41 protein-coding genes and 3 pseudogenes are annotated in these 56,055 nt (G+C 71.2%); 18 read left to right on the top strand and 26 right to left on the bottom strand.

Annotation, left to right across the window (positions count from 1 at the left end; all coding sequences use genetic code 11):
- Positions 1–147: 147 nt before the first annotated feature.
- Positions 148–669, bottom strand: coding sequence for a hypothetical protein (locus ACZ4YL_RS30670; RefSeq protein ID WP_468121068.1), 522 nt, complete (start codon positions 667–669; stop codon positions 148–150).
- Between the two features lie 364 nt (positions 670–1,033).
- On the opposite strand from ACZ4YL_RS30670, the gene ACZ4YL_RS30665 reads away from it, so the two are divergent.
- Complete coding sequence (locus ACZ4YL_RS30665) at positions 1,034–1,696, top strand: class F sortase (protein ID WP_468121067.1); 663 nt, start codon at positions 1,034–1,036, stop codon at positions 1,694–1,696.
- A 32-nt stretch (positions 1,697–1,728) separates the two neighbouring features.
- Here ACZ4YL_RS30665 and ACZ4YL_RS30660 read toward each other — a convergent pair whose 3' ends face one another.
- Positions 1,729–2,622 (bottom strand): polysaccharide deacetylase family protein, encoded by an 894-nt coding sequence (locus ACZ4YL_RS30660; RefSeq protein ID WP_468121066.1) that lies wholly within the window; start codon positions 2,620–2,622, stop codon positions 1,729–1,731.
- Between the two features lie 99 nt (positions 2,623–2,721).
- Positions 2,722–6,051, bottom strand: coding sequence for a bifunctional lysylphosphatidylglycerol synthetase/lysine--tRNA ligase LysX (gene lysX, locus ACZ4YL_RS30655; protein WP_468121065.1), 3,330 nt, complete (start codon positions 6,049–6,051; stop codon positions 2,722–2,724).
- A gap of 150 nt (positions 6,052–6,201) precedes the next feature.
- On the opposite strand from lysX, the gene ACZ4YL_RS30650 reads away from it, so the two are divergent.
- Positions 6,202–6,663 carry a universal stress protein gene (locus tag ACZ4YL_RS30650; RefSeq protein ID WP_468121064.1) on the top strand — a complete coding sequence of 154 codons (462 nt, stop codon included), beginning with the start codon at positions 6,202–6,204 and terminating at the stop codon, positions 6,661–6,663.
- 36 nt (positions 6,664–6,699) lie between these two features.
- Here ACZ4YL_RS30650 and ACZ4YL_RS30645 read toward each other — a convergent pair whose 3' ends face one another.
- The gene (locus tag ACZ4YL_RS30645; protein ID WP_468121063.1) at positions 6,700–7,899 is read right to left on the bottom strand and encodes a CapA family protein; all 1,200 of its coding nucleotides are present in this window, start codon (positions 7,897–7,899) and stop codon (positions 6,700–6,702) included.
- Between the two features lie 327 nt (positions 7,900–8,226).
- On the opposite strand from ACZ4YL_RS30645, the gene ACZ4YL_RS30640 reads away from it, so the two are divergent.
- The 3 genes from ACZ4YL_RS30640 to ACZ4YL_RS30630 all read left to right on the top strand — a co-directional run bounded on the left by ACZ4YL_RS30640 (position 8,227) and on the right by ACZ4YL_RS30630 (position 10,248).
- Positions 8,227–8,766, top strand: a complete 540-nt coding sequence (locus ACZ4YL_RS30640; protein WP_382544719.1) for a sigma-70 family RNA polymerase sigma factor — start codon at positions 8,227–8,229, stop codon at positions 8,764–8,766.
- A gap of 228 nt (positions 8,767–8,994) precedes the next feature.
- Entirely contained in the window at positions 8,995–9,459 is a 465-nt protein-coding gene (locus ACZ4YL_RS30635; RefSeq protein ID WP_390171969.1) for a hypothetical protein, read from the top strand.
- An 84-nt stretch (positions 9,460–9,543) separates the two neighbouring features.
- Complete coding sequence (locus ACZ4YL_RS30630; RefSeq protein ID WP_468121062.1) at positions 9,544–10,248, top strand: DUF4913 domain-containing protein; 705 nt, start codon at positions 9,544–9,546, stop codon at positions 10,246–10,248.
- A gap of 48 nt (positions 10,249–10,296) precedes the next feature.
- Here ACZ4YL_RS30630 and ACZ4YL_RS30625 read toward each other — a convergent pair whose 3' ends face one another.
- The 6 genes from ACZ4YL_RS30625 to ACZ4YL_RS30600 form a co-directional block, all read right to left on the bottom strand.
- A complete protein-coding gene (locus ACZ4YL_RS30625) occupies positions 10,297–10,686 on the bottom strand; it encodes a hypothetical protein (RefSeq protein WP_468121061.1) in 390 nt (129 codons plus the stop codon).
- 26 nt (positions 10,687–10,712) lie between these two features.
- Positions 10,713–11,573: an Fpg/Nei family DNA glycosylase gene (locus ACZ4YL_RS30620; RefSeq protein WP_468121060.1), complete on the bottom strand. Its 861-nt coding sequence runs from the start codon at positions 11,571–11,573 to the stop codon at positions 10,713–10,715.
- A gap of 20 nt (positions 11,574–11,593) precedes the next feature.
- Entirely contained in the window at positions 11,594–12,847 is a 1,254-nt protein-coding gene (locus ACZ4YL_RS30615; RefSeq protein WP_468121059.1) for a hypothetical protein, read from the bottom strand.
- A gap of 93 nt (positions 12,848–12,940) precedes the next feature.
- Positions 12,941–13,597, bottom strand: a complete 657-nt coding sequence (locus tag ACZ4YL_RS30610; RefSeq protein ID WP_468121058.1) for a class I SAM-dependent methyltransferase — start codon at positions 13,595–13,597, stop codon at positions 12,941–12,943.
- Between the two features lie 74 nt (positions 13,598–13,671).
- On the bottom strand, positions 13,672–15,735 hold the full coding sequence (locus ACZ4YL_RS30605) for a SpoIIE family protein phosphatase (RefSeq protein WP_468121057.1): 2,064 nt from the start codon (positions 15,733–15,735) through the stop codon (positions 13,672–13,674).
- A gap of 7 nt (positions 15,736–15,742) precedes the next feature.
- Positions 15,743–17,086, bottom strand: a complete 1,344-nt coding sequence (locus tag ACZ4YL_RS30600) for a DUF6777 domain-containing protein (protein WP_468121056.1) — start codon at positions 17,084–17,086, stop codon at positions 15,743–15,745.
- A 163-nt stretch (positions 17,087–17,249) separates the two neighbouring features.
- Here ACZ4YL_RS30600 and ACZ4YL_RS30595 point away from each other — a divergent pair, with 163 nt between their 5' ends.
- Genes ACZ4YL_RS30595 through ACZ4YL_RS30585 form a run of 3 tightly spaced genes read left to right on the top strand, consistent with a single transcriptional unit; the run spans position 17,250 to position 20,193 of the window.
- Complete coding sequence (locus ACZ4YL_RS30595) at positions 17,250–18,203, top strand: YndJ family protein (protein ID WP_468121055.1); 954 nt, start codon at positions 17,250–17,252, stop codon at positions 18,201–18,203.
- The gene (locus ACZ4YL_RS30590) at positions 18,200–18,733 is read left to right on the top strand and encodes a DUF1990 family protein (protein ID WP_468121054.1); all 534 of its coding nucleotides are present in this window, start codon (positions 18,200–18,202) and stop codon (positions 18,731–18,733) included. Before ACZ4YL_RS30595 ends, ACZ4YL_RS30590 begins: the two co-directional genes overlap by 4 nt.
- A 20-nt stretch (positions 18,734–18,753) precedes the next feature.
- A complete protein-coding gene (locus tag ACZ4YL_RS30585; RefSeq protein WP_468121053.1) occupies positions 18,754–20,193 on the top strand; it encodes a lipase maturation factor family protein in 1,440 nt (479 codons plus the stop codon).
- Here ACZ4YL_RS30585 and ACZ4YL_RS30580 read toward each other — a convergent pair.
- Positions 20,179–21,162, bottom strand: a complete 984-nt coding sequence (locus ACZ4YL_RS30580; RefSeq protein ID WP_468121052.1) for a Rossmann-fold NAD(P)-binding domain-containing protein — start codon at positions 21,160–21,162, stop codon at positions 20,179–20,181. The genes ACZ4YL_RS30585 and ACZ4YL_RS30580 overlap by 15 nt on opposite strands.
- 193 nt (positions 21,163–21,355) lie before the next feature.
- The gene (locus ACZ4YL_RS30575) at positions 21,356–21,529 is read right to left on the bottom strand and encodes a hypothetical protein (protein WP_162500713.1); all 174 of its coding nucleotides are present in this window, start codon (positions 21,527–21,529) and stop codon (positions 21,356–21,358) included.
- A gap of 329 nt (positions 21,530–21,858) precedes the next feature.
- On the opposite strand from ACZ4YL_RS30575, the gene ACZ4YL_RS30570 reads away from it, so the two are divergent.
- Positions 21,859–22,341 (top strand): hypothetical protein, encoded by a 483-nt coding sequence (locus tag ACZ4YL_RS30570; protein ID WP_468121051.1) that lies wholly within the window; start codon positions 21,859–21,861, stop codon positions 22,339–22,341.
- Positions 22,342–22,362: 21 nt separating this feature from the next.
- On the opposite strand, the gene ACZ4YL_RS30565 is transcribed toward ACZ4YL_RS30570, so the two are convergent.
- The gene (locus tag ACZ4YL_RS30565; protein WP_468121050.1) at positions 22,363–23,862 is read right to left on the bottom strand and encodes an SDR family NAD(P)-dependent oxidoreductase; all 1,500 of its coding nucleotides are present in this window, start codon (positions 23,860–23,862) and stop codon (positions 22,363–22,365) included.
- Between the two features lie 290 nt (positions 23,863–24,152).
- Here ACZ4YL_RS30565 and ACZ4YL_RS30560 point away from each other — a divergent pair.
- Positions 24,153–24,965 (top strand): annotated as a pseudogene (locus tag ACZ4YL_RS30560) (DMT family transporter); the annotation flags it as partial.
- A 24-nt stretch (positions 24,966–24,989) separates the two neighbouring features.
- On the opposite strand, the gene ACZ4YL_RS30555 reads toward ACZ4YL_RS30560, so the two are convergent.
- Positions 24,990–26,255: a transglycosylase family protein gene (locus ACZ4YL_RS30555; RefSeq protein ID WP_468121049.1), complete on the bottom strand. Its 1,266-nt coding sequence runs from the start codon at positions 26,253–26,255 to the stop codon at positions 24,990–24,992.
- A 196-nt stretch (positions 26,256–26,451) separates the two neighbouring features.
- Here ACZ4YL_RS30555 and gndA point away from each other — a divergent pair, with 196 nt between their 5' ends.
- Entirely contained in the window at positions 26,452–27,897 is a 1,446-nt protein-coding gene (gene gndA, locus ACZ4YL_RS30550) for an NADP-dependent phosphogluconate dehydrogenase (RefSeq protein ID WP_468121048.1), read from the top strand.
- 243 nt (positions 27,898–28,140) lie between these two features.
- Here the strand turns inward: gndA and ACZ4YL_RS30545 are convergent, their stop codons facing one another.
- From ACZ4YL_RS30545 to panD, 3 genes are read right to left on the bottom strand one after another with little or no spacing between them, the layout of a single operon-like run.
- The gene (locus ACZ4YL_RS30545; protein ID WP_468121073.1) at positions 28,141–28,764 is read right to left on the bottom strand and encodes an aspartate/glutamate racemase family protein; all 624 of its coding nucleotides are present in this window, start codon (positions 28,762–28,764) and stop codon (positions 28,141–28,143) included.
- Complete coding sequence (locus ACZ4YL_RS30540) at positions 28,758–29,099, bottom strand: GNAT family N-acetyltransferase (RefSeq protein WP_468121047.1); 342 nt, start codon at positions 29,097–29,099, stop codon at positions 28,758–28,760. Before ACZ4YL_RS30540 ends, ACZ4YL_RS30545 begins: the two co-directional genes overlap by 7 nt.
- 15 nt (positions 29,100–29,114) lie before the next feature.
- Positions 29,115–29,534, bottom strand: coding sequence for an aspartate 1-decarboxylase (gene panD / locus ACZ4YL_RS30535; RefSeq protein ID WP_468121046.1), 420 nt, complete (start codon positions 29,532–29,534; stop codon positions 29,115–29,117).
- A gap of 669 nt (positions 29,535–30,203) precedes the next feature.
- Here panD and ACZ4YL_RS30530 point away from each other — a divergent pair.
- Complete coding sequence (locus tag ACZ4YL_RS30530; protein ID WP_468121044.1) at positions 30,204–30,635, top strand: VOC family protein; 432 nt, start codon at positions 30,204–30,206, stop codon at positions 30,633–30,635.
- A gap of 50 nt (positions 30,636–30,685) precedes the next feature.
- Here ACZ4YL_RS30530 and ACZ4YL_RS30525 read toward each other — a convergent pair.
- From ACZ4YL_RS30525 to ACZ4YL_RS30515, 3 genes and pseudogenes are all read right to left on the bottom strand, one after another.
- Positions 30,686–30,805 (bottom strand): annotated as a pseudogene (locus ACZ4YL_RS30525) (IS5/IS1182 family transposase); the annotation flags it as partial.
- A gap of 253 nt (positions 30,806–31,058) precedes the next feature.
- The gene (locus ACZ4YL_RS30520) at positions 31,059–31,502 is read right to left on the bottom strand and encodes a nuclear transport factor 2 family protein (protein WP_468121042.1); all 444 of its coding nucleotides are present in this window, start codon (positions 31,500–31,502) and stop codon (positions 31,059–31,061) included.
- Between the two features lie 43 nt (positions 31,503–31,545).
- Positions 31,546–32,388, bottom strand: coding sequence for an SDR family oxidoreductase (locus tag ACZ4YL_RS30515; protein ID WP_468121040.1), 843 nt, complete (start codon positions 32,386–32,388; stop codon positions 31,546–31,548).
- Between the two features lie 482 nt (positions 32,389–32,870).
- Here ACZ4YL_RS30515 and ACZ4YL_RS30510 point away from each other — a divergent pair, with 482 nt between their 5' ends.
- The 5 genes from ACZ4YL_RS30510 (at position 32,871) to ACZ4YL_RS30490 (ending at position 45,653) form a co-directional block, all read left to right on the top strand.
- Entirely contained in the window at positions 32,871–33,416 is a 546-nt protein-coding gene (locus ACZ4YL_RS30510; RefSeq protein WP_468121038.1) for an EF-hand domain-containing protein, read from the top strand.
- Between the two features lie 296 nt (positions 33,417–33,712).
- Positions 33,713–34,984: a cytochrome P450 family protein gene (locus ACZ4YL_RS30505; RefSeq protein WP_468121036.1), complete on the top strand. Its 1,272-nt coding sequence runs from the start codon at positions 33,713–33,715 to the stop codon at positions 34,982–34,984.
- Entirely contained in the window at positions 34,981–42,216 is a 7,236-nt protein-coding gene (locus ACZ4YL_RS30500) for an amino acid adenylation domain-containing protein (protein ID WP_468121034.1), read from the top strand. The genes ACZ4YL_RS30505 and ACZ4YL_RS30500 overlap by 4 nt, the downstream gene beginning before the upstream one ends.
- 4 nt (positions 42,217–42,220) lie before the next feature.
- Positions 42,221–44,761, top strand: coding sequence for an FAD-dependent monooxygenase (locus tag ACZ4YL_RS30495; RefSeq protein ID WP_468121032.1), 2,541 nt, complete (start codon positions 42,221–42,223; stop codon positions 44,759–44,761).
- Positions 44,762–44,819: 58 nt separating this feature from the next.
- A complete protein-coding gene (locus ACZ4YL_RS30490) occupies positions 44,820–45,653 on the top strand; it encodes a methyltransferase (RefSeq protein ID WP_468121031.1) in 834 nt (277 codons plus the stop codon).
- A gap of 202 nt (positions 45,654–45,855) precedes the next feature.
- On the opposite strand, the gene ACZ4YL_RS30485 is transcribed toward ACZ4YL_RS30490, so the two are convergent.
- Complete coding sequence (locus tag ACZ4YL_RS30485) at positions 45,856–46,002, bottom strand: hypothetical protein (RefSeq protein WP_468121029.1); 147 nt, start codon at positions 46,000–46,002, stop codon at positions 45,856–45,858.
- Between the two features lie 198 nt (positions 46,003–46,200).
- Here ACZ4YL_RS30485 and ACZ4YL_RS30480 point away from each other — a divergent pair, with 198 nt between their 5' ends.
- Positions 46,201–47,253, top strand: coding sequence for a methyltransferase (locus ACZ4YL_RS30480; protein ID WP_468121027.1), 1,053 nt, complete (start codon positions 46,201–46,203; stop codon positions 47,251–47,253).
- Positions 47,254–47,679: 426 nt separating this feature from the next.
- On the opposite strand, the gene ACZ4YL_RS30475 is transcribed toward ACZ4YL_RS30480, so the two are convergent.
- The 5 genes and pseudogenes from ACZ4YL_RS30475 to ACZ4YL_RS30455 all read right to left on the bottom strand — a co-directional run bounded on the left by ACZ4YL_RS30475 (position 47,680) and on the right by ACZ4YL_RS30455 (position 55,819).
- On the bottom strand, positions 47,680–48,273 hold the full coding sequence (locus ACZ4YL_RS30475) for a sarcosine oxidase subunit gamma (protein WP_468121025.1): 594 nt from the start codon (positions 48,271–48,273) through the stop codon (positions 47,680–47,682).
- Positions 48,266–51,577: a sarcosine oxidase subunit delta family protein gene (locus ACZ4YL_RS30470; RefSeq protein WP_468121023.1), complete on the bottom strand. Its 3,312-nt coding sequence runs from the start codon at positions 51,575–51,577 to the stop codon at positions 48,266–48,268. The genes ACZ4YL_RS30475 and ACZ4YL_RS30470 overlap by 8 nt, the downstream gene beginning before the upstream one ends.
- A gap of 12 nt (positions 51,578–51,589) precedes the next feature.
- Entirely contained in the window at positions 51,590–52,822 is a 1,233-nt protein-coding gene (locus ACZ4YL_RS30465) for a sarcosine oxidase subunit beta family protein (RefSeq protein WP_373043539.1), read from the bottom strand.
- Positions 52,819–53,235, bottom strand: a pseudogene (locus tag ACZ4YL_RS30460) (serine hydroxymethyltransferase); the annotation flags it as partial. The gene ACZ4YL_RS30465 and the pseudogene ACZ4YL_RS30460, both read right to left, overlap by 4 nt.
- A 145-nt stretch (positions 53,236–53,380) precedes the next feature.
- Positions 53,381–55,819 carry a GcvT family protein gene (locus tag ACZ4YL_RS30455; RefSeq protein ID WP_468121021.1) on the bottom strand — a complete coding sequence of 813 codons (2,439 nt, stop codon included), beginning with the start codon at positions 55,817–55,819 and terminating at the stop codon, positions 53,381–53,383.
- Between the last annotated feature and the right edge of the window lie 236 nt (positions 55,820–56,055).

Here is a 56,055-nt window from a genome sequence, read left to right as displayed (position 1 = left end):
GGGCTCCTTTTTCTCCCTCCCCTGCGGGGGTCCGGCCCTCACCCATTAACCCCCCGACACCCCCCCCCCCCCCCCCGCCCCCCCCACCCCCTGACCAGGACTCGGGGCGATCGGCGGTGGCGGGGGATCCGCGTCCGGGGAGACCGGTCAGGCCCGGCTGCTGCGGAGCGGACGGCGACGGCGCACCACGTGGGCGCCGGCGCCGAGGGCCGCGGCGCCCACGAGGCCCGCACCGATGGCGGTCTCGGCGGTGGACGGGCCGAAGGATCCGCCGATGCCACCCTGCGAGGGGTTGCCCTCCAGGATCGTGAAGCGGTGCGTGGCGACCAGGTTGCTGTCGTTGCACTTGACCGACAGCGTGTGGTGCCCCGGCGAGGCGTGGTTGAAGATCCGGACGGTCGCGAAGCCGATCGACCCCGCGGACAGGTTGGCCGGCGGAAAGTTGCCGTGCGACGTGACGGTACCGCCGTGACCGCAGCCCGCCGCGCTCACCTGCATCGTGGAACCCTGGTGCACGGAGTACGGGTTGACGGAGATGTTGCTGGGGCCATTCCCACCCCCATTCCCACCCCGACCCCCGGGGTCCTGGTTCGCGGAGGCGAACGGGGCACTGAGGCCGATCACGGCGCAGGCTGCCGCCGTCACGGTAAGAGCGCGCAAGACACGCATGGTGGAACCTCCAGCGGGAAGCGCCCCGGAGCGTCGGCCCCGGATGATCGACGAGAACGCCTCCCACGTCGAACCCTCGGGTCGTCCTGCAGTCTCCGCATTTCCGGCTTTGGGCCGCCCGGTTGAGCGACACGCCGAAGGGCGGGAAATGCAACTGACGGATCCGCAGGTCACGACCCGTCAGGCATTTATGTGACGATTACCTGGATGGGCGCACCCCTTCCGGCCCCCTCCGGGTGGCGGCCACCCGTTCGCCCTTCCCCCCTCGCCGTCCTGCCGACTCGGCCTTAGCGTGCGTGAAGTAGGGCGTACAGGGGCGGGACAGGAACGCGGGTCGGGACCCCCGCGTCGGGAAGGGAGAACGATGGGCGAGGACGAGACCGGGCAGTCACGCAAACGCTCACCGTGGGGCGTACTCGCCCTGGTCATGCTCACCGGCCTCGCCATGGTGCGCAACGGTGTGAATGTCGGCGACGGGCCGCCGCAGCCCACCGCGGCCTCGGCCGTCGCGGTGACGTCCGACCAGTTGCCGGCGGATCCGCCCACGCCCCCGGCGGACATGGAGGTGCTGGAGCACTCGTCGGTCCAGCGCATCCGGATTCCCACGATCAACGTGGACGCGCCGGTGATGACGGTCGGGCTGGACGCGGAGGGCTGGATCGACGCGCCGCCGCCGCAGGACCGAAATCTCGCCGGCTGGTACCTCAACGGCATCTCGCCCGGCCAGCGGGGCTCTGCGGTGATCGTCGGGCACGTGGACAACGCGCAGGGCCCCGCGGTCTTCTACGGCCTCGGCTCGGTCAAGCCGGGCAACCACATCGAGGTGGAGCGGTACGACGGCCGCACGGCGGTGTTCGAGGTCTACGGGGTGGAGGTGTTCTCCAAGGAGGCCTTCCCCGGGGCCCGTGTGTACGGGGACACCGGGCACCCGGAACTCCGGGTGATCACCTGCGGCGGCGGATACTCGAAGGCCCGCGGCTACGACGGCAACGTGGTCGTCTTCGCCCGCATGGTGGAGGCCCGCTGAGCCCGCGGGTATCCGCCGCGGCCGGCTCCGGTTCAGCGGGGCGGCAGCACCGGGAGGGTCATCCGGTAGCCCCGTGCGAGCAGTTGGGGAAGGTACGAGGAGATCGCCTGGACGCTCTGCGACCGGTTGCCGCCGGCGTCGTGCGAGAGGACGATCACGCCGGGGGCCGCGCCGCCCAGGACCCGGGAGATGATCGTCGGGGTCCCCGGTTCCTTCCAGTCCAGGGTGTCCACGGTCCAGGCGAGCGGCTCCATGCCGAGCTCGGCCCCGATCTCGAAGGCGGCCCGGTTCCAGGCCCCGTAGGGGGCCCGGAACCACAGCGGCGCCTCGCCCACGGTCTGCTGTACGACCTCGCTCGTGCGGCCGATCTCGGAGGCGAGGGCGGGGCGGCTGAGGCTGGGGATGAGCGGGTGGGTCCAGGTGTGGTTGCCGATGACGTGGCCCTCGTCGACCATCCGGCGCAGCAGGTTCCGGTTCTCGGTGGCCATCTCCCCGCAGACGAAGAACATGGCGCGTACGCCGTACCGGGCGAGGGTGTCGAGGATGGCGGGGGTGTAGCGGGGGTCCGGGCCGTCGTCGAAGGTGAGCACCATGCCGGCCGACGCGGCTTCGGCGGCGGGGAGTTCCAGGATGGGCCGGGACCTTACGGCCGGCTTCACGGCCGCCGCGCGCACCGGCGCATCGGCGGTCATCGGCTGCAGCCGGTAGGACTTCTCGGGCAGCGCCTGCGCCCGCAGCCCCGGCGCACCGGCCGCGGGCCGCGCCCCCGGCCCGGCCGGCGCTGCGGACCCGCCCGGTCCGGGCCCCGGGGTACCGGTACCGCTCTCACCACCCACGCTGAGCAGCCCGGAGGCCGCGGCGACCCCGAGGAAGACGGCGGTACGCAGGACTGTGCGCCGCCCTACTGTCGGCTCGTCATTTTTCATTATTACTACGTATCAACGACATCGCCGAAGTTGTCGAGAGGCGCGGACGCACCCTGTTCCCCTCACTCGGTCGGCCGACCCCGCCGGCCCCCGGCCCGGTCAGCCGCGGCGGACCAGGGGGAAGGGGAGGGTCTCGCGGATCGTCAGGCCCGTGAGGAACATGACGAGGCGGTCCACGCCGATGCCGAGGCCGCCCGTGGGCGGCATCGCGTACTCCAGGGCGTCGAGGAAGTCGTTGTCGAGTTCCATCGCCTCCGGGTCGCCGCCCGCCGCGAGCAGGGACTGGGCGGTGAGGCGGCGACGCTGTTCCACCGGGTCGGTCAGCTCCGAGTAGGCGGTGCCCAGTTCGGTTCCGAAGGCGACCAGGTCCCAGCGTTCGGCGAGCCTGGGGTCCCGGCGGTGCTGGCGGGTGAGCGGGGAGACATCGGTGGGGAAGTCCTTGTAGAAGGTGGGCAGCTTGGTGCGCTCCTCCACGAGGCGCTCGTACATCTCCAGCACCACGTCGCCGCGGGTGTCCTCGGGGGCGTGCGGGACCGACGCCCGGTCGCACAGCCGGCGCAGCACCCCTTCCTCGGTGTCGGCGCCGACCTCCTCGCCGAGGACCTCGCTGATGGCCCCGTACATGGTCTTGACCGGCCAGGTTCCGGAGATGTCGTGGACGACGAGCTTTCCGTCCGGTCCCGCCTTGTGGGCGATGGGCGAGCCGAAGGCGGCGGTGGCGGCGCCCTGGATCAGTTCGCGGGTGAGGTCGAGCATCACGTCGTAGTCGGCGAAGGCCTGGTAGGCCTCCAGCATCGTGAACTCGGGGTTGTGCTTGTAGGAGACGCCCTCGTTGCGGAAGGTGCGGCCCATCTCGAAGACCTTCTCCATGCCGCCGACGCAGAGCCGCTTGAGGTAGAGCTCGGGCGCGATGCGCAGGTACAGGTCGAGGTCGTAGGCGTTGATGTGGGTGCGGAAGGGACGGGCGTTGGCGCCGCCGTGGATCTGCTGGAGCATCGGTGTCTCGACCTCCAGGTAGCCGCGGTCGAGCAGTCCCTGGCGCAGGGCCTGGACCGCGCTGGAGCGGGCCCGTACGACGTCGCGGGCCTCGGGGCTCGCGACGAGGTCGAGGTAGCGGCGCCGGACGCGGGCTTCGGGGTCGGCGAGGCCCTTGCGCTTGTCGGGGAGGGGGCGCAGGCACTTGCCGGTGAGCTGCCAGGACCGGACCACGAGGGACAGCTCGCCCGCCTTGCTGGCGCCGGTCTCGCCGCTGACGAGCACATGGTCGCCGAAGTCGACCTGCGAGGTGAAGGAGTCCAGTACCCCGGCCCCGGTCTCGTCGCGGTTGAGCATCAGCTGTATGTCCCCGGACCAGTCCCGCAGGACGGCGAAGACCACGCCGCCGAGGTCGCGTACGAGCATCACGCGTCCGGCGAGGGTGGCCTGTTCGCCGGTGCGGGCGCCGGGCGGGAGGGCGGGGTGGCCGGGGGAACCCTCGTGGGTGGCCTTCAGTTCCGCGACGGTGTGGGTGCGCGGGCGGATCCCCACCGGGTAGGGGTCGGTGCCGGCCGCCCGGATGCGGTCCAGCTTCGCGTGGCGGACGCGCACCTGCTCGGGCAGCCGCTCGGCCGGTGGCCCCGCGGCCTCCTGCTCGACCGCGTCCAGGCCGAGGGAGTCGATGGAGGGCAGTCCCTCGGTGGTGACGGGGGCGGTGAGGCCCTTGGGGTGGCCGTTGCCCCACAGGGTGCGCAGGCTGGGTACGGAGACGAAGCCCTCGGCGATGCCGGAGGCGAGGCTGACCCGGGCGAGCGAGCCGGCGTCCTGGTAGCAGAGGAAGCGCGGGTACCACTCGGGGTTGTACTTGACGTTCGAGCGGTAGAGCGCCTCCAGCTGCCACCAGCGGGAGAAGAAGAGGAGCAGCCTGCGCCACAGCTTGAGAACGGGGCCGGCGCCGATCCGGCCGCCCTCCTCGAAGGCGGAGCGGAAGACGGCGAAGTTGAGGGAGATCCGGTGCACGCCGAGGCCGGGGGCCGCGGCGCAGAGCTGGGCGACCATGAACTCCATGACTCCGTTGGGGGCGGTGCGGTCGCGGCGCATGAGGTCGAGGGAGATGCCGTCCTTGCCCCAGGGGACGAAGGAGAGCAGGGCGATCAGCTCGCCCTGGTCGTCGAAGGCCTCGACCAGCAGGCAGTCACCGTCGGCGCGGTCGCCGAGCCGGTCCAGGGCCATGGAGAAGCCGCGCTCGGTCTCGGTGTCCCGCCATCTGTCGGCGCTCTCCACGATCCTCTGCATCTCGTCCTGGGAGAGGGCAGAGTGGCGGCGGACGACGGTGGTGGCCCCGGTGCGCCGGACCCGGTTGACGGCCTGCCGGGTGACGCGCATGTCGCGGCCGTCGAGGTCGAAGTGGGCCACGTGCAAGATGGCCTCGTCGCCCAGCTGCAGTGCGCCGAGCCCGGAGCGGCCGTAGGCGGTGGCGCCGTCCTCGGAGGCACCCATGACGGCGGGCTGCCAGCCGTAGCGCCGGGCCACGGCCAGCCAGGCGTCGATGGCGGCGGTCCAGGAGGCGGGGTCGCCGACCGGGTCCCCGCTGGCGAGGCAGACGCCGGCCTCGACACGGTAGGTGACGCCGGCCTTGCCGTTGGGGGCGAAGACGACGGCCTTGTCGCGCCGGGTGGCGAAGTAGCCGAGGGAGTCGTTGCGTCCGTAGGCGCCGAGGAGGGCGCGGATGCGGGGCTCCTCGTCGCCGTGCAGGGCGGCGGTCAGGCGCTGGGAGCGGAAGAGGGTCATGGCCGCGTTCAACAGGGCGACGGCGCCGAAGAGGCCGAGCAGGAAGGAGAGCGGGCGGGGTGGGTGGCCGTCGAACTCCCGGGCCGAGAAGAGGCCGCCGAAGACCTCCTTGGCGGCCCAGTCCAGCCACTGGCCCCTGGGCAGGGTGCCGGGGAAGAGGGCGACGAGCGCCCAGCCCGCGAGTACGGCGGTGAGCAGGCCGAGGCCGAGCACGAACAGGGCGTGCCACAGCGCTCCGGGGCGGGAGGCGGCGTAGAACTCGTCGCGGGCGGCGATCAGCACGGCCAGCGCGGCGACGGCGATGATCATGGACGGGATGCCGATCCAGTACTCGCCGACGGCCATCTCCAGCACGTCGTCGACGATCAGCAGGGCCAAATAGGTGATGACGATCCACCAGGCGACCTTCTTGCGGGTGCCGAGGGCCGCGGCGAGGAGGAAGAGGAAGACGGCGTAGGCGAGGTTCGCGCTGACCGGGACGACGATCAGGTCGAGGAACCGCACGATGTGCCGCAGGAGCCGCCGCAGCGTGGGCGAGAGCGCGAGCAGGGCGCAGAGCAGGCCGAGCGTTCCGAAGAACGCGCCGAATCCGTCGGGCACCCGGTTCAGGAAGCGGTTCCGGGTTCCGTGCTTCTCCTCCACGGTGGCGCTGCTGGCACTCATGGTTCGCACTGTAGGGAGGGCGGCGCCGGTGCGCGCGCCGAGCGGGAGTGCCGCTTCCCCGGGCCGTGCCCACGGGCCTGCGCAGGCCATGCGCAGGCCATGCCCGGGCCGCGCCCCGGGCGTTGCGGGGCACGGCCTATCCTCGGCAGGGTGACGGAGCACGTGAACACGGAATTCGAACGCGGTACCGACGGCCCGAAGGTGATCCTGGCCGGGGTGGACGGGTCGGAGTCCTCGCTGCGGGCCGCGGCCTACGCGGCGGGGCTGGCCCGGCGGCAGAACGCCCTGCTGGCCCTGGTGTACGTCCAGCCGGTGATCCCGGCCGGCGCTGCGCTGGGCGCGCCGGTGGCGGACACCACCGGGGAGATCGCGGAGGGCCTGGTGGCCGAGATCCGCGCGTCGGCCGAGCGGCTCAGGGGCATCTACGAGGTGCGCTGGCAGTTCCACACCTTCCGCGGCGACCCCTACTCCGGCCTGGTGAGCGCGGCGGACGAGCTGATGGCGGACGCGGTGGTGGTAGGCGCCTCCGAGCAGGCGGGCCACCGCATCGTGGGGTCGGTGGCGATCCGCCTGGTCAAGGCGGGCCGCTGGCCCGTCACCGTGGTTCCGTAAGGCTGCCGGGTCCCGGGTCCCGTCCCGTACCCGGTCCTACCTGCCCATGGTCAGGCCGTCCTTGGCGGCGCCGCGGCTGAGGACGGCCTCGCTGATGGCGTCCCGGGCGCTCTCGTAGTCCTCGCGGCCGGGGTCCTTGGCGAGCGCGTCGGGCAGGTGGACGACCCGGCCCGCGGACAGGTCCATCATCTGCGGCACGAACTCGGCCTTCGCGACCCGCCAGCGCTGCCCGGCGACGGCCGGCGGGGCGAAGGTGAACCGGCCGATCGAGCCGTAGTTGCCCCGCATGTCGCGCGCACCCGTGTAGTTGAACATCTCGCCCGCGACCTGGTCGCCCATGCCGTAGACGATCCAGGTCCCGTTGACCTTCTCGTAGGGCTGGGGGATATGAGCGTGCGTGCCGATGATCATGTCGATGTCGGGGCGGCCGCCGGTCTGCGAGGCGGTCAGCGCCTTGCCGACCGAGAGCTGGGTCCCGTCCGGCTCGGTCTCCCATTCCGTGCCCCAGTGCACGCTCACCAGCACCACGTCCGCGCCCGCCTTCCGGGCCGCCCGCGCATCCGCGATGATCTTGTCCTGTTTCATCAGGTTGACCGCCCACGGCTGGCCGTCGGGCATCGGATAGCCGTTGGTGTCGTAGGTGTACGCGAGGTGCGCCACCTTGGCGGAGCCCGCCGTGTACGTGGTCACCGTGGCCGCCTCGGCGGCCGTGCGGGCCGAGCCGGCGTGCCTCAGGCCGACCTTGTCGAAGCGGTCCAGCGTGCGGCGCAGGCCGGCGCCCCCGTCGTCGAGGGTGTGGTTCGAGGCCGTGGAGCAGCCGTCGTACCCGGCGTCCTTCAGCCCGTCGGCGACCTCCGGCGGCGACTTGAAGGCCGGATAGCCGGAGAAGGGGCCGCCCTCCTCCCCGTAGATGGTCTCCATGTGGCAGAGGGCGAGGTCGGCCGCGGAGACCACGGGCTTGACCCCGGAGAACATCGGCCTGAAGTCGTATCCGTCGCCGTCCGCGTCGTTCGCCGCGCGCTGGATGACGGAGGTGTGCGGCAGTACGTCGCCGCTCGCGACCAGGGTGAAGCCCTGGGCGGCGGGCGATCCGGCGGCGGTGGAGGGGGCGGCCGGTCCCCCGGAGTCGCCGAGGCGGGCCGGCGCGGAGCTCCCGGTGGCCGAGCATCCGGCGGCGGCGGACAGCAGCACGGCCGACAGGAGGGCGAGCACCGGCGGACGGATTCGCGTGGTCATGAGCCCTGCTCTCGTTAATACGATTATCTGACATGTGATCACATGCAATCCATATAACTACACGCCGTAAGTCAAGGAACGGATCCGTCTCGCGGACACACACCCACCCGAACGGCGGACCCGGGCGGCGGCGGACCCGGGTGACGCCGGCCGCCTGCCGTTCGCCGCGCCGTTCGACCGTTCACCGACCCGCACGGCCGCCCGGCGGACGACCCGGGTGCTTGGGCGCAACACCGGGGCCGGACGGTTCCAGGTGGGCTCCGTGCAGGTCAGGGTGGACGGGTCGCCGCCTTCACGGCCCCCCACGCACCCCGGAAGGAGCCCCTCGTGCCGCTCTCCCCCACCCTCCCGCGTACGGACCCCGAGGCACTCGCCGAACTCCAGCGCGACCACGGGCGGGCCCTGTTCGGATTCCTGGTCGGCCTCACGGCGGGGGACGCCCAGCGCGCGGAGGACCTCGTACAGGAGACCCTCGTGCGGGTCTGGCAGCACCCGGAGGCCCTGTCCAGCGGGCACGACTCCATGCGGCCCTGGCTGTTCACGGTGGCCCGGCGCCTCGCGATCGACGCCCGGCGGGCCCGGCTGTCACGGCCGCTGGAGGTGGATCCGGAGGGGCTGGAACAGGCACCCGAGCCCCAGGACGCGGTGGCCGGCTCGGTCACCGCGATCGACGTCCGGCGGGCCGTGGGGTCCCTGGGGCCGGAGCACCGCGAGGTACTGATGCAGGTCTACTTCCGTGACCGCTCGGTGGCCGAGGCGGCCGCCGAGCTCGGCATCCCGGCCGGAACCGTCAAGTCCCGCACGTACTACGCCCTCCGCGCCCTGAAGAAGGGCCTCCAGGGGTACGGATACGGCCTCGGCGCCTGAGCCTGCGGCACGGCGAAAGATCGTGTAACGCCGTGAATAGATGCGGATCGGACATAAAACGCGTCGATTTCGGCATCAGAGCGTGCAAGTTGAGTAAACATCCCCCGCTCCGCGAGCCGCTCGGTGAAGGCTCAGGACTGACGACGGGACGCTCGAAGCGCGGGAGAAGGTGGAACGGTGCAGCCCGAGGGTAGTAACGGCACCAGTGACGGCGGGCTCGCGGTGCCCATGGCCTGGCTGTATGCCGAGTACATCGCGGACGAACTGCTGCGTACGGGCCGGCTCATCCCGGTCAGCACCCTGGAGTTCAGGGCCGGACGGGACACGCTCGCCCTGACGATCTACCTCTCGGACGCGGCCGGTGAGCTCTCCGGCATCCGGGTGGTCTCGCAGCTCGACGAGTGGCTGTCGCTCACGGCGTACGGACACCCGTGGCGCGACTGGGTGCACACCCGGTTCCTCGCGCTCGGCGAGGAGGCCCGGGAGCGCGGCGACGGCGGGGACCCCGACCTGGAACTGGCCCGGGCGGCGTGGCGCTGGCTGGACGGCACCGAGCTGTTCGCCACCAACCTCGACCCCGGGCGGCCCGACCACACCGACTTCCCGCCGGGACTGGACGAGAACGCGCGCGTATGGACCCCGGCCTGGCAACTCGGGCTCCCGCTCGGACACTTGGCGATGCACCTGTTCTGACGAAGCCACGGGCACGGTCACGGGACGCTGAACTCATATGATCAGCAAATTCCTTACCTGGCTCGAAAGGCACTCATCAGTTCCATGGACAGCGAAGCGATCGAGTACGCGCAACGGGTGGCAGCGCGGGTGACGGCCGACGCCGATGACGAAGCCTGGAAGGAACACCGGTGGGCGGTGGCCCGCTTCCTGTCCGGTTCCCGGTCGGCCGCCGAGGAGGAGCGCTGGAGAGGGCGGCTGAACGACTGGAGGGAGCGGATCGTCGCCTCCCTCGCGGCGGACGCCTACGCCGAGGTCGCCGAATCCCAGGACCTCCTCCTGGGCTGGCTCCTGACGGAGCTCCGGCGGAGCGACCACGCCATCGGCTCGCTGCTGGCGCTGTACCCGCCGCCCCGGCCGAAGCCGGAAGCGCCTTCCGTCTCCCCCACGCCGGCGTCGGAAGGCCACGGCGACGGGACCGAGTTCTACTTCGGCGACGTCTTCGCCTTCGTCACCGATTACCTGGCGGTCATGATCCGCCGCCCCCTCGACGGTACGTCCGCGACCTGGTGTCCGCTCTGGTGGGAGCACCCGGAGGCGGGGGCCCGGCTGTCCTCGCTCTGGCTGGCCTGGGAGCACCTGCGCCACGATCCGGCCCTCGGCATGACGACGTGGTGGATCCAGCACGCCGATCCGCACCTGCGGGTCCTGATGGACCCCCGGCAGGGCCCGTTCGCCGCGTGCTCGCCCGAGGGGCACACGCAGGAACCGCTCGGCCCGCTCCCGGTGGAACCGTACGAGCCGACGTAGGCCGTCCCGCCTCAGGGTGAAGTGGCGGGGCGATCCTGAAGCATCAGGTCACCAGCCGCGGTCGGCCGGATCCATCACCAGGCCGGTGAAATCCGCCTCGTTGCGCTCCGCCCGGGTGACGTACCACCGGGCGATGAGCCACATCACCGGATACACCAGCAGGCCGAGTGCCACCCAGACCAGCGGCCCCGACGCGTCGCGCGACAGGGCGAACACCAGCGGCAGGGTCCCGATCAGCGACACGAGCGCCGCCAACGCCCCCAGAGCCGCGCGCAGTTGACTGCGCATGAGGGCCCGGACGTAGGTGGCCCCGAGGGTGGTCTGCTCGGAGATCTCCGAGCGGGCGGGGGTGTGCGCGGGCGGCCGGCGGCGGGCGCCCCGGGGAACCCCGGTGACGATCTCGCGCCGGGGCGGCGACTGCTGCTGCTCCTCGGCCATGGTGCCGGAGTCTACGCAGCGACCGCCTATTTGAGGAGGCGGGAGAGCCGCCGGTCCGCGAGCGGCTTCCCACCGGTCTGGCAGGTGGGGCAGTACTCCAGGGACGAGTCGGCGAAGGACACCGAGCGCACGGTGTCCCCGCAGACCGGGCACGGCTCCCCGGCCCGGCCGTGCACCCGCAGGCCGCTCTTCTTCTCGGCCTTGAGCTTTCCCGCGGCCACCCCGTGGGCCCGGCCGACGGCCTCGCCCAGGGTGCTCCGCACGGCCTCGTAGAGCTGGGTGAGCTGCTCCTGCGTGAAGGAGGCGGCGAGCTTGAACGGCGAGACCCTGGCCGCGTGCAGGATCTCGTCGCTGTAGGCGTTGCCGATTCCCGCGATCACGCTCTGGTCCCGCAGCACGCCCTTGATCTGGCGCCGCTCCCCCGCGAGCAGCGCGGCGAAGGCGTCCCGGTCGAAGCCGTCGGCGAGCGGATCGGGGCCGAGGCGGGCGATGCCGGGCACCTCCTGCGGGTCGTGGACCACGTACACGGCGAGGCGCTTCTGTGTCCCGGCCTCGGTGAGGTCGAAACCGCCCCCGCCGACGAGGGAGACGCGCAGTGCGAGCGGCCCCTTGCCGGGGCGCGGCGGCTGCGCGGGCAGGGTGTCCTGCCAGCGCAGCCAGCCGGCCCGGGCCAGATGCGTGACGAGGTGGAGCTCGCCGACCGGCAGGGCCAGGAACTTGCCGTACCGGGCGGGAGTGCCGGCCGGCTGCCCTTCGAGGGCGGTCAGCGGCGGCTCGTAGGTCTTGAGCACGCTCACGGCGAGCGGGAGGACGCGCTCGACCACCCGCCCGGTGAGGTGCTCGTCGAGGTACTCCCGCAGGGCCTCGACCTCGGGCAGCTCCGGCATGGTCCCAGCCTGCCGCCGCCTCAGGCGAAGCGCGAGCTGGGCACCGGGCCGGGCGAGGCGACGCGGTCGCGGGGTGCCGTGAGCCAGCCGTCGCGGACGGCGGCCACGAAGGCCCGGAAGGCCTCGTCCGGGTCGGGCGGGGTCGCGCCGTCGCCCTCGTCCGGACCGGCGGCGGCCTGCGCGATGTCCCGGGCGATCTCCTCCTCGGGCCGCTGGTCGTCCTTCCAGGGCGGGGAGACGAACTGGCACAGCAGTGCGCTGAAGTCCGCGCTCACCGCGGGCGGATCGGTCCAGCAGGTGGCGTGCTCGGACAGGATCTGGCCGTCGGCGCGCGCGTGCAGGGTGCGCAGGAGGTCCGGGTCGGTCGCGTTCAGGTCGTAGGCGACGACGAGGGTGTCCGTGCGGGCGGGCTCGTACGGTACGGCGGGCAGCCCCAGCACCCGTGCGGCGGCGAGCCCGAGGATCCGGTCGGACCGGCCGGGCAGCAGCGAGACCGTGGTGGGGCGGCGCCCGGCGGCCTCCAGGGCGAGCGCCAGGCGGGCCAGGCCGTGGCGGCACTGCTCGTGGGTGTCCCCGAGGTAGGCGTACCGGCCGGTCATCCCGGCGTCCCAGCCGTACGGGGAGAGCGTGCCCAGGAGGCCGCCGGTGAGGCCGTAGTGCCAGCCGCGCAGGTCGGCGCGGCCGAGCGGATCGGCCTGGCCGGCCGCGCTCTGGGCCCGGCGGGCCTGGCCGGTCCGGTGCAGCCGGCGGAGCTGGCGGTCGTGGGCGCCGGACCACTGCGGGTCCTCGGGGGCGGGGAGGGCGCCGCCGATGCGCTCGGCGGTGTCCAGGTCCCCGGCCAGCAGGGTGTGGTGCACGAGGAGGTACGTCTCGGGCCAGGCGGGCAGCCCCTGGCCGCGGCCGGAGAGCAGGGCGACGGCCTCGGCGTGCCGGTGCTCGTCCTCCAGGGCGGACACCAGCTCGGCGAGGAGCGGCCGCGAGTCGGGGAGCATCCGCAGTGCCTCGCGCAGCGGTGCGACGGCGAGGAAGGCGATGCCGTGCTCGACGCAGGCGTAGCCGAAGTCGTAGAGGGCCTGGGGCTCGCCGGGCCGCTTGGCGGCGGCCTTGGCGGCGCCGGCCAGGTCCTTGAACCCGGCGGCGTCGGCCAGGGCCCGGGCGGCCTTGGCGAGTTCGGTGATCGATGCCGTCTCGGCGTGCGGCCGCAGCGACCGTACCGCTCCGGGCAGATCGTCCTTCTTCAGGAATCGGCGTACTTCATCTATGGCGTTGGTCATCGCCCCCGATCCTCACGGAGCCGCGGCGGGCCCGCAACGGACTTTCCCGGCGGGCCCGCACGGTGGCGGTGGCCTTGTCGTGCGCCGCCCGGGTCAGATCCGGGCGATCAGCGCGTACCGCTCGTCGGTGACGGGTCCGCCCCACAACTCGGCGTCGCCGCTGAGCGGTTCGATCCGCAAGTCGGACACCAGCGGCCGGACGGCGGCTGCCAGGTCCCCGGCGGTGACCCCGCCGTTCCAGGGGAGCGATCCGGCTCCGGCGACATAGGGCACGCCGTTCTCGCCGGCTTCCCGCCACCGCCCCTCGACCAGTACCAGTCGCCCTCCCGGGCCGAGCCGCGCGACCCACGCGCGGAGCGCGGCTCCGGGATCGGGCAGGGTCCACAGCAGGTGCCGGCAGAGCAGGACGCCGTACCGCTCCTGCCCGGTCGGCGGATCCGCGGCGTCGCCGACGAGGAACCGTGCCGCGAGGCCCGCCGCCGCGAGTTTGGCCTCGGCCCGCTCCACCATCCGGGGCGCGAGGTCCACACCGGTCACCCGGTGCCCGGCCTCGGCCAGCAGCAGGGACAGCGACCCGGTACCGCAGCCGACGTCGAGGACGTCGGCCGGCCCGGCGGGCAGCCAGGATCTCAGCAGCCGGGCCCACGCGGCGCGGGTGTGCTCCTGCCGCAGGCCGTGATCCGGTTCGTCGTCGAACGCGGCCGCGGCGGCGTCCCAGTACTCGGTGATGGCGCGGGTGGGTTCGGGCATGCCGATGATCCTGCCGGACGCCACCGGCAACCGGGGGTGACGAAGCGCCGGCCCGCGGCGGGACCGGGTGGGGGTCAGCCCATCACGAACTCGCACCAGACGCATTTGCCGCCGCCCCGCGGCTCCACGCCCCAGACGTCCGCCAGGCGGTCCACCAGCATCAGGCCCCGACCCGAGACGCCCGCCTCCCCCGCCTCGCGGCGGCGCGGCAGTGCGCTGGAGCGGTCCTCCACCTCCACCCGGAGCCGGCGCTGGGGGGCCGCCAGGACCCGTAGGGTCACGATCGCCGGGCCGTCCGTGTGCATCAGGGCGTTGACGATCAGCTCGTCCGCGACCAGTTCGATCTCGTCGGCCCGTTCCCGCGCGCCCCACGACCGCACCGCCGCCCCGATCATGTGCCGGGCCGCCACGAGAGCCTCCGGGTCGCCCGGTGCCACGTGCTGCTGGAGGCGGCCGCCGCCCTGCTGCTGCGCCACCACGTGGCGGCGCAGCAGGAGCAGCGCCATGTCGTCGTCCCCGCCCCGTTCGTCGACGATCTCGCACAGCAGGTCGGCCAGGAGCTGCATGTCCGCCGGTCCGCGGCGGATGTGGGAGGTCAGGAGCTGGATTCCGTCGTCGAGGTCGGCGCCGGGCTGTTCCACCAGACCGTCGGTGCACAGCAGGACCGTTTCCCCGGGGTCCAGCTCCACCGTGGTCACCGGGTACTCCAGGCGGCCGAACTCCGCCGAGAGGCCGAGCGGCATCCCGCCCGCCACCGGGAGCCGGTGGCAGTCCCCGTCGCGGGTGCGCAGCAGCGGGTCGATGTGGCCCGCACGGACCACCTGGAGGACGCCCGTCGAGAGGTCGGCCTCCACGTACGTGCAGGTCGCGAATCGGTCGGTGTCCAGCTCGTGCAGGAAGACCGAGGCCCGGGCCATGACCGTGCCGGGCGAGTGGCCCTCGGCTGCGTACGCGCGCAGCACGATCCGGAGCTGGCCCATGACGGCCGCCGCGTGCGTGTCATGGCCCTGGACGTCGCCGATGACGGCGCCGACCCGGCCACCGGGCAGCGGGATGACGTCGTACCAGTCGCCGCCGATGTCCTGGCCCATCCGGGCGGACCGGTAGCGTACGGCGATCTCCCCGCCGGCGACCGACGGGATCCGCCGCGGCAGCATGGCCTGCTGGAGGCCCTCGGCCAGGTCGTGCTCCTGCTCCAGCAGCATGGCGCGCTGAAGGCTCTGCGCGATGCTGCTGCCCAGGGCGACGAGCAGGTTGCGCTCCTCCTGGGTGAAGCCGTCCTTGTCCTGGTAGAGCAGTCCGATCGCGCCGATCGGGCGGGCCTGGGCGATGAGCGGCAGGTAGGCGGCGGCCGAGATCCGCATGTACGAGATCTTCGCCCAGAGCCCGGGGTAGTCCCGGGCGAATTCCTGCGCCGAGTCGAGGAAGCGGGGCTCCAGCGAGCGGACGACCTCACTCATCGGGTACTGCTCGTCGATGCGGGTGTAGCGGGTGCCGGGGACGAAGCTGTCCTCCGGGCCCTCGGCGACCAGGTGGATCCGGCCGGCTTCGACGAGGCCCATCACCATGCCCATCGAGCCGAGCCGTTCCAGGCCGTGGGCGTCGCCGATGACGTCGATGACGTCCTGCACGGTCCGGGCGTGCGCGAGGGCGGCGGTGGTGGACTCGACCACGGACGTCTGGCGGCGCCGTTCCTCGTCCAGGCCGAGCCGCTCCGCCGAGTGGCTGAGCTCGTCGGTGGCGTCCCGGACGATGCCGATGATCCGGTACGGGCGGCCGTCGGGGCCGCGCATGACGCGGCCCTGGGTGTGCGTCCAGCGCAGCCGTCCGTCGTGGCAGCGGATGCGGAAGTAGGCGCCGTAGCTGTCCTCGCCGCTCTTGAGGGCGGAGGAGACGAGGGCGTCGAGCCGGGCGCCCTCGGTGGCGGGGACGCGCGGGTCGAGCGACTCCGGCCGGCCGTCGTACTCGTCGGGAGTCGTGTCGAAGACGTCGAGGGCGGCTTCGTCCATGTGCATGAGACCGGTGATCAGGTCCCAGTCGAAACTGCCCATGCGGTTCAGCGAGAGCGACCGGTCCGGGTGTGCGGGCCAGTCGTCCGGCAGCGATACGGTGGTCGGCACCGATCCACCATGACACACGGGCCGGTCAGGCGCTCTCCAGCGGATGGCCCCCGTCCGACGGCTGCGGCTGCAGGTCCGGGTCCGGGGCCGCGTTGGGGTCGGACGGGTTGTAAGGGGCGTTCAGGTCGGACGGGATGTCCGGGTTGTACGGATCGACGGGGTCGGCGGGGTCGGCGGGGTCGGCGGGCAGCAGGCCCGATCCGCCGGGCTCCAGGGGCGGCAGGCCCGATCCGTCGGGCTCCGGGGGAAGCAGCCCCAGCTCACCGGGGTCCAGCGGCGGCAGGCCGGCCAAGGGGTCCGAGGGAGTGCCGGACGGCGGCCGCTGCTGCGGCTGCTCCGGTTGCTGCGGCCGGGTGGACGGGTTCGACGGCGTGCCCGGGTTCCGCGGCAGGTTCGCGCCGGGTGAGCTCTGCGAGCCCTGCGGGCAGTCCGTCGCCCCCGGCGTCGGAGCGGCCGGGGCGTTCGGAGCGGCCGGTGAGGCCGGAGAGGCCTGGTTCGGCGGGCAGGGGTCGCCGGACGCGGACCCCGGCGGGGTGAGCGGCCCGTCCGGGATACCGGCGGACGGGTCGTACGGGGGCAGCGCCTTCGGGGGCCGGTCCTGCGCGCCGTCGTCTCCCCGCTTGCGTTCGATCCAGGTGTTGTCGGCGATGTTGACGATCACCAGGTTGTTGATCACGTGGGTGGTCGGTTCGATGACGACGACCTGGTTGGCCTGGTAGCCGCTCCACGGGTCGCCCTTGTGCACCGGGGATCCCTTGGCGGTGCGCGGGGAGGCCAGCGGGTTTCCGCAGCCGCAGCGGACCCGGGGCATGCCGTGCTCGTCCACGAGGACGGCGGTGCCGGCCTGGAGGACGGACTGGAAGCCGTCGGCGGCGCCGTCGCGGAAGGCGTGGTTGGTGACCCGGGTGTCGGCGCGCAGGACGACGGGCGTCAGGCCGCGCAGGAAGGCGGGGATCTTCCCCTCTTCGATGTTCGACGCCTCGGCGAAGGCCTGGGCCTTGGCCTTGTCGTCGGTCAGGAAGCGGATCTGCTGTTCCACGTCGCAGCTGCCGAGCCGCTGGGTGCCTCCGTACAGGCCGGGGGTGGCCGCGTTGACGGTGCGGATGCCCTGGCCGGTCGCGTTGGGCAGCGGGGGCTGTACGGGGGCGGACTCGGCGGTGGCCGAGGAGGCGGTGAAGGGGTCGGGGCCGGCGGAGGCCACGGGCTGGAGGTAGACCTCCTGGCTCTCGGCTCCGGGGGCGCCGGCCGGCTGCTCCGGGCTGCTGCCGCACGCCGCGGCGAGGAGGCCGAGGAGGGCGAAGAGGGCAGTTCCGGCGGGTGCATGACGACGCGACGCCTGACGCGGTGTCGGAAGTGACGATCCGTTCACTTGAATCTCCCTTTTCGCCCCGGTTGCTCCCTCTTGTCTGCCGCATCCGCGCGGGAGCCGCAACCGGAGCGTTCCTTGAACATGTTCAAGGAACGCCGTAGGCTCACCACCGTGAGTTGAACGCGTTCAAGGCGTTGGACCGCAGCGTTGGGGGGAGTCCAGGGTGACGGCACTGGTGAACGTGATCGTCACCCTGGGCATGCTCTACGTGGTCCCGGCCGGCCTGCTGCTCATCGACCCGGCCCGGCTCCGGCGCACGGCCCGCCTCTGGCCGGTCGCGGCCGCCCCCGGAGCCCTGTGCCTGTGGCTGCCGCGCGGGACGCCCGCCACCGCGCTCGCCGTGCTGTACGCGGCGGCCTGCCTGGCGCTCGCCGCCCGGGCCCCGGTCCGGCTGCTGCGCGCCCGCTCCCTGACCCCGCCCGCGGTCGCCGTCGCCACCGCGCTGGTCTCGCCGTCGATCGCCGCCACCGCGCTGGTCGCCGAGCGCGCCGGGTACCGGCTCTTCGGCTTCGACCTCGACATCCTGGCGCTGACCGTGCCCCACTTCCACTTCGCCGGGTTCACCGCCGCCCTGGTCGCCGGGCTGGTGTGCCGCGCCGTGGGGGGCCGCGCCGGGACCGGCGGCCTCGCGCGCTGGGCGGCGTACAGCGTCCCGGCGGGCACCCTCCTCGTACTCCTCGGCTACTTCGTAGACGACTGGGCCGAGCTGCTGGGCGCGGTGGTCCTGACCGGCGGGATGTGGGCCGTGGCCCTGCTCACCTGGCGGGAGATCCGGCCCGGCGGCACGGAGCGGACCACACGCGCCCTGCTCGCCACCTCGGCGGCCGTGCTCGTGGCCACCATGCTGCTCGCCCTGTGGTGGGCGGCCGGCGAGGCCACCGGGATCATCCACCCCACGCTGACCTGGATGGCCGCCACCCACGGCCTCGGCAACGCCCTCGGGTTCGCCCTGTGCTCGGTACTCGCCTGGCGCCGGCTGGCCGCCGACGCCCGGCCCGCCGAGGCGCGCACCACCGACGCCCCACCCGCCGATGCCCGGCCCGCCGACGCCCGCAGCGCCGACCGCCCGGACCACCGACCGCGCACCACCACCGACCGAGTGGAGACCTCGCCATGACCCGCCTCATCAGCGCCGGCCGGGACACCGTCAGCTACCCCGACCGGGGCGCGACGGCCCACCGGCCGCTGCCCGCCGGATACAACCACCTGCACCACCGCACCCGCCTCGGACACGGCCGGGCCGTCTTCGAGGCCGCCGGAACCGCGGTCACCACCTTCCACGCCCACCGGACCTCGGGCATGCGCGTGCGGGCCGATGACGGCGCGGTCCGGCCCGGCAGCCGGGTGACCGTCGGGATCGGCTTCGGGCCGCTGCGGATCGACGCTCCGTGCGAGGTGATCTGGACCGCTTACGAGCCCGCCCGCATCGGTTTCGCCTACGGAACCCTGGCCGGGCACCCCGAGTGCGGGGAGGAGTCCTTCCTCGTGGACATGGACCCGGACGGCACGGTCTGGTTCACGGTCACCGCCTTCAGCCGCCCGAACACCTGGTACACCCGCCTGGCCGGCCCGGTGGTCCCCTTCCTCCAGCTGTCCTTCGCCCGCCTGCTCGGGCATCATCTGCGCAAGCTGGCCGCCACCGGCTGACCGGTCCGATACTGGAGACGATGGACTGGTTCACGGCGCCCGGATACTGGCTCGCCCGGCTGGTCTTCCAGCGGGCCCTGGCCGGGCTCTACCTCGTCGCCTTCCTCGGGGCCGCCCTGCAGTTCCGGGCCCTGATCGGGGCGCACGGCATGACGCCCGTACCGCGCTACGTACGGTACGTGCCCTTCCGGCGCGCCCCGAGCCTCTTCCAACTGCGCTACTCCGACCGGCTCTTCGCGGGCTGCGCCTGGGGCGGCGCGGCGCTGGCCGCGGCGCTGGCCGCCGGGGCCGGGGACGAGGTGCCGCTGGGCGCGGCCATGGCGATGTGGGCCGTGCTGTGGCTGCTCTACCTCTCGATCGTGAACGTGGGGCAGACCTGGTACTCCTTCGGCTGGGAGTCGCTGCTGCTGGAGGTGGGCTTCCTCGCCGTGTTCCTCGGCAACGCGCGGGCCGGGCCGCCCGTGCTGGTGCTGTGGCTGCTGCGCTGGGTGCTCTTCCGCGTGGAATTCGGGGCCGGACTGATCAAGATGCGCGGGGACCCCTGCTGGCGCAAGCTGACCTGCCTGTACTTCCACCACGAGACGCAGCCGATGGCCGGGCCGCTGAGCTGGTTCTTCCACCGTCTGCCGAAGCCGCTGCACCGGGTGGAGTGCGCGGCCAACCACGTGACCCAACTGATCGTCCCGGTGCTGCTGTTCACCCCGCAGCCGGTGGCCTCGTACGCCGCCGGGATCATCATGGCGACGCAGCTGTGGCTGGTGCTCTCGGGCAATTTCGCCTGGCTGAACTGGCTGACGATCACGCTGGCCGTCTCGGCCGTGGACTTCACCGGGCTCGCGGGCGCTCCCCCGGCGGCCGCCTCGCGCACGGGTCCCGTGTGGTTCGTGGTCCTGGTGTGCGCGGTGACCGTACTCGTCCTGTTCCTCAGCCGGCACCCGGTGCTCAACATGGTCTCGCGCCGCCAGGTGATGAACCGTTCCTTCGACGCCCTGCACCTGGTCAACACCTACGGGGCCTTCGGCTCGGTCGGCCGGGTCCGCATGGAGGTGGCGGTGGAGGGCACCGCGGACCGGGTGCCGCGCGCGGACGGGGACTGGCGCGAGTACGGCTTCAAGGGGAAACCGGGTGAACCGCACCGGATTCCGCGCCAGTTCGCCCCGTACCACCTGCGGCTGGACTGGCTGATGTGGTTCGCCGCGATCTCCCCGGACTACGCGCGGGACTGGTTCGGGCCGTTCGTGGAGCGGCTGCTGGCGGGCGACCGGGACACGCTGCGGCTGCTGCGCGACAACCCGTTCCCGGACGCCCCGCCCGTCCATGTCCGCGCCCTGCTGTACCGCTACCGGTTCACCACCTGGCGGGAGCTGCGCGAGACGGGGGCCTGGTGGCACCGCACGCTCGTGCGCGAGTACCTCCCGCCGACCCGCCTCGCGGACGCTCGCCGCTCAGAGCCCGAGTAGCGCGGCCTCCCGCTCCGCGGAGATGCCCTTGGCCGGCACGTCGGGGCGCTGCGGGGCGGCACCGCCGAGCGTGCGCAGCCAGGCCCAGGTGTCGGCCACGGTCTCCTCGACCGGCCGGCACGTCAGGCCGGCCGCCAGCGCCTTCGAGACGTCCCCGCGGTGCATGTGGTCGTAGGCCTCGCCCTCGGGGACCCAGACCGGGAGCTCGGTCCAGGGCGCCACGCCCGCCTCCAGGAGCCGGTCCGGGTCGGTCCAGCGCAGTTCGGCGCCGCCCCCGGTGGTGGCGGCGCAGGCGTCGAGGAGTCCGCCCATCGTGGCGTGCCCGGACGGGGAAACCAGGTTGTACGCGCCCCCGAGCCCGGCCTCGGCGGCGTCCAGGGTCCAGTGTGCGAGGTCGCGTACGTCGATGTACTGGATCGGGAGCTCCCGCGGTCCCGGGGCGAGCACCGGGCCGCCGCGGGCGGTGCGGTTCAGCCACCACGGCAGCCGGCCGACGTTCTCGTACGGGCCGAGGATCAGCCCGGCGCGCACCAGCAGGGCGCGGTCCGCGAAGGCGTCCAGGGCGGCGAGTTCGGCGCCCCGCTTGTCCTCGGGGTAGGCGGTCGGCCCGGCGTCCGGCGAGCCTCCGACCAGGCGGCCGTCCTCGGCGAGACCGGCGGGGGCGGGGTACGCGTACACCGAGCGGCTGGAGATGTACGCGTACCGCCCGGCCCGGTCGCGCAGCAGGCGGGTGCTGTCGCGTACCGCTGTGGGGGCGCCGCCCCAGGTGTCGACGACCAGGTCCCACTCGCCGGAAGCGAGGGTGGCCAGCCCCTCGGGGGCGGTGCGGTCCCCGTGGAGGGCGGAGGTGCCCGGCGGGGGCGTGTGGTGTCCGCGATGGAAGACGGTCACCTCCCAGCCCCGGGTCAGTGCGTCCTCGGTGATCGCGCGTCCGACGAATTCGGTACCACCCAGCATCAGCAGCTTCATGCCCGCCAGCCTGCCGGGGCGGGTGGAGCGGCGGAAGCGGTGATCGCCGTCGGCGAAGACGCTCAGGGCGTAGCCGGGAGGGGAACTTCACCGGGACCGGGCGGGGAGCCTGGGGCGGGCCGGAACCGCTTCGGGCAGGGCAGCGCCCCCGGTGCGCGTGGGCACGAGGGGGCGCTTGGGACCGCTGTGCGGACTAGTCGATACCGGGCAGGATGTGCGCTTCCGCCAGGTCGTCCTCGTACCCGGCCAGCCGGATCGGGGCGGATCGGGCCCAGACCTCAAGGCTTCCGAGTTCGTCGGTCCGGGGCTTCGCCCTCGTTCCCGTCCGCTCCATCACCGTCGGTTCGGGCTTTGTCTTCTCAGTCACCGCGCACTCCTTCGTGTCGCGTAACCCGGTAAGCGGACCGCGCGCCGGGCAAGGGATGAAAGGTTTCCGGACGCGGTGGCGCCTTAGTGGAGCGCGGCCCGGATGGGGGCCGTCTTGATGCCCCAGAGTACACATATGAGCGGACCTCCGCTCGATAGGAAGGCAAAATCCGCTGCGCCCTCTTACTTTCGCTCCTAGTTCAGCAAGTCGTGGGTCTGCGGGTACGTGACGGGTGATCTGCTCGATCCCGGACGCGCGGGGTGTGACGGAGGGGGTCGGCGGTGGCGGGGTCCGAAGTGCCCGAGGCTCAAGTCCCTTACGTCACAGGCGTGCTGGAGCTGATGGAGCTGTTGCGCGCCGACCCCGACGACCGGGGCCTGCGGACCGCGGCCCTGCTGCGCCGCTCGCACCCCTTCGACAAGGAACTGCAGATCGCGGGCCTGGTGCACTGCCTCGGGCACTTGCTCCGTCTGAGTGACGGGTCGGTTACCGTCGGGGTGGCGGCGGAGTCGATCCGCCCGCTGCTGGGCGAGCGGGTGGCCCGGCTGGTACGGCTGCAGTCGCCGCACCGGCCGGCCGGCGCGGACGGCGGACACCGCGAAGGCGACCGCGACGACGACGCCGAGGCCGAGGCGGTGGCCACCCTGTGCCAGGCCCGGGACTCCGCGGCCGCGGCCGGCCTGGACGCGGGCGTGCTGGAGGACTGGCAGCCGTTGCTGGAACTGGTCGCGGCCGGGTCCTGCCGGGTCGGGGCCCCCGGGAACGCACTCGACCCCCTCGGTGCGCCGAGGGGGTCGAGCAGGGCCTGGTAGGACGGGGACGGGGCTGCGGGGTTACCAGTTCGCCGGGGCGTAGTCCTTGAGGAAGACGCCGAACAGGTCCTCGCCGGCCTCGCCGCGGACGATCGGGTCGTAGACCCGGGCCGCGCCGTCGACCAGGTCGAGCGGGGCGTGGAAGCCCTCCTCGGCCAGGCGCAGCTTGTCGAAGTGCGGGCGCTCGTCGGTGATCCAGCCGGTGTCGACCGAGGTCATCAGGATGCGGTCGCTCTGGAACATCTCCTGGCCACTGGTCCGCGTCACCATGTTCATCGCGGCCTTGGCGGCGTTGGTGTTCGGGTGCCCCGCGCCCTTGTATCCACGGCTGAAGACGCCCTCCATCGCCGAGACGTTGACGACGTACGCCCGGCCGTTGGCGGCCTGCCGGGCGGCCTCCGCCATGGCCGGCCGAAGGGCGCTGATCAGGATGAACGGCGACGTGTAGTTGCACAGCTGGGTCTCGAGCAGCTCCACCGGGGAGATCTGGTCGATGGTCTGCACCCAGGTGTTGCTCTCGACGACGTCGGGCAGCAGGCCGCCCGCGTCTATGGCGGTGCCGGCGAGGTGCCGCTCCAGGCTGGCGTTGCCCGCGACCAGGGCGAGGTCGGCGACCTTCTGCGCCTCCAGCCCGCTCACTCCGACGGGCAGCGCCGCCAGGCCGTCGACCGCGCCGGAGTTGAAGGCGCCGATGACGTGGTGGGCGGGGAGCTCACCGGCGGGCAGCGGGGCGGTCTCCCCCTCGACCAGCGCCGCGTAGGCGCTGGGCAGGCGGCGCACGGTCTGCGTCGCGTTGTTGATCAGGATGTCGAGCGGGCCGGCCGCGGCCACCTGGTCGGCGAGGGCCACGGACTGGGCCGGGTCGCGCAGGTCGATGCCGACGACCTCCAGGCGGTGCATCCAGTCCGCGGAGTCCTCCATCGCCTTGAAGCGGCGGATGGCGTCCTTGGGGAAGCGCGTGGTGATCGTGGTGTGGGCGCCGTCGCGCAGCAGCCGCAGCGCGATGTACATGCCGATCTTGGCCCGGCCGCCGGTGAGCAGCGCGCGCTTGCCGTTCAGGTCGGCGCGGGCCTCCCGCCTGGTCCGGTTCTCGACGGCGCACGTCGGGCAGAGCTGGTGGTAGAAGTAGTCGACCTCGACGTACCGCGTCTTGCAGGTGTAGCAGGAGCGCGGGCGCTGGAGTATCCCGGCGATCCGGCCGGCCTCCGTGACCGAGGAGGGCAGGATGCCCTCGGTCTCGTCGTCGATGCGCTCGGCGGAGCCGGTGGCGGTGGCCTCGGTGACGGCCTTGTCGTTGGCGGTCTTGGCGGCGCGGCGCTCCTGGCGGCGGCGCTGCTTGACCGTCCGGTAGAGGCCGGCGGTGGCGCGGCGTACGGTGATCGCGTCGGGGTGGTCGACGTCGAGCTTGTCCAGCTCGTCGAGCACGCTGAGGCAGAGGGCCAGCCGGTCGGGGTCGATGCCGGGCCCGTAGGAGTGCCCGTCGTCGTGGCCGTAGTCCTGGATGTCTTCGGTCACCGTCATTGCCGCTGCCGTTCCTTGATCACTCGTCCGCATCCGCCTGCTGCGGAAGTCCTCAAAAGGGCAACTGTACGGATCCCACACGCCCGGAGCCAAACCCGCTCCCGCCGCTCTCACACACCGGGAGCGGAGCGTCACCGTGCGCGGCGAAACGGTGACGCCGGGGCACCGCCGGGGTCGCTTTCCGCTGCTGGAGGAGCCACGCTGCGTACTCCCGTACTACGTCGGGAGTATGACTGATCACCACCTGTGGACGGAGGAATAGCGCAGATGGGTCGGGCATTGTGGACCTTATGAGTGCACTGGCGCTGTCGGTCCTGCTCTGCCTCGTGTCCGCCCTGGCGTACGCGGGTGGCGCGATCGTCCAGGAACGGGTCGCGGCGACCACGCCGGACCACCCGTACGCCCCGATGCGCCGGGGTGTCTGGTGGGTGGCGGTGGGGCTGAACGGCCTCGGCGCCCTGCTGCACGTGGTGGCCCTCGCGTACGGGCCGCTGAGCCTGGTCCAGCCGCTGGGCGCTCTGACCATCGTCTTCGCCCTGCCGATGGCCGCCGTCTTCGTACGGCGCCGGGCGGGCGCCGCCGCCTGGCGCGGGGCGGTGCTGGCCACGGTCGGCCTGGCCGGGCTGCTGGCGCTGACCGGCGGGGGCGGGCGGGCGGAGCAGTCGCTGGCGCAGGACGACCGGCGCATGCTGCTGATGCTGACCGGGGCGCTGGTGCTGGCCCTGTTCCTGGCGGCGCACCGGATGCACCGGGCGGTGCTGCACAGTGTGCTGCTGGCCGCGGCCGCCGGTACGGCCTTCGGCATGGCCTCGGTGTTCACCAAGTCGGTGGCCGAGGACTTCGGGCCGGACGCGCTGTCCGGGCTGTGGCCCGACCTCGCGGCGATCGCGGTACTGGCGGCCGGCGGGCTGCTGCTGTCGCAGGCGGCCTACCGGGGCGCCGGGCTGACCGCGCCGCTGGCCACGGTGACGGTGGTCAACCCGGTGGTGGCGGCGACGGTCGGTATCACGCTGTTCGGCGAGAGCTTCCGGTACGGGGCCGCGGGCGCGACGGCGGCGGTGGCCAGCGCCGCGCTCGCGGCGGCCGGCCTGATCCTGCTCACCGTCGTGCCCTCGCACGTGCGCGGGTCAGATGCGGACCCCGTGGCCTCGGAGGTACTTGAGCGGGTCGATGTCGGAGCCGTAGCCGGGTCCCGTGCGCATCTCGAAGTGCAGGTGCGGGCCCGTGGTGTTGCCGGTCGAGCCGGAGCGGCCGATGCGCTGGCCTCCGGAGACCTGCTGACCGGCTTTGATGCCGAGGGCGGAGAGGTGGGCGTACTGGGAGTACCGGCCGTCGGTGTGCCGGATGACGACCTGGTAGCCGTAGGCCCCGGCCCAGCCGGCGGAGACGACCTCGCCGGGTCCCACCGACTTGACGGTGGTGCCGGTCGCCACCGGGAAGTCGACGCCCGTGTGGTAGCCGCTGGACCAGGAGGATCCCGAGACGCGGTAGGCGGTGCCGAGGGCCGCGTCGACGGGGGCGGAGAATCCGCCCGCCTCCGGCTTCTGCTGCGCTGAGGCGGGCTCCGGCGCCGGCTTCTCGACGGGCTTCTCTGCCGGCTTCTCGACCGGCTTGGGCACGGGCTTGTCGGCGGGCTTCTCGGCGGCCGGCTCCACGGGCGTCACCGGGTCGGCGGTCCGCGGCGGCTTCTCGGGGTCCTGCCTGGGCGGCGGCGGCAGGGCCGGCGCCGTGGTGACCCGCAGGGTGAGCCGCTGGCCCGGGAAGATCAGGTTCGGGTTGCCGCCGATGGTGGTCCGGTTGGTCTCGTACAGCGCCTGCCAGCCGCCCTCGACGTGCTGGTCGGTGGCGATCGCGGAGAGCGAGTCGCCGGGCGCGACGACGTACGGGTTCGGCAGGACGGAGGTCCCCGTCGGGCGCGGTCCGCCGCCCTGCTCCGGGGCCGTCCGCGCCACGGGGGCCTGTCCCTGCGTCTGCGTCTGCGTCTGCGTCTGCGGGGTAACGGCGGGCGCCGGGCCACTGCGCGTGAGTCCGGCCTGCTTCCCGCAGTTGGGCCAGGCGCCGGGCCCCTGCCCCTTGAGCACCTTCTCCGCGACGGCTATCTGCTGGTCCTTGGTGGCCAGGTCGGCGCGCGGGGCGTAGGCGGTGCCGCCGAATGTCCGCCAGGTGCTCTGGCTGAACTGGAGGCCGCCGTAGTAGCCGTTGCCGGTGTTGATGCGCCAGTTGTTCGTCGATTCGCAGGACGCGACCTTGTTCCAGGTGTCCACGGAGGCCGCGTTGGCGACTCCGGCCCCGATGAGCGGGAGCGCGATCCCGGCACCGCCGGCGGTGACGGCCAGGGAGGCCCGGTTGATGCTGCTCGGCTGATACCGGCGGTGCCGGCCCCGTACACCCATGGGAGCCCCCATCGAAGACATCAGGAACCGCACAACTTAACGTCGCGATCACAGCATGACAAGAGGCGCAACGGGGCGCATGCCAAAGGAACTTGACTGTATCTCGGTGAGTAAAAGATCCACCGGGGTCCGCGTGGGGGTAGCTTCGGTGCTCCCCGCCCACCGAAGGCACACCGAAGCAAGCAGGAGCGCACCGATGAGCACCAGCACAGCCCAGATCGGCGTCACCGGACTCGCTGTCATGGGCAGCAACCTCGCCCGCAACTTCGCCCGCAACGGGTTCACCGTGGCCGTCCACAACCGCACGGCCGCCAAGACCACGGCTCTGGTCGAGGAGTTCGGGCACGAGGGCGCCTTCGTGGCGGCCGGGTCGGCGAAGGAGTTCGTCGACGCGCTGGAGCGCCCCCGGCGCATCGTCATCATGGTGAAGGCCGGGGAGCCGACCGATGCCGTGATCCGCGAGTTCGCCCCGCTCCTGGAGGAGGGCGACGTCATCATCGACGGCGGCAACGCGCACTTCGAGGACACCCGGCGCCGCGAGCGGGAACTGCGGGAGCAGGGCCTCCACTTCGTGGGGGTGGGCATATCCGGCGGCGAGGAGGGCGCGCTGCTGGGCCCGAGCATCATGCCGGGCGGCTCGACCACGTCGTACGCCTCCCTCGGACCGCTGCTGGAGAAGATCTCCGCAAAGGCCGCCGACGGCACGCCGTGCACCTCGCACGTGGGGCCCGACGGTGCCGGACACTTCGTCAAGATGGTGCACAACGGCATCGAATACGCCGACATGCAGCTCATCGCCGAGGCCTACCACCTGCTGCGCGAGGTGGCGGGCTACTCCCCCGCGAAGATCGCGGAGACCTTCCGGGCGTGGAACCGGGGGCGCCTGGACTCGTACCTGATCGAAATCACGGCGGAGGTGCTCGCGCACACGGACGCCGCGACCGGGCAGGCGTTCGTCGACGTCGTGGCCGACGCCGCCGAGCAGAAGGGCACCGGCCGCTGGACCGTGCAGATCGCCCTCGACCTCGGGGTACCGGTGTCGGGGATCGCCGAGGCGGTCTTCGCCCGCGCGGTCTCCGGCCACGCGGACCTGCGGACGGCCGCGCGCGGGCTCGCGGGCCCGACGGCCGCCGCGCTCGCACCGGAGGCGGCGGAGGCCTTCGCCGCCGAGGTGGAACAAGCGCTGTACGCATCGAAGATCGTCTCGTACACCCAGGGCTTCCACCAGATCCGGGCCGGCAGCGAGGAGTACGGCTGGAACGTGGACCTGGGCGCCGTGGCCTCGCTGTGGCGCGGCGGCTGCATCATCCGGGCCGCGTTCCTGGACCGGATCCGGGCGGCGTACGACGCACGGCCTGACCTGCCGAGCCTGCTGGCGGACGCGCACTTCGCCGAGGAGATCGCGGCGGCCCAGGACGGCTGGCGGTCCGTCCTGGTGGCGGCGGTGCGCCAGGGCATCCCGGTTCCCGCCTTCGCGGCCTCACTGGCCTACTACGACGCGCTGCGCGCAGAGCGGCTGCCCGCGGCCCTCACCCAGGGGCAGCGGGACTTCTTCGGGGCGCACACCTACCGGCGGACCGACCGCGAGGGCTCGTTCCACACCCTCTGGAGCGGCGACCGCTCCGAGGTCCGCACGTCGTAGGCCGCTAACTCAGGGGCCCGGGCTGCGGGATCGGTGCGGGCCCCGGCGGTGCGGGGACCGGGTCCGGCTCGGGCACCGGGGCGGGCACGGGCGGCACGGGCCGCGGAATGGGCTCGGGATCGGGGAAGGGGCCCGGCCCGGGCACGGGCGGCTGCGTCTCTTCTGCATCTCGCTTTCGCACCATATGGCCCACCTTCCCGCGATTCCGGCTGATATGCCTGCGCTACGGGGCCAAGACACGCCCTAGCGCATCGCCAGGCCCGCGGCTAGGCCCGGAGCCGGGCTGGAAAGCACCGGGACCGGGCCCGTAACCAGGTCCGCGGCCCCGGCCATGGAGGCCTGGGCCAGCACGATGACGTCCGCGCCGGTGACGGAGTCGGCGGCCGCGGCGACGCGGGCGAGGTAGCCGGCGGTGTTCCCGGCCTCGAAGCGCTCCCAGGCCCCGGCGACCAGGTGCGTGACGATCGACACGGGCCGGTCACCGGCCTCCTCGGCCAGCAGCTCCCCGGTCGGGGCGAGGGTGGACTCCAGGGCGGCCAGTACGGCGATCCGCGCCCCCGCCCGTACCGCGGCGGCCGCCATCGGCCGGTCCACCCGGAGCACCGGGGCGCCGAGCTCCGCAGCCAGCGGCTCCGCGGTCGCCCCGATGGTCGAGCAGGTGACCAGCACGGGCGGCCCCGCCTGTGCGAGCAGCAGCCCCCGAAGGGCCGGAGCCACCGACTCCGGCCCTTCGGCGCGGGCCCGGTCCAGCAGCTCCGGGACCACCAGGTGCCGCAGTACGGCCCCCGGATGGTTCCGGTCGCGCAGGGCGTCGAAGACCGGGACGTGCACGGGCGAGGTGTGCAGCAGGAGCAGATCGGTCACCAGAGGTCGGGGGCCGCGGCGAGCTGCGCCTTGGCCGCCAGTACGACCTCGGCGGCCGGCTCGGGCGCCTCGTCGGGGTGTTTGGCGGCCCAGCTCGCCGCGTAGGGGCAGAGCGGCACCACGGGCACCCCTTCGGCGGCGGCGATCCCGTAGAAGGTCTTCACCAGCCCGCCTGCGATTCCGCGGCCCTCATGCCCCTGCTCGACGATGGTGTGCACCGCGACCAGGGCGTGGGGCGCGGCGGCGAGCACGAAGTACGCGATGTGGCCGACCACCGCCCCGTCCTCGACGGCGAGCAGCCGTCCGGCCTCACGGTCGTCCTGGAACTCGATCGGCATGATCCCCGACTCCCCTCAGACGGCCACGGCGTGCGGGCTGCGCCGCTGGTCCGTACCTGGCACCGGGGCGGAGGGATCCGTACCCAGCTCGATGATCCGGTTGTCGCCGTCCACGTGCACGACGCGGGGCTCGAACACCCGGGCCTCGGCGTCCTCGACCTGCGCGTAGCTGATGAGGATGACCAGGTCACCGGGGTGCACCAGGTGCGCGGCGGCGCCGTTGATCCCGATGACCCCGGACCCGCGCTCCCCCTCGATGACGTAGGTCTCGAGTCGCGCGCCGTTGGTGATGTCCACGATGTGGACGAGCTCCCCGGGCAGCAGATCGGCCGCGTCCAGCAGGTCGGCGTCGACGGTCACGGAGCCGACGTAGTGCAGGTCGGCCTGGGTGACGGTAGCCCGGTGAATCTTGGACTTGAACATGGTGCGCAGCATTTACAACTCCTAGAAGACGGCTCCCTGCCAGCTTTCTGCAGGTCAAGGGCGCTTTGCACTTTACACGGACGCTCGTCGAGACGAAGATAAAAAGGAACATCGACCCCCTCTGCCGAGAAGGCTCGCAGCCCTGCGCTTCTGCGCCAACCAGGCTGTTGTAACACCGCCGACCAGGCGTCACATCGGACAGCCCCTCGGAACGCTCAGGGACTGATGCTGATCAGATGCTGACATACCTGACAATGCATCAGGCCCATGAGGGCGCGCAGGACGACTCATTTCCCCCTGGAATGGCAACTCGCATATGAGCGATCTGATCGCCCAAGCAGGCGGACTCGGCACAGACCCGGTATGTGCCTCCCGCGCCGAGACATGCGATGCCGACTACCGGGCTGCCGCGAACCCGAGCCAGTCTGGCTATATCGGTGCAGCTGGCCCCGCCGAAATCGGCTCGATCTGGACCCACTAAGGGCTGTCCCGTAACTGATCTTTGGCACGAGAGTGGTCGGCTGAGATCGGATCCTGGGTCCCACCCTTTGGAAGAGGCGCCGACCTCGGTTCACCCCTGTGACCGCACGACACAGCAGCGGATGGCAGGGGCCGTCCTCCCGGCAACGTGTGGATCCACCCGCCCGGGGAGATGAGCAGGGCCCCTGTTATCGTGCGCCGATGTCAACGATCAAGCAGTTCCAAGTGACCTTCGACTGCGCGGAACCTGCGCGCCTCGCCGCCTTCTGGTGCGAGGTGCTGGGGTACGTCGTACCGACAGTCCCGGAGGGCTTTGCCACGTGGGAGGAGTACCACCACTCGCTGCCGCCTGAGGACGAGGTCTACTTCGCGTGCGCTGACCCCTCGGGTGTGGGCCCGCGCGTGCTCTTCCAGCGAGTTCCCGAAGGCAAGGTCGTCAAGAACCGGTTGCATCTTGATGTGCGGGTCGGCACAGGGCTCGTGGGTGACGAGCGCCTGGCCACACTTGAGGCCGAATGCGCACGGCTGATGGCGCTCGGCGCGAAACACGTGCTGACGCAGCGCGCCGATGGCGTCAACGAGTCGTGCATCACGATGCAGGACATCGAGGGCAACGAGTTCTGCCTCGCCTGATCCCCCTCCGAGACTGCGAGGGGGGAGCCGTCTCCCCGGGACCTCTCAGGTCTCGTATGCGGCAGAAGCCATCCCGTGAGAGCGAGGTTGTGCAGTCGGGCGATGCCGAGCATGGTGCCCACGGCGGCCTTCGCGCCGGACTCCTCCCATGCCCGGCAGTCGTTGCGATTGTCCTTGCGTGCGCATGAGGCACTGGGCCAGCGGATGGCAGGCTCGTCCAGCGCCGCAGCCTGCTGGGCTGCGTGCCGTGGGCTGCCAGTGCTCACCGGCGCCGTCCACCCTCGCGCGTCGCGACGGCCCCCCCCCAGGCCAGTTCCTTGGCGTGGGGCCGGTTAACGGAGGTCATCGGCCTGCTCGCCGCCCGCGCCCACTGTCTGGAGCGGTCCAGAAGGGCCCCACACGGGCGTGAGCCGTGCTCAAGAGTCAGCCTCGGGCGAGCGTCGGCAGGATCTCCTTCCAGCCGAGTTCGCCGCCGGCGGCCTCCATCACCAAGCAGGGATTCCAGAAGTCGCGGTAGAGCGCGATCCGGCCCTGCTCGAAGCGCACCACCGAGAGGTAGGTCTGGTGGTACTGGCCTCCCGTGGCCAGCAGTGTGCACTCTCCGGTGAAGCCGGCCACGACCAGACCGTCGCCGGCAGCGTAGAACTCGGGCTCGGAAAACTCGACTTTCAGCTCCTTACGGAACATCGTCATCTGAGCGAGCAGCGCTTCGCGGCCCTGCATACGGGACGGGACGCCATAGGTCGGGTACGGAAATTCGAGGACACCGTCCTCGGCGAAGAGGTCGATCCATTCCTCGATCCTCTTCTCAGTCAGCAGGCGCAGACTGTGCGTGAACAGGTCCTTCAGTTCCTGAGGTGTGGCCATACCGATGTTCCTCCTGTTGTGATGTCGTTCGCGCTGCCGATGTTCAGTTGGCGGGAGTGACGATGCCGCCGAGGATCCGGTCCAACGCCCGGTCGGGCAGCAGCCTGGCCAGCACGCGACTGCCGGCTGCGTCCCGGCCGACGGCGTAGCGGCTCCGGGGTCGCTTGGTGACCAGTGCGCGGAAGACCACGCGGGCGACGTCGTCGGGCGTCGTGTGGCTGGTGCGGGCCGAGGTCTCGTTGGTTTCCATGAACTGCAGGAACGCGCGACGGTAGAGACCCTGGATCGGCTCTGGGACGCTCTCCAGCGCCCGGTTCCCGTCCACGGACATCTTTCCCCAGAGCGGAGTGAGGACGGCACCTGGTTGCACCACAATGACGGGGATTCTCTGCGGAGTCAGTTCTCGGCGCAGCGCGTCACTCAGTGCCTCCTTGGCGAACTGGGCGGCGGCGTAGGCACCGAGGTAGGGGATGGCAATGTTCCCCAGGCCCGAGGTCACGTTGACGATCCGTCCGGCTCCGGCCCGCAGCAGCGGCAGGAACCCCTGGATCACCATCAGTTGGCCAGTCACATTGGTGTCCATCTGACGGCGCATCTGCTCCATCGGTACGCACTCCAGCGGGGCCGTGACAGCGATGCCGGCATTGTTGACAAGCCCCCACAGTCCGGCATCACCGATCAGGTCCGTGACCTCGTGAACGGCTGCCTGAACCGACTTCTCGTCTGTCACGTCGAAGATCACCGGGGTCAGATGCCCCGTGGCGGCAACCCGCAGACGCTCCCCGTCCTCGGGACGACGCACCCCGGCAATGGCATGGAAGCCCACCCGTGACAGGTGGAGCGCGCAGGCTTCCCCCAAGCCGGATGAGGCTCCGGTGATCAGCACGGCCCGGCCCGCCGGGGGTGTCGGACCCAACGACTTCGACACGTACTCACTCCACTTCAGGATCCGGGGCGGACGACGCCACGTGCAGCGATTGACTGGCGAGCCGTCTCGCCTGCTCCGCCGTGGCCATGCTCCTGCACAGGTACCCGGTATATCGCCCCATGGCATGGCTTGTCCGTCGCAACAGTAGGGGATGTTGATGGGCGGTCTCTCGAGGAGCCCAAATGAACTGCAGACCGCGGCACTTCCGGCGACGTTCGCGGCACCAGGGCGAAGGCGGCAGGACATGGCGCCGACCCGCCGCCTTCGCCCTGGTGCCGACGGGGCCGCCGTCCTGCCCGCGTTCAGATCTGCCGGACGCGCCCACGGCGGGGGTGACGCTCGCGCCCGAAGGGGTGAAGGGCGGGCTCGCCGGGTTGCGACCCCACAACAGGCCCCGAGAAGATCCACACGACGCCTCCCCCACACCAAAGGGACACAGCATGACTATTGCGGCACAGGACGTCATCACCGCCAAGCTCGAACGTACGTTCGATACGATGGACGCCAACCACGACGGCTACCTGGACTGGTCGGACTACCAGCACCTCGCCGAGCGCTACATCAAGGCGTACAAGCTGAGCAAGGACGACCGCCGGGCCAGGGCGCTTCACGCCTACTTCCAGACGTATTGGCTGGAGCTGCTGCGCCACGCGGGCGTCCAGCAGGACCGGCTCTCGAAGGGCGAGTTCGTCACGGCCAACCGCCTCGCGAGCGTCGACACCAGTCGCCTCAACCTGGCCGACGGCGCCGGGCATGTCGTCTTCGACGTCATCGACGCCGACGAGGACAACGAGATCAGCAAGGACGAGTTCGCCCGCTTCCTGAAGGACGTGTGGAAGACCGACGCGCCCATGGACACGTTCACCCAGCTCGACACCGACGGGGACGGTGCGATCTCGCGCATGGAGTTCGTCCGTGCGGTGCGTGAGCACTTCCTCTCGGACAACCCGGATGCTCCGGGCAGCCTGTTCTTCGGGCATGTCTGAGTGAACACGGGTGAGCCGGCCCGCAACCGTGCTGGTTGCGGGCCGGCTCACCTGACGAACGTGGCCATGACGATGCGATGCGGTACCTCACGGTGGCCCGAAGTTGGTCCACCCGTGGACTCCAGCCATCGTGGCAGACCCCCTGCACTGGGTACCGCCGCGGCCCGAAGGCCCGGCTGGAGTCGGGGTCACCCCGCACCGTCATGGCCACGAGCGGTTCGGCACGGTCCCACAGGTCCGTTACGGACTTCCGACGACCGTACGCACCCAGCATTGAGAGTAGCGAGATCCACGTCATGTCCTCCTTGCCCCTCCGCGACCACTGCCCGTACACCCTGGACGGCAGCGCCTCGGACATCCACGGGGAAGCCGCAGCGCTTCGGGCCATGGGGCCCGCCACCCCCGTCGAGTTGCCCGGTGGCGTACCGGCGTGGTCGGTCACCGACCCGGAACTCGTCCGGCGGCTGCTGGTCCATCCGCACGTCTCCATGGATGCCCACCAGCACTGGCCGGCCTACCTCAATGGAGCCCTCCCCGCCGACTGGCCCCTGCGGATCTGGGTCGACATCCGCACCGTCCAGACCGCCCACGGCCCCGACCACAAGCGGCTGCGTCAACCGCTGGTGCCCGCGTTCACCACCCGTCGAGTGCGCGCCCTCGCATCGCGGATCGCGGACACCGCAACCGCGGTACTGGACGACGTCGCCAAGGTGGCCGCCGCCGCCCCCGACGGAGTGGTGGACTTGCGGACGCACTTCGCCTCCCGGCTTCCATGGCTGATGGTCACCGAGCTCCTCGGCCTCCCGGAGGCCATGCACGACGGCTTCCAAAGAGTCAACGACACCGTGTTCGCCACGGATCTGACCGCTGAGCAGGCCGCCGCGAACACCGCCCAGGCCACACAGCTCCTCGGGGCCCTCATCGCGGTCAAGACCGAGCACCCTGGTGACGACGTCACCAGCGCTCTCGTCCATGCCCACCGCGCGGGCCGGCTCAGTGAACAGGAACTGGCCGACAGCCTCTGGATGATGATGGGCGCCGGATACGGGACCACAGCGGCCCTGCTGGACCACGCCGTCGTCAACCTGCTGACGCATCCGGACCAGCTGGACCTGGCCATGTCGGGCCGGGTCGGATGGGACCAGGTAGTGGAGGAGAGTCTGCGCCACCAGGCCCCCGTGGCCAACTTCTTCCTTCGCTTCCTCACCGAAGACCTGCACGACGAGGCGACCGGCCTGACCTTCGCGCAGGGCGACGCACTCGTCATCAACTACGCCGCGGTCGGCCGCGACCCCGGGGTACACGGCACGGACGCCCATGTCTTCGACGTCACCCGCCCCACCGCCCGAAAGCACCTGGCTTTCGGCCACGGCCCCCACTACTGCATGGGAGCCGAACTCGCCCGGCTCGAAGGGCGCATCGCCCTCCCGGCGCTCTTCTCCCGCTACCCCGGTCTCGCATTCGCCGTTGCGGCGCCCGACCGTCTCACTCCGCTGCCCTCCCTCATCTTCAACGGGCATCGGGAGCTCCCCGTACGGCTCGAAGGAACCTCGAACAGGTGGACATGAACGATCAGACGCGGACCGAACTGACGGGGTACCAGCGCGACCTGTGGTCGGCCGGTTCCCAGGCCCCGGCGTCCCCGCAGTTCAACTGCGTCCTGCACGAGCGTCTGTACGGCGAGGTGGACCGCGACCGGCTTACCGCCTGCATCAGGCGCGCGCTGCACCGCCATGACACCTTCCGACTGCGGTTCGCCGACAACGCGGGGGTCCCCTTCCAGCGGGTGGCGCAGGAGGCTGTCCCGGTCACCGTGGTCGATCTCTCGCGGGAACCCGAACCGGAGGCAGCCTGCGCCGCGTGGATGCGTCGCTCAATGGCGAAGGCGCTGTCCCTCACGAGCGGTTTCCTGGTCGAAGCCACCCTTCTACTGGAGAGAGCGGACGTCACACATCTGCACGTCAAGGCACATCACATCGTCGCCGACGGCTGGGCCCTCAACCAGCTGAGCCATCAGATCTTCCAGGAGTACACCCGGGAGCCGGGCGGCGGTCCGCGGCAGGGCGACCGTGACGCGCCTTCCTATCTGGCGTTCGTCGAGGAGGATGCCGCCTACCGCGCCGGTGTGGACGGCGACCGCGACCGCGCCTTCTTCCGAGAAGACCTCTCCAGCGTGACTCCCGCGCTGTTCACGCGGACGACAGACAGGGGCACGCGTGAACGCGGTCGCCACACCTTCGTGATCGACGGTGCCCTCGCCGGCCGGGTCCGCGCCGCGGGCTTCTCTCCGTTCACGTACGTCGCGGCCATGCTCGGTACGTACCTGACGCGCCTCCACCGTAGCGAGGAGGTGGTTCTCGGCGTCCCCTTCCTCAACCGTCCGGCCGAGCATCACAAAGACATCCTCGGCCAGTTCGCCAACACCCTGCCGCTTCGCGTCCCGGCACACGGTGGGCGGACCGTGCGGGAACTGCTCACCGACATCCAGAGTGCGACTCGCCGGCTCCGGCGTCATGAGCGGCTCGCACTCGGCGACGTCCTGCGAGCACAGTCGGCACCGGCACGCGGTCCGCGGCAGCTCTTCGACGTGACCCTCTCCTACATGCACTGGTCCTGGCCGGACCGGATCCCCGGAGTCGAGCGGCGGCCGGCCCTGATGGCCCCCTCGCACGACCAGGACGCACTGGGCGTCGTGGTGTCCGCCTTCGACGACACGGCTGACATCCACGTCGACCTGGACTACGCCTGCGACGTCTTCGACGAGGACTTGCCCATCGCCTCGGTGGTCGGTCACCTCACGACGCTCCTGGAGCACGGTCTGGACCTGGCGGACAGGCCGCTGTCCGACGTGCCCATGCTGACTCCGGCCGAACACGAAGAACTCACTGCCGGGCGCGCACGCGGCCCACAAGTGCCCTACCCGGACCAGGCCACCCTGCACGGCCTGTTCGAAGCCCAGGCCGCCCGCCGCCCCGACCGGATCGCGGTCACCGCGGCGACGGGTGAGACGCTCACCTACGCGGAACTCGACGAACGGGCCAACCGTGTCGCGCGGGCCCTGCGCGCGGAGGGCGTCGGGCCGGACGACCGGGTTGCGGTGATGATGGAGCGGGGGCCCCGGCTGCTGGTAGCGCTGCTCGGCATCCTGAAGTCCGGCGGCGCCTACGTTCCCGTGGATCCGGGCCATCCGGCTGAGCGGGTGCGCTTCATGCTGCAAGACAGCCGAGCCAAGGTGGTGATCGTCGATGACGACGCGCCCGCCGGCATCCCCGGGGACGCGCCCCTGCGACCCGTCGCGAGCCTGCTGACCGGCAGCGGAGCCCCGGTCGAGGCGTTCGTCACCTCCCGTGACCTCGCCTACGTCATCTACACCTCCGGCTCGACCGGGCAGCCCAAGGGCGTCATGGTCGAGCACCGTAGCGTGGTCAACCGCCTCGCGTGGATGCAGCGGCGCTACCCGCTTGGTGAACGGGACGTCCTCCTGCAGAAGACGCCCGTCTCGTTCGACGTCTCGGTGTGGGAGCTGTTCTGGTGGGCCGTCGAAGGTACGACCGTGGCTCTGCTGCCGCCCGGCGGTCACAGGGACCCGCGTGAGGTCCTGCGGGCGATCCGGGAGCACCAGGTCACCCGCGTGCACTTCGTTCCCTCGATGCTCGGCCCATTCCTCGACCTGCTGGAGGAGTCAGCGGCATCGCGCCGGGCCATCCGAACCCTGCAGCATGTCTTCTGCAGTGGCGAGGCGCTGCCCGGTGCCCGGGTGGATCAGTTCAACCGCCTGGCCGAGCAGTGCCGTCGGGAGAGCGGTGCCGAGAATTCCGTACGGCTGGTGAACCTGTACGGTCCGACCGAGGCCACGGTCGACGTGTCCTTCTACGACTGCCCGGGCGACCCGGGCCTCAGCATCGCGCGGGTGCCGATCGGCCGGCCCATCGACAACACCACGCTGTACGTGCTGGGCGCTGACGACCTACCGCAACCCGTCGGGGTCGTAGGCGAGTTGTACATCGGCGGAGCCGGTGTCGCCCGCGGCTACCTCGATCGCCCGGAGCTGACCGCCGAGAAGTTCGGCGACGACCCGTTCGTGCCGGGCGGCCGCCTCTACCGCAGCGGAGACCTGGCCCGGTGGCTCGCGGACGGCACCCTGGAGTACCTCGGACGGATCGACGGCCAGGTCAAGATCCGGGGAAACCGCGTCGAGACCGACGAGGTGGCCGCCGCCCTGCGCGCGGTCCCCGGCGTACGGGACGCCGTCGTCGTGGGACATACCGTCTCCGGCTCGGGTACTGTCCTGGCCGGCTACTACGTCGCCGACGCCCCCATCGACACCCTGCAGCTGCGTGATCAGCTCGGGCAGACGCTGCCGACGTTCATGGTCCCGGCATCCTTCACCCGGATCGACGACATTCCGCTGACCCCCAACGGCAAGGCGGACCGCGACGCGCTCCCCCTGCCCCAGGACACGCCACAAGCCGCCATGGACGGCCGGCCTCGCAACCGTACCGAGGCGGTCTTGGCCGAAGTCTGGGCCCGCGTCCTCGGCTGGGAGACCGTCGGAGTCCACGACGACTACTTCGCTCTCGGCGGCGACTCGATCAGGATGCTCACGGTGCGCGCCGAGGCGGAGGCCAGGGGCCTGCGCTTCTCGCTCAGCGACCTCCTGCAGAACCCGACGGTGGCCGGCCTGGCCACGCGCACCGAAACCTGTGACGCGCCCGGGACCGAGGCCGTCGAGGCCCCGTTCGCCCTCGTTGCCGACGTCGACCGGTCCCGCCTGCCCGGCGCTGAGGACGCCTACCCGCTGACGCGGCTCCAGCTCGGCATGCTCTACCACAGCCGCAGGCACGAAATCTCTGCCAAATACCGGGACGTCTTCCGGTACACCCTCGAAATGGCGTGGGACGAGACAAAGTTCCGCCGCGCCTTCGACCGACTGACGGCACGGCACCCCGCGCTACGCTCGGCCTTCGACCTGTCGGGCTCCGAACCGCTGCAGGTCGTCCACCCCCGAGTCCACGGCGGCCTGGAGGTCGCCGACCTGCGTCCGCTCGACAGCGCCGCGGCCGAGGACGAGGTGTGCGCACACATCGAGGAACGCCGTCACCATCCTTACGTGTTCGACCAGGCGCCGCTGTACCTGTTCCGGGCCCACCTACTGCCCTCCACCGTTGACCTGGTCCTCAGCTTCCACCACGCGCTCCTCGACGGCGGCAGCGTCGCCACCCTGCTCCGTGAGCTGCTCCAGGACTACGCCCACAGCCTCGGCCTGGACACCGGGCCCCTCGACGGCACGCCGCCCCCGTCAGCGGCGCTCCACGTAAGGCAGGAGCAGGCCGCCCTGCGCTCGCAGGAGACCCGGCGCTACTGGCAGGAGAAGCTGGCCGGCTCCGCGCCGTTGCCGATCGAGGCGTTCGCGCCTCACCGCCCTGTCACCGGCCACCGTCCGGTCTCCCGGTGGGTCGAACTGCCCGGCGCCCTCGTCGAGCAAGTGCGGCACTTCGCGGCCGAACACACACTCCCCGTGAAGTCCGTACTCTTCGCCGCGCACACCCTGACGCTTGCCATGCTCGCCGGCACCCGTGACGTGACCACCGGCCTGATCACCCATTGCCGGCCCGAAGTGGCCGGTGCGGAGCGCACCGCCGGCCTCTTCCTGAACACCGTGCCCGTGTGCCTGGACACCATGCGGGACAGCTGGCTGGAGGTGGCGCGCGAGAGCTTCCGCCAGGAGCAGGACGGCCACCCTCACCGCCACTACCCGCTGAGCGCCATCCAGGAGGACCACGGCGGCCCCGTCCTGGAAACCGCCTTCAACTACGTCCACTTCCACCAGCTTTCGCACGTCCTTGACCTCTCCGGCCTCCGGCTCACCCAGTTCCGCACCTGGGAGGAGACGGACCTGCGACTTCTGGTGAACGCGGTCACGGAACCGGACGGCAGCGGCATCCGGCTGCGGGTCGACTGCGACGGCGAGACGTTCTCCGCCGAGCAGGGCGACCTCTTCGCAACCGGCTACCTGAGCATCCTGCGCCGCTTGGTCGAGCAACCCGACGACGAACCGGACTTCACCTTCCTCGCCCCCCCGCCGGTCCGTGCCGTTCCGGCACAGCACCCCACGGTCGTGGCGCGCTTCGCCGAACAGGCCGCGCTCACCCCGGACGCAACCGCCGTGGTCATGGGCGAGGAGCGCTGGAGCTACGCACAGCTGTCCGAGGCCGCCGAGAACGTGGCCGGACACCTGTGCGCGCTCGGTGCCCCGGCGAACGCCCGGATCGGGATCGCCATGGACCGTACGCCGCGTGTCATGGCCGTGCTCATGGGCGTCCTGCGGGCCGGATGCGCGGTCGTCCCCCTGCCACCCGGCTACCCTGCCCCCCGGCTGGCCGCGATGGTGGAGCAGGCCCGGCCCTTCCGCGTCGTAGCCGAGGCCCCGTACGCCCATCTCGCCGGAGAACCGGCGCTCCTACTGCCCGCCGAGATGGTGACGGCACCGACGACGGAGTGCGAGAGGCCAGCCGGAACCGCGCCCACGACGGTGGCCGAGCGGCAGGCCGAAGTCGTCCCCGAGAGCACCGCGTACGTCCTGTTCACCTCCGGATCCACCGGGACCCCCAAGGGCGTCGCCATGCCGCACCGCACCCTGGCGGGCCTGGTGGCCTGGCAGACCGGGGCGCCCAGCGCGGCCCCGGGTGGGATGACCCTGCAGTACGCGCCGCTGAGCTTCGACATCTCCTTCCAGGAGATCTTCTCCACCCTGTGCTCCGGGGGCACGCTGTGCCTGGCGAGCGATGCGGAGCGGCGCGACATGCCGGCCCTGCTGCGTCTGCTCGACCGCGAGCGCGTCGAGCAGGTCTTCCTTCCTCCGGTGGCCATCCAGCAACTGGCCGAAGCCGCCGGCACGCTGGGCATCATCCCCCGGGCCCTGCGGGTACTGATCTCCTGCGGCGAGCAGCTGCGCGTCACCCAGGAGATCCGCGCGCTGTGCGCCAAGCTTCCGGGAGCCGTGCTGGACAACCACTACGGCCCGACCGAGACACACGTGGTCACCGCGTACACCATGACCGGAGACCCCGCAGCCTTCCCAGCGCTGCCGCCGATCGGCCGCGCCATCGACGGCGCCGAGGTGCACGTCCTGGACGAGCAGCTGCGTCCGGTCCCGGCCGGGGCGCCCGGCGACATCTACCTGGGCGGCTTCTGCCTGGCCGACGGCTACGAGGGCCGCCCTGACCTGACCAAGGAGCGTTTCCTCCCACAGCCCTCCCCGGACGGCGGCGCCGACCGCCGTCTCTACCACACGGGCGACATCGGCATGCTGCTTCCCGACGGAGACGTCGTCTTCCTCGGACGCGCCGACGCACAGGTCAAGGTACGGGGCTTCCGCGTGGAGCCGGCCGAGGTGGAACTGGCCATCACCGGCCTGGCGCAGCGGTACCCGGGCCTGCGCGACGCCGCGGTCGTGGCTCGCCGGCACGAGAACGACGAAGCCTTTCTCGCGGCCTTCCTCCTCGGCGAGGGCACGGACGAAGACCTGGCCGACATCCGTGAGCGGTTGCGAGCCAGCCTGCCCGACTACATGGTCCCCTCACACCTGCAATGGGTCTCACACTTCCCGCTGACCCCCAGCGGCAAGCGTGACGACGCCACACTGCGCCACACCCTGCTGTCCACCCCGGCCCGCACCCCCGACGCCGCGCCGCGCGACGCGTACGAGCAGGCACTGACCGAGATGCTGGCGGACGCCACGTCCCTGGACGCGGTGGGGATCCACGACAACCTCTTCGACCTCGGTGGCACATCCCTCACCGCCATGCGACTCGTCGTGCGGATCGAACGGCGCTACGGAGTGCACATCTCCCTGGCGGACTTCATCGCGGCACCTACCTGCGCTGGACTCGCGGCACGGCTGCGCGATGGCGGGGCGACAGCCGCGTACGACCCCGTGGTGCCGATCCACCGGCAGGGCACTCACCCGCCCCTGTTCATGATCCATCCCATGGGCGGCAACGTGCTGTGCTACGTCGGTTTCGCCCGGCACCTTCCGGACGACCAGCCGGTGTACGCGCTCCAGGCCGCCGGAACCGACCCGGGCACCACACCGCTGCGTACTGTCGAGGAACTCGCGGACAGTTACCTCACCGCACTGCGGACCGTGCAGCCGCACGGCCCGTACTCCATCGCCGGATGGTCCTTCGGCGGCTTCGTCGCCTTCGAGATCGCCCGTCGCCTGCGGGCGGCCGACGAGCAGGTGGCCCACCTGCTGGTCCTGGACACCACCGCCCTGGACTCCGGGCCGCGCGCACCCCACGACGACGAGGCCGTACTGGAGTGGTTCTTCCAGGACCTGCTCCGGCTGAGGGACGGCAACGAGTCACGCACTCGCGTCATCCCCGAAGCACTCGGCTCGCTGGAGGAGAAGTTCGCGTACATGGCCCGCATCGCGAGCGAGAGGGGTGCCCTGCCGGCCGGCAGTTCCCGGTCCCTCATCCGCCGTCTGTTCGGAGTCTACCGGGCGAACTGGCAGGCAGCGCTCGCCTACCGGCCCCCGCGCGAGGAGCACGACCTCACCCTGATCCGCGCCACGGAGCCCCTGCCCGCCGTCCTGGCTTCCATGCACCGGGCCGCCAGAAGCCGCCATGAGGACACCTTCAATGGCTGGAAAGCCATGACCTGCGGCCGTATCCACGTCGTCGGAGTCCCCGGCGACCACCTGACGATCATGGAGGAACCGCACGTGGCACACGTTGCCGCAACCGTCGCGGAACTGATCAGGACCGACTCCACCCCGACCGGCCGGGAGAGCTGACCGCATGGCATCGGCACGGCCCGTGAAAGCCCTCGTCGTCGGTGCCGGTATCGGCGGTCTGACCTGTGCGATCGCGCTCAGACGCGTGGGTATCGACGTCGAGGTGCACGAGCGCGCCACCGAGCTGAGCGACGTCGGCTCCGGTCTGTCGGTCATGAGCAACGCCGTCACCGCCCTGGCATGCCTCGGCATCGACCTCGGCTTGGAAAAGCGCGGCCAGGCGGTGGAGTCCTTCACGGTCATGGACCGGCGCGGCCGACGGATCAGAGACCTGCCGTTCAAAGAGGTCTGTGACAAGGTCGGCGCACCCAGCTTCTGCCTGAGCCGCGCGGACCTCCAAGAGGCCCTGCTGGCCGAGGCCGGCGACTGCCCGATCCACCTGGGAGCGACCGCCGTCGACTTCGAGACCCACGACGCGGGCGTCACCGTCCGCTTCACGGACGGCAGTACGGCGAACGGGGACCTCCTGATCGGCGCCGACGGCTTCAACTCGGCCGTACGGCGCCATCTCGTCGGCTCCGAGGTGCCACGCGAGAGCGGCTACCTCTTCCGGCTCGGCATCGTCCCTTTCGAACACCCGAGCGTCACCACGGGCAGCGTGCGCCACTACTGGGGCAGCGGACAGCGTTTCGGTCTCATCGACATCGGTCAGAGCCGCTGCTACTGGTGGGCTGCCATGAGCACACCCGCCGATCCAGCCGACCGGTACCGCGTCAAGGACGCCGTCAAAGAGGCATACGCGGGCTGGGCTGACGAGGTGAGGGCGGTGATCGAGGCCACGCCGCAGGAGGACATCCTCACCGTGCCTACCCGTGACCGGGCCTTCCTGGAGCGGTGGGGCGACGGACCGGTCACCCTTCTCGGCGATGCCGCCCACCCCATGCTCGTCACACTCGGCCAGGGTGCCGCCATGGCCATGGAGGACGCCGTCGTACTGGCACGCACGCTCGCCGAACCCGCGACGGGCAAGGATCTGGTGGAGGCCCTGCACGTCTACGAAAGCCGGCGCCGCGACCGCACCAGGGCGATGGTGGCCGCGTCCCGCCGGATGAGCGACCTCACTCAGGGGGCCCACCGCCGCGGGCGCCTGCTCCGCAACACCTACTTCCGGCTGATGCCCCGCCCCGTCCTCGCCAGTCAGACCGCGTGGGCACTCACCTACCCGAACGGCCCGGCCGCCGAGCCCAGCAGCGTCCGGCGTGAACTCAGTCCCCTGGAACGCCTGTACTGGATCGCCGACCAGACCTCACCCCTCAACGTCATCGCCCGGGCCCGCGTCCACGGACACCTGCCCCCGCTGCTCCACCGCCGCGCCCTGGACATCCTCCAGGTCCGCCACCCCCTGCTGCGTGTCGCGATCACCGACGACGGCACCGGCGAACACCCTGCCTTCACACCGTTGGACGGGCAGCCAATCCCGCTCCGCCACGTCGACGTGCCACCGGACGTCCCCGAGCCCGCCAACCAGTGGCAGCACGAGATCAACGACCGCGAACTCAGGGAGAGCGTCGACTGGCGCACCGGACCGCTGCTGCGCGCGGTGGTGATCACCGCACGAAGAGCGGGAGTCGAGGGCGGAGAAGGCATCCACGACCTGGTGCTGACGGCATCGCACACCATCGCCGACGGCAAGACGTGCCTGTCCCTGCTCCGGGAGTGGATCGAACTCGCCGCCCAACTGGACCAGGGCACGCTGCCTCAAGCCGCCCCGCGACGGGTACTGCCGGCGACGGACGACCTGCTGCCACGTCGCCACCGTGGCGTGGCGGGAATCGCAGGGCTCGAAGCCATGATGCTGCGCGACCAACGGGCCGCGCGGCGGCGTCCCTCGCAGCGGATCGTTCCCAGCCGCCAGGTCCCGTTCGAGCAGCGGCGCACCCGGATGGTGCACAGACTGCTTACCGCCGACCAGCTGGATCTGCTGGCGCAGACGGCCAAGCGGCACGGCACCACGGTCCACGGAGCCCTGGCCGCCGCGATGGTGACGGCCGTCGCACGGGACACGGGAACCGAGGCGTCCGCGCACTTCTCGATCGGTTCGCCGGTCGACTTCCGCGGTGACCTGGAGCCTGCCGTCGCCCACGACGAGGTCGGCACCTTCGTCGCCACGGTGCCCTCCCTCATCCGCTACGAGCCCGGCCAGCCGCTGTGGCCCATGGCCCGGGCGATCAGCCAGGACCTGGTACGACGCCGGAGACGCCAGGAACACCTGGCCACGATCAGCCTTCCGCGCTGGGCAGGACCCAGATCGCTGGCCGACAGCGCGTCGTTCATGCGGTTCATGGACGAGGAGGGCCCGATCAACCTGTGCCTGTCCAACGTCGGCCGCTACGAATTTCCCGTCCACGTGGGAGCGTGGCGAGTCAGCGACGCCCAGTTCATCACAGGCATCTCGGTGATGGGAGCCATCGTGGCGACGGCCGCCACCAGCCATGGCCAGCTCGCGTGGAACTTCAGCCACGTCGAGGACCTGATCCCGGCGCAGCGCGCAGAGCGCATCGCTGACGGCTCCGTTCGAACCGTGCTCTCCGCCCTCACCGAGTGACCGGCAAACCGCAACACTCCGACTCTGCCAGCCCTTCAGTCGAAAGGCTCACACTGCCATGACCACCGCTTCGATTCAGACACTGACGCGGCGCCGTGTCCTGCCCGTCGGCGAGAACGGCACTCTGTGGGAAACCCGGTCCTCGTACGGGATCTTCGAGCTACACGGCATGCGTCTGCGGATCGCGGTGGAGAATCCTGCCGAGGTGCTGTTCCCGACCGACTGCGGGCTGAGCCTCATCGCCGCCCTCAACGGCGACAACGCTCCTGATCTGAGGGCCGTCAACGCGCTGGACATCGGGGCCGGCTCCGGCCTCTACAGCGTCGCCCTGCTCGCGGCCGGTGCCGAGCGGGTAACCGCACTGGACATCAACCCCGCCTCCGCCGTCCAGACCGAGGCCAACGTAGTGGCCAACGGCCTCGACGCGACTCGGCTGCACTGCGTGACCTCGCCGCTTGAGGAGTACACACCGGACGAGAAGTTCGACCTTGTGATCACCAACCCGCCGCACCTGCCCTACGACCCGAGTTATGCGAGGGGGGACGGGCTGGAGACGGCTCTCGTCGCCCGGAGGGGCGGCCGCGCGGTGTACGACTCTGTCGTCGAGCGCGTGGAGGCGCTCCTCGCACCGGGCGGCACGCTGCTCATGGCGCACTCCTCACTCGCCGACATTCCCCGGACCGTCACGGAACTCACCACGCGTGGCTATGAGGCCGAGACGCTTGAGGTCTTCGAGATGGACATCCCACTCCTGGCGTACGCCGAGCACAAGGAGACCATGCTGACCCTGCTCAAAGAACGGCGAGCAACGGGCCGGGCGGAATTCGACGGGTCGCGCTTCACCGTGCACGCCCTGATGTTCCGGCGCCCTGGGAACGCTACCGGCCGCTGACATCACTTCAGCGCTGCCCGACAGCATCGGAGCGGATGGGCTCGCGGATCTCTCGGCGGGCCCATCGGGAACCCGGCCGCGTCGGCAACCCCTCGGCACATGCTCGGGCCGCGGCGGGCCGCCGCCCCGGTTCGCCCACACGGTGCAACTGCCGAACGATCCTGTCGGCGATCGTGTGTACCGCTCCAGGGATCGCGGCTCTTCAGACCGGCGCGTCTTGCTTGTCCTGCATCAATTGCGCGACTTCGCCCAGTGTTTTCGCTTCCGCGAGTTCGTCGAAGCTGATCTGCAATCTGGGGTCGCCTTCGAGCACGGGGGACAGTTCCACCACAAACATTCCCTCTTCCACTGCACATTCCATACCCGCTTGACACGATTCTCCGCACCATGGAGTTTGGTCAGAAAACATACGGTCGGCCCGCAGCTGGCATTCCCCCCTTGTCTCCCCAAGTGAATGTCAATAGACGACGCCGGACGACGCTGAGCTCAATTATAATTCAGCCGAAGGTGCGCACTTAAAGCACGACTCACCACGAAGTGGACCACTATGACCGAACACTCGACGACGGCCATGGACGAGCTATGGAAATTGGTATATACCAGTTTTCGTTTCCCGTTCCTGGACGCCGCGCTACGCCTGAAATTGTTCACCCTGCTCAACGAGCGGCCAGGCAGTACTCTCGACGAGATCTCCGGCGCGTTGGGGCTGGAAAAGCGTGCGGGCCACGTGCTGATGCTGGGATGCTGTGCGTTCGAGCTCGTGCGCAAGGACGGCGATGGGTACCACAACACCGCCGCGACCGATCTCCTGGCGGGCGATCCCGGCGAGTTCATGCCTGTCATCGTCCGTTATACCCACGAGATGCTGTACCGGCCCATCGGCTGGCTCTACGAATCGCTGGTACACAACGACAACCTGGGGTTGCACCGCGAACTGCTCGCCGGCTCGTCAGCGACCACGCTCTACGAACGCCTGGCCGAGGACGAGAACCTTGAGAAGCTGTTCACCGCCATGATGGAGCACCAGAGCCGCTCGGCGGTCAAGGACCTTGTCGACGCCGTGGACTTTTCGTCCTATCGCCACGTATTGGATGTCGGCGGGGGAACCGGTACCAATGCCATCGGCTTCGCTCAACGATGGCCACGCCTTGAGGCGACCATCCTCGAACTACCGAACGTGGCGAAGATGGCGAACGACCGGATCGCCGAGGCTGGCCTGTCCGATCGGATTCGGGCGATCGGAACCGACGTCATGCACGACGAGCTCCCCACGTCTCACGACTGCGTCGTGTTCTCACGCTTCCTCGAAATCTGGTCCCCGGAACAGGTCCGCAACCTCCTTGAGCGAACCTACCGAGCGTTGGAGCCGGGCGGCCACCTGGTGATCGTCACCTGCGCTCAGGACGACGACGAGACCGGTCCTCTGCACGCCGCGTTCCTATCGGCGTACCTCCACACGATCGCGTCACCCGAGGGCCGTACCTATACGCCACGGGAATTCGAGCAGTGGTACACCGAAGCGGGTTTCGAGCCGATGGATCGCCAAATCTCCGGGCGGTTCGACGTCATTCTCCGCGCCCGCAAGCCAGCATCTGGCTGAGTCGCGTCTTCGGCCGACTACACAGCACCCTGTCGGCCGAACTGAACGCGCTCGGCAAACTCGGCTGGTCGCCGGCCTGTATGGACGGCAACCACGTCCGTGTGTCTTCATCATGGGGCGATGGTCCGGCCAAGGGTGCCCCCAGGGGACAGCCTCGAAGAGAACTGACAGGCCTTCCGGCGTACGGTTCGTCCGGGATAGGCCAGCCAGCGGCGGACGCGGCAAGGTCGATTCCAGGCAGGGGAGCGCGCCGGTCGGCTTCGGCGTTCCGGCGGTCGGCCTGCGAGGGGGCGGCGCTCGCCGCACTGCCCGAGCGTCGTCGATCGCCCGGCCCGGCAGCGTCCGGCGAACGCGGCGCTGACCGGAACCCCCACCGCATCGCTGAAGAGGTCCACCTGCCTGGGGGCCATGAGTGGACGCTACGTGTCACACGTACTCCGACGCTGCGTCCAGCAACCAGTCCGCCAGGTATCCGGCGAAGGACGACCGGACCAGCAGCCAGAACCCCGCTCTGGGCTCGCCCCGTGGGACCAGCACCACCTGCGCGCGGGCCAGGGTGGTCTGGGCGCAGCGCCCGGGGCCGAAGGCACGCGGGTGCAGGTCCAACGGGCAGCCGTGCGCCAGCAGGTCGCGAGCGCGGCGGCCCGTAACGAGCACGGTGGTGCGCTGTGCGGAGACGTCCGTGACGGCGGCGGGCCCGTCGCCCACGGCCTCGCGGATCCGGTGAGCCAGGTCGGCGCGGCTGCCGGGCGGGCCCACGACGAGCCATTCGTCGGGGCCGAGCCAGAGGGCGGAGCGGTCACCGGCGTGCACGACGGTGTTGGGCTCGAGGGGCAGTCGGAGCCCCAGAGCAAGCTCGACGGCGTCGGCAGCCGGGCCCTTGGGGTCGAGCCGGACGTTCACCTGGCCGAGGAAGGGCAGTTCTGCCAGGCGCAGGTCGCCGCCCGAGGCACGGGTGGCAGCGGCGAAGCGGTCGGCGGCGTGCCCCAGGGGACTGTGGCGGATTACGGTGTCAGCCATCGCGGCGGGCTCCCTCGGGGTCGTAGAGGACGGGACTCGCGACCGTCACCGGAAGAAGACGGTCGCCCACCGGCGCGTACAGCCGCTCGCCGATGCGGTCCCGGCCCCCCTTGATCAGGGCGAGTGCGAAGGTCCGGCCGAGCGCCGCACTGTGGTAGCTGGAGGTGACGTGGCCGAGCATCGGCACCGGCGGCGCGGGAAGCACACTGTCGGCGACCAGGTGGGTGCCCTCGGGGAGAAAGGCGTCCGGGTCTTCGGGGAGCAGGCCGACGAGGTGCTTGCGGTCGGGACGTGTGGTGTCGGCGCGTGCGTGGGAGCGCTTACCCACGAAATCGGGCTTCTTCTTGGACACCGCCCAGCTCATGCCGAGATCCTGCGGGGTGACCGTGCCGTCGGTGTCCTGGCCGATGATCGGATAGCCCTTCTCGGCGCGCAGGACGTGCATGGTCTCGGTACCGTACGGGGTGATGCCCAACGGGCCCCCTGCCTCGTACAGCGCCTCCCACAGCGCGCGGGCGTCCCACGGCGACACGTTGATCTCGTAGGCCAGTTCGCCGGAGAAGCTGATCCGGCAGACCCGGGCCGGGGCGTCCGCGACAGTCGTGTCTCGCCACGCCATGAAGGGGAAGTCGTCGTTCGCGACGGCCAGTTCAGGGGCGAGGGAGGCCAGAAGCTCTCGGGAGCGGGGGCCTACGAGGGCCACTGTGGCCCACTGCTCCGTAACGGAGGTGCAGTGGACGCGCAGATCGGGCCACTCGGTCTGCAGCCATTCCTCCATCCAGTCCAGCACGGCGGCCGCGTTGCCGGTCGTGGTCGTGACCAGGAAACGCTCCTCGGCAAGGCGGATGACGGTACCGTCGTCGAGGACCATGCCGTCGAGGCGGCACATGACGCCGTAGCGGATCATGCCGACTTTGAGGGTGCTCATCATGTTGGTGTAGAGCCGGTCGATGAAGGCGGCGGCGTCCGGCCCCTGCACGTCGATCTTGCCCAGGGTGGAGGCGTCCATGAACGCGACACCCTCGCGGGCGGCGCGGCACTCACGGAGCACGGCGGCCTTCATGTCCTCGCCGTCCTGGGGGTAGTACCAGGGTCGCTTCCACTGACCGACGTTCTCGAAAAGGGCGCCGTGGTCGGCGTGCCAGTCGTGCAGGGCGGTGACGCGGACGGGGTCGTGGAGCGCGCCGCGGTCGCGACCGGCGAGGGCGGCGAAGGAGACGGGGGTGTAGGGAGGGCGGAAGGTCGTCGTGCCGAGGGCGGAGATGTCCACGCCCAGCAGGTGGGCGACGGTGCCGCTGGCCAGGACCCCGGAGGTCTTGCCCTGGTCGCTGGCGGTGCCGGCGGTGGTGTAGCGCTTGGTGTGCTCGACCGAGCGCATACCGGCACCGGTCGCACGGGCGAGGTCTTCGACGGTGACATCACGCTGGAGGTCGACGAAGCGGGGCGCGCCGAGGACGCCGGGGACGACGAAGACCTGCATGGCCGGGGAGTGCGGTCCGTCGGCGGCGGCAGGGAGTCGGGGCGTGCCGGCCGCGTAGCCCTCGGCCTCGATCGCGCGGCCACCGGCGGCGGCGCCCTCGGCGAGGACGCCGGGCAGGTCCAGGACACCGTTCGCCGAGCCTGCGACCTCGACGGCCTGGCGGCAGCTGTCGGGCACGAACGAGCCGAGTTCCTCGTCGTATCGCAGCTTGCCGCCCGCCTGGCTGAACAGGTGCGCCACCGGGTTCCAGCCGCCCGAGACAAGCAACAGGTCGGCAGCGAATTCGCGGCGCCCCGCCACTTCTCCGTACGGGGCGACGGTCACCGCCGTGAGGCGCGTGCCGCCCTCGGTGCCCACCACTGCGTGGCCGGTCAGCACCTCGATCCCGGCGTCCTGGGCGCGGCGCGCCCACTCCCCGGGCTCGGGGCGGGTGTCGACGACCGCCGCGATGTCCACGCCCACCGCCGCCAGGTCGAGCGCGGCCGCGTAGGCGCTGTCGTTGGTGGTGAAGACGACGGCGCGGCGGCCGGGCAGGACGCCGTAGCGCTGGGCGTACGTACGGGCCGAGGCCGCCAGCATCACGCCGGGGCGGTCGTTGTCGGCGAACGCCAGCGAGCGCTCGTGGGCTCCGGTGGCCAGGACGACTCGACGGGCGCGGATGCGCCAGACACGCTCGCGGGAGACATGCCCGGGGGCTGCGCCGCCGAGGTGGTTGGTGCGGCGCTCGACGGCGAGGACGTGGTTGTCGTCGTAGTAGCCGAAGACGGTGGTGCGGCGCAGTACGCGCACCTCGACCTCGGCCGCGAGCCGCGCTACTGTCTCGCCTGCCCAGTCCAGGAGCTGTCCTGTCCCGAGGAGACTGCCGCCCGGCTCGGGCTGGTCGTCGGCGAGGATGACGCGCGCCCCGCTGCCTGCGGCGGCGGACGCGGCCGCGAGTCCGGCCGGTCCCGCGCCGACGACGAGCAGGTCGCAGTGGGCGTGGACGGCGTCGTAGCGCGCGGGGTCGGGCGCGGTGGCAAGGCGTCCCTGCCCGGGCAGGCTGCTCGCGACGAGCCCGTCGTACAGCTCCACGGCCGTCGCCGGCAGCATGGGCTCCGGGAAGGGCTCCTCGATCTGTACGACGGCGTTGGGTTCCTCGACTCCGGCGGAGAAGATGCCGCGCGGGCGGCCGAGCTTGATGCCGGTGCCGGTCTGGATGACGCCGTTGGCGAGGAGGGCGGAGGCGAGGGTGTCGCCGCGAAAGCCCTCGTATGCGGTGCCGTCGAAGACGAAGCTGAGCCGCTGATCGCGGCGGATGCGGCCGCCGGTGCTCAGGCGGAACGGCTGGGGGCCGCGCTGGGACCCGGGGTACGTGCTCGTCTGCGGCTCGGTGGCCGCAGGGTTCTCCGCCTCCCCGCCCCTTTCCGGGACCGGGGGCTTGACCCCGGACCCCTCGGGCTCCCTCGCCGGGTGCGGCACGGTGGGCGGGTTGTGCCCACCTACCCCCACAGCTCCGCGTGGGGGCACCCCCATGTCGCTGTGCTCGCCCTCCCGGAACGACGGCCCACGACCCAGGTCCGGGCGTGGATCGTCCGTTCGGTACACCGCCAGGATCTTGTTCGTCGCCGTGTCGCGCACCGCGTTGAACCACCGGCGGCAGCCGGTGGTGTGGCTCCAGCGTTCCGCGAACGGGCCCTTGGGGTTGTCGCGGAAGAAGAGGTAGCGGGACCACTCCTGGTCGGTCAGGGCGGCGGGGTTCTCGGGATAGGGCACGTGGGCCTGACCGCCGTAGTGGAACTCGGCCTCGTCACGGGGCCCGCACCAGGGGCATGGGATGAGCAGCATCGATTCGGCTCCTCAGTGGGCGACCGCGGCCGCGCCGTGCTCGTCGACGAGCGCGCCGGTGGTGAATCGGTCGAGCGAGAAAGGGGCGTTGAGGGGGTGGGGGGTGTCGTGGGCGATGGTGTGGGCGTAGACCCAGCCGACGCCGGGGGTGGCCTTGAAGCCGCCGGTGCCCCAGCCGCAGTTGAGGTACAGGTTGTCCACCGGGGTGAGCCCGATGATCGGCGAGGCGTCGGGGCTGACGTCGACGATGCCGCCCCAGGTGCGCAGCACATGGGCGCGGGCGAAGACCGGGAAGAGTTCCAGGGCGGCGGACATCTGGTGCTCGATGATGTGGAAGGCGCCGCGCTGCGTGTAGGCGTTGTACGAGTCGATGCCTGCGCCCATCACCAGCTCGCCCTTGTGGGCCTGGCTGACGTACACGTGCACGGCGTTGGACATGACCACGGTGGGGTGCACCGGCTCCAGCAGCTCGGAGACCAGGGCCTGCAGCGGGTGGCTCTGCAGCGGCAGCTCGAAGCCCGCCATGGCCGCGAGCACCGAGGTGTGTCCGGCCGAGCAGAGCGCGACCTTGCCGGCGGCGATGGGGCCGAGCGTGGTCTGTACGCCGACGACCCGTCCGCCCTGGATGTCGATGCCGGTGACTTCGCAGTTCTGGATGATGTCGACGCCGGCGGCGTCGGCGGAGCGGGCCAGCCCCCACGCGACGTGATCGTGCTTGGCGATTCCGGCGCGCGGCTGGTACGTGCCGCCCATCACCGGATACCGGACGTCGGGCGAGATGTTGACGATCGGGCAGACGTCCTTGACCTGATCCGGGTCCAGCCATTCGGCGTCGACGCCGTTGAGCCGGTTGGCCTCGACGCGGCGCACGCTTTCGCGGACGTCCTGCAGGCTGTGGGCGAGGTTGAGCACACCGCGCTGGGAGAAGAGGATCGGGTAGTCGAGTTCGTCCGCCATCCCCTCCCACAGTTTGAGGGCGTGCTCGTAGATTCCGGCGCTCTCGTCCCATAGGTAGTTGGAACGGATGATCGTGGTGTTGCGGGCCATGTTGCCGCCCGCGAGCCAGCCCTTCTCCAGGACGGCCACGTTGGTGATGCCGTGGTTCTTCGCCAGGTAGTGGGCGGTCGCGAGACCGTGGCCGCCGCCGCCCACGATCACCACGTCGTACGACCGCTTCGGCTCGGGTGTGCGCCACAGCCGGTCGGGGTGCTCGGGGAGGTCGGCGCCCGGGGTGCGGGGGGTCATCGGGCGTCTCCTGAAAGGTGCGGGTACAGCGGGTGCTTGGCGGCCGGCGCCTCCGTACGGGCGCGGAGCGCGGCGACGGCCGGCGCAGGCTGGAGAGCGAGCGCGATCACGTCGGCGACCTCGGCGAAGTCCTCGTCGGTGAAGCCGCGGGTGCCCGGAGCCGGGGTGCCGATGCGCACCCCCGAGGTGACCACGGGCGGGCGAGGGTCGAAGGGGACGGCGTTGCGGTCGACGGTGATGCCGGTCTCGTGGAGCAGGTCCTCGGCCTCCTTGGTGTCCGGTTCGGAGTTGCGCAGGTCGACCAGGACCAGGTGGACGTCGGTATCGCCGGTCAGGACGCTCATGCCGGCCGCCGCGGCGTCCGGCCGGATCAGCCGTTCGGCGAGCTCGGCGCGGGCCGCCGCGGCGGTGCGGCGCCCGTCGAGGACCAGTGCGCTCACGATGCTCCTCTCGTAGCGTTGTCGTCCGGGTGCGGCCCGGTGGGCGGTTGCGCCCGCCCTGTTACTCCCCCGGAGCTCCTCTTGAGAGGGCCCCCAGCGGAACGTTTGCCCACAACCGCTAGCCGCGCAGGCGGGACATGGAGGGGTCGAACAGGGGCTCTTCGGCGACGACCGCTGCCACGCGCTGGTCGAAGTAGCCGATGTGCACGGTGCGGCCGGTCGTGGCGAGCTCGGCGGGCAGCCAGGCGTACGCGACGCCCTTGCCGATCGTGTAGCCGTATGCGGCGCTGGTGACGTAGCCGACGGGGCGGTCGCCGTCGTAGACCGGCTCCTTGCCCATGACCACGGCTAGCGGGTCGTCGATGGTCAGACAGGTCAGTCGGCGCCGTACGTCCGCCTTGCGCCGCACCAGCGCGGCCTTGCCGATGAAGTCTTCCTTGTCGAGTTTGACGGCGAAGCCGAGCCCCGCCTCGTAGGGGTCGTGCTCATAGGTCATGTCAGTGCCGAAGGAACGGTATCCCTTCTCCAGGCGGAGGCTGTTGAAGGCGCCGCGGCCGGCCGCGATGCCGCCGAGGGGTTGCGCGGCCTGCCACAGGGTGTCCCACAGTTTCAGCCCCATGTCGGCGGTGGTGTACAGCTCCCAGCCTCGTTCGCCGACGTACGACAGGCGCATCGCGGTGACGGGGACGGAGCCGATGTGGGCGCGCTTGGCGCGGAAGTACTTCAGACCGCCGTTGGAGAAGTCCGCGTCGGCGAGCGGCTGGAGGACCTCGCGGGCCAGCGGGCCCCACAGGCCGATGCAGCAGGTGCCGGCCGTGATGTCACGTACGGCGACCGATCCGTCCGCCGGCAGGTGTCGGCCGAACCAGTCGAGGTCGAGGCTGCCGTTGGCGCCGACCTGGAAGTGGTCGCGGCCGAGACGGGCGACGGTGATGTCACTGCGGATGCCGCCGTCCTCGTCGAGGAGCAGGGTGTACGTCACCGAGCCCACCGACTTGTCGACGTTGCCGGTGGACAGCCGCTGGAGCCAGGCGGCGGCGCCGCGACCGGTCACTTCCAGGCGCTTGAGTGCCGTCATGTCGTACATCGCGACGGTCTCGCGGGTGGTCTGGGCCTCGGCGCCGACGACGGGCGACCAGTAGCGCGCCGCCCACTCGTTGGGGACGGGGATGGAACGACCTTCGACGAGCGGGGCGTTGGCCTCGTACCACTGGGGCCGCTCCCAGCCGGTGGCCTCCAGGAAGAAGGCGCCGAGTTCCTGCTGGCGGGCGTAGAAGGGGCTGGTGCGCAGGGGCCGGGGCGCGCCGGCCGGCTGGAGGGGATGGAGGATGTCGTAGACCTCGACGAAGTTCTGGCAGTCGCGGGCCAGGACGTACTCCGTGGAGAGCTGGTGCGGCTCGAAGCGGTTCACGTCGCACTCGTGCAGATCGAAGGACGAGCAGTGACCGTCCACGAGCCATTCGGCCACCGCTCGGGCCACGCCCGCGGAGTGGGTGACCCATACCGCCTCGGCGACCCAGAAGCCCATGACCTCAGATGATTCACCGAGCAGCGGCAGTCCGTCGGTGGTGAAGGAGAAGAGGCCGTTGATGCCCTCTTCGATCTTGGCATCGCGTGTCGCGGGCAGCAGCGCCCGCGTCTCGGCCCAGGCGTCGGCGAAGTCGTCCTCGGTGAACTTCAGGACGGAGGGCATCTGTTCGGCCTCGTCCACCGGGGTGATGTCCGCCGGGGCGATGGGCATGGGCCGGTGACCGTAGTAGCCGATGCCGATGCGGTCGAAACGGTCGCGGTAGTAGAGGTCCCCGTCCTGGTGGCGCAGGATGGGACGGACGGCCTCCTCGGCCTGGCCTTCCAGCGCGGGGACGGGGCCGGTCCAGGCGAGCTGGTGGGCGAGCGGGGTCAGCGGCAGGTTCATGCCGACCATGCGGGCGATCTTCGGGCCCCAGATGCCGGCGCAGCACACGACGATGTCGGCGGGGATCTCTCCCTGGTCCGTGACGACTGCGCTGACCTTGCCCTCGCTGTGTACGACGTCGAGGACTTCGTGGCGGGCGAGGAAGCGGACGCCGCGCTCGGTGGCCCGCCGGATCTGAGCCTCGACGGCAAGCACCGCCTTGGCCAGTCCGTCGGTGGGGACCAGCAGTCCGCCGAGGACGCGCTGGCGATCCACCAGCGGGTGCAGTTCGACGCACTCTTCGGGGCCGAGCAGCCGTCCTTCGATGCCCCAGGCGGTGGCCCAGCCATGGCGGCGGTGCAGCTCGGTCAGCCGTTCGGGGGTGGTGGCCACCTCAAGCCCCCCGACCTGCAGGAAGCAGGGCTGCCCGTCCACGTCGAGGCTGCGGAACTTCTCGACGGTGTAGCGGGCGAGCTCGGTCATGGTCTTCGAGGAGTTCGTCTGGAAGACCAGCCCCGGCGCATGGGACGAGGACCCGCCGGTGGCGGGGAGGGGCCCCTGGTCGACGACCGTGATGTCGGTCCAGCCCGCGAGGGACAGTTCGTCGGCGAGCGCCGCTCCCACGACGCCCGCTCCGATGATGACCACTCGGGGTCCCGCCATCGCCGCACCTCCACCTTCAAGCAGTTCAGTTGCTTTCAGCGCAACAAGCTTCAGGTTGCGCAACTCACGATGCCGGTCGCCGAGATGGGTGTCAAGGGGTCCTGGACGGCCGTGACCGGGGCGGAAAACAGCCGTGCCCGGGGGGCTGTCACGGCAGCCCCCCAGGAACGACTGGGGTTGTTCTTCCGTCCCACAGAAAGGCTTGTCGGCTGTCCCGGGGAGTAACTCTTCTTTAG

Source organism: Streptomyces sp. NPDC030021 (assembly GCF_055574035.1).
This window is presented reverse-complemented; position numbering and strand designations above follow the sequence as displayed.

Bases quoted from the DNA above. Each gene is read 5' to 3' on its own strand.
- ACZ4YL_RS30670 (WP_468121068.1), bottom strand. From the start codon at position 669: ATGCGTGTCTTGCGCGCTCTTACCGTGACGGCGGCAGCCTGCGCCGTG.
- ACZ4YL_RS30665 (WP_468121067.1), top strand. From the start codon at position 1,034: ATGGGCGAGGACGAGACCGGGCAGTCACGCAAACGCTCACCGTGGGGC.
- ACZ4YL_RS30660 (WP_468121066.1), bottom strand. From the start codon at position 2,622: ATGAAAAATGACGAGCCGACAGTAGGGCGGCGCACAGTCCTGCGTACC.
- lysX (WP_468121065.1), bottom strand. From the start codon at position 6,051: ATGAGTGCCAGCAGCGCCACCGTGGAGGAGAAGCACGGAACCCGGAAC.
- ACZ4YL_RS30645 (WP_468121063.1), bottom strand. From the start codon at position 7,899: ATGACCACGCGAATCCGTCCGCCGGTGCTCGCCCTCCTGTCGGCCGTG.
- ACZ4YL_RS30635 (WP_390171969.1), top strand. From the start codon at position 8,995: ATGGCCTGGCTGTATGCCGAGTACATCGCGGACGAACTGCTGCGTACG.
- ACZ4YL_RS30630 (WP_468121062.1), top strand. From the start codon at position 9,544: ATGGACAGCGAAGCGATCGAGTACGCGCAACGGGTGGCAGCGCGGGTG.
- ACZ4YL_RS30625 (WP_468121061.1), bottom strand. From the start codon at position 10,686: ATGGCCGAGGAGCAGCAGCAGTCGCCGCCCCGGCGCGAGATCGTCACC.
- ACZ4YL_RS30620 (WP_468121060.1), bottom strand. From the start codon at position 11,573: ATGCCGGAGCTGCCCGAGGTCGAGGCCCTGCGGGAGTACCTCGACGAG.
- ACZ4YL_RS30615 (WP_468121059.1), bottom strand. From the start codon at position 12,847: ATGACCAACGCCATAGATGAAGTACGCCGATTCCTGAAGAAGGACGAT.
- ACZ4YL_RS30610 (WP_468121058.1), bottom strand. From the start codon at position 13,597: ATGCCCGAACCCACCCGCGCCATCACCGAGTACTGGGACGCCGCCGCG.
- ACZ4YL_RS30590 (WP_468121054.1), top strand. From the start codon at position 18,200: ATGACCCGCCTCATCAGCGCCGGCCGGGACACCGTCAGCTACCCCGAC.
- ACZ4YL_RS30585 (WP_468121053.1), top strand. From the start codon at position 18,754: ATGGACTGGTTCACGGCGCCCGGATACTGGCTCGCCCGGCTGGTCTTC.
- ACZ4YL_RS30580 (WP_468121052.1), bottom strand. From the start codon at position 21,162: ATGAAGCTGCTGATGCTGGGTGGTACCGAATTCGTCGGACGCGCGATC.
- ACZ4YL_RS30565 (WP_468121050.1), bottom strand. From the start codon at position 23,862: ATGACGGTGACCGAAGACATCCAGGACTACGGCCACGACGACGGGCAC.
- ACZ4YL_RS30555 (WP_468121049.1), bottom strand. From the start codon at position 26,255: ATGGGTGTACGGGGCCGGCACCGCCGGTATCAGCCGAGCAGCATCAAC.
- gndA (WP_468121048.1), top strand. From the start codon at position 26,452: ATGAGCACCAGCACAGCCCAGATCGGCGTCACCGGACTCGCTGTCATG.
- ACZ4YL_RS30540 (WP_468121047.1), bottom strand. From the start codon at position 29,099: ATGCCGATCGAGTTCCAGGACGACCGTGAGGCCGGACGGCTGCTCGCC.
- panD (WP_468121046.1), bottom strand. From the start codon at position 29,534: ATGCTGCGCACCATGTTCAAGTCCAAGATTCACCGGGCTACCGTCACC.
- ACZ4YL_RS30530 (WP_468121044.1), top strand. From the start codon at position 30,204: ATGTCAACGATCAAGCAGTTCCAAGTGACCTTCGACTGCGCGGAACCT.
- ACZ4YL_RS30520 (WP_468121042.1), bottom strand. From the start codon at position 31,502: ATGGCCACACCTCAGGAACTGAAGGACCTGTTCACGCACAGTCTGCGC.
- ACZ4YL_RS30510 (WP_468121038.1), top strand. From the start codon at position 32,871: ATGACTATTGCGGCACAGGACGTCATCACCGCCAAGCTCGAACGTACG.
- ACZ4YL_RS30505 (WP_468121036.1), top strand. From the start codon at position 33,713: ATGTCCTCCTTGCCCCTCCGCGACCACTGCCCGTACACCCTGGACGGC.
- ACZ4YL_RS30500 (WP_468121034.1), top strand. From the start codon at position 34,981: ATGAACGATCAGACGCGGACCGAACTGACGGGGTACCAGCGCGACCTG.
- ACZ4YL_RS30495 (WP_468121032.1), top strand. From the start codon at position 42,221: ATGGCATCGGCACGGCCCGTGAAAGCCCTCGTCGTCGGTGCCGGTATC.
- ACZ4YL_RS30490 (WP_468121031.1), top strand. From the start codon at position 44,820: ATGACCACCGCTTCGATTCAGACACTGACGCGGCGCCGTGTCCTGCCC.
- ACZ4YL_RS30480 (WP_468121027.1), top strand. From the start codon at position 46,201: ATGACCGAACACTCGACGACGGCCATGGACGAGCTATGGAAATTGGTA.
- ACZ4YL_RS30475 (WP_468121025.1), bottom strand. From the start codon at position 48,273: ATGGCTGACACCGTAATCCGCCACAGTCCCCTGGGGCACGCCGCCGAC.
- ACZ4YL_RS30470 (WP_468121023.1), bottom strand. From the start codon at position 51,577: ATGCTGCTCATCCCATGCCCCTGGTGCGGGCCCCGTGACGAGGCCGAG.
- ACZ4YL_RS30465 (WP_373043539.1), bottom strand. From the start codon at position 52,822: ATGACCCCCCGCACCCCGGGCGCCGACCTCCCCGAGCACCCCGACCGG.
- ACZ4YL_RS30455 (WP_468121021.1), bottom strand. From the start codon at position 55,819: ATGGCGGGACCCCGAGTGGTCATCATCGGAGCGGGCGTCGTGGGAGCG.